At 62.3% G+C, this 55,169-nt stretch carries 57 protein-coding genes (2 of these 57 running past the window's edge); 28 read left to right on the top strand and 29 right to left on the bottom strand.

The features are described 5' to 3' along the window. Window positions 1-102, bottom strand: partial view of a 3-dehydroshikimate dehydratase QuiC gene (gene quiC, locus BLQ09_RS19255; RefSeq protein WP_027605288.1) — the 5' end (the start) only. It extends 1,800 nt beyond the left edge of the window; the window shows 102 of its 1,902 coding nt (coding positions 1-102); the start codon lies at window positions 100-102; the stop codon falls past the left edge of the window. Window positions 103-325: 223 nt separating this feature from the next. Here quiC and BLQ09_RS19250 point away from each other — a divergent pair, with 223 nt between their 5' ends. Next, window positions 326-1,660: an MFS transporter gene (locus BLQ09_RS19250; protein WP_027605287.1), complete on the top strand. Its 1,335-nt coding sequence runs from the start codon at window positions 326-328 to the stop codon at window positions 1,658-1,660. Here BLQ09_RS19250 and BLQ09_RS19245 read toward each other — a convergent pair whose 3' ends face one another. Then, a complete protein-coding gene (locus tag BLQ09_RS19245) occupies window positions 1,661-2,539 on the bottom strand; it encodes a DMT family transporter (RefSeq protein ID WP_027605286.1) in 879 nt (292 codons plus the stop codon). Window positions 2,540-2,738: 199 nt separating this feature from the next. Between BLQ09_RS19245 and BLQ09_RS19240 the strand changes: the two genes are divergently transcribed. The 3 genes from BLQ09_RS19240 to BLQ09_RS19230 are packed head-to-tail and all read left to right on the top strand — an operon-like array spanning window position 2,739 to window position 5,062. Further along, window positions 2,739-3,152, top strand: coding sequence for a membrane lipoprotein lipid attachment site-containing protein (locus tag BLQ09_RS19240; protein WP_092358254.1), 414 nt, complete (start codon window positions 2,739-2,741; stop codon window positions 3,150-3,152). Between the two features lie 44 nt (window positions 3,153-3,196). Beyond that, complete coding sequence (locus BLQ09_RS19235) at window positions 3,197-4,084, top strand: KPN_02809 family neutral zinc metallopeptidase (RefSeq protein ID WP_027605284.1); 888 nt, start codon at window positions 3,197-3,199, stop codon at window positions 4,082-4,084. Next, the gene (locus BLQ09_RS19230; RefSeq protein WP_092358252.1) at window positions 4,085-5,062 is read left to right on the top strand and encodes a hypothetical protein; all 978 of its coding nucleotides are present in this window, start codon (window positions 4,085-4,087) and stop codon (window positions 5,060-5,062) included. Here the strand turns inward: BLQ09_RS19230 and BLQ09_RS19225 are convergent. The 3 genes from BLQ09_RS19225 to BLQ09_RS19215 are packed head-to-tail and all read right to left on the bottom strand — an operon-like array spanning window position 5,052 to window position 7,158. Further along, window positions 5,052-5,681, bottom strand: a complete 630-nt coding sequence (locus BLQ09_RS19225; RefSeq protein ID WP_092358250.1) for an HAD family hydrolase — start codon at window positions 5,679-5,681, stop codon at window positions 5,052-5,054. The genes BLQ09_RS19230 and BLQ09_RS19225 overlap by 11 nt on opposite strands. After that, complete coding sequence (tesB, locus tag BLQ09_RS19220) at window positions 5,678-6,547, bottom strand: acyl-CoA thioesterase II (protein WP_027605282.1); 870 nt, start codon at window positions 6,545-6,547, stop codon at window positions 5,678-5,680. The genes BLQ09_RS19225 and tesB overlap by 4 nt, the downstream gene beginning before the upstream one ends. A gap of 41 nt (window positions 6,548-6,588) precedes the next feature. Continuing rightward, window positions 6,589-7,158 carry a GNAT family N-acetyltransferase gene (locus tag BLQ09_RS19215; protein WP_027605281.1) on the bottom strand — a complete coding sequence of 190 codons (570 nt, stop codon included), beginning with the start codon at window positions 7,156-7,158 and terminating at the stop codon, window positions 6,589-6,591. A 76-nt stretch (window positions 7,159-7,234) separates the two neighbouring features. Here BLQ09_RS19215 and BLQ09_RS19210 point away from each other — a divergent pair, with 76 nt between their 5' ends. Both BLQ09_RS19210 and BLQ09_RS19205 read left to right on the top strand, forming a co-directional pair. Beyond that, a complete protein-coding gene (locus tag BLQ09_RS19210) occupies window positions 7,235-8,155 on the top strand; it encodes a histone deacetylase family protein (protein WP_092358248.1) in 921 nt (306 codons plus the stop codon). Between the two features lie 171 nt (window positions 8,156-8,326). After that, entirely contained in the window at window positions 8,327-9,553 is a 1,227-nt protein-coding gene (locus BLQ09_RS19205) for a TIGR03862 family flavoprotein (protein WP_092358246.1), read from the top strand. Between the two features lie 123 nt (window positions 9,554-9,676). Here BLQ09_RS19205 and BLQ09_RS19200 read toward each other — a convergent pair whose 3' ends face one another. Next, the gene (locus tag BLQ09_RS19200) at window positions 9,677-11,014 is read right to left on the bottom strand and encodes an RNA helicase RhlE1 (protein WP_092358244.1); all 1,338 of its coding nucleotides are present in this window, start codon (window positions 11,012-11,014) and stop codon (window positions 9,677-9,679) included. A 48-nt stretch (window positions 11,015-11,062) separates the two neighbouring features. Further along, window positions 11,063-11,959, bottom strand: a complete 897-nt coding sequence (yedA, locus tag BLQ09_RS19195) for a drug/metabolite exporter YedA (RefSeq protein WP_092358242.1) — start codon at window positions 11,957-11,959, stop codon at window positions 11,063-11,065. A 160-nt stretch (window positions 11,960-12,119) separates the two neighbouring features. Between yedA and BLQ09_RS19190 the strand changes: the two genes are divergently transcribed. After that, window positions 12,120-12,581 carry an Lrp/AsnC family transcriptional regulator gene (locus BLQ09_RS19190; protein ID WP_027605276.1) on the top strand — a complete coding sequence of 154 codons (462 nt, stop codon included), beginning with the start codon at window positions 12,120-12,122 and terminating at the stop codon, window positions 12,579-12,581. A gap of 86 nt (window positions 12,582-12,667) precedes the next feature. Here BLQ09_RS19190 and BLQ09_RS31675 read toward each other — a convergent pair whose 3' ends face one another. After that, window positions 12,668-12,940: an acyl carrier protein gene (locus tag BLQ09_RS31675; protein WP_027605275.1), complete on the bottom strand. Its 273-nt coding sequence runs from the start codon at window positions 12,938-12,940 to the stop codon at window positions 12,668-12,670. Further along, on the bottom strand, window positions 12,930-13,496 hold the full coding sequence (locus BLQ09_RS19180) for a hypothetical protein (RefSeq protein ID WP_027605274.1): 567 nt from the start codon (window positions 13,494-13,496) through the stop codon (window positions 12,930-12,932). Before BLQ09_RS19180 ends, BLQ09_RS31675 begins: the two co-directional genes overlap by 11 nt. Before the next feature lie 55 nt (window positions 13,497-13,551). Between BLQ09_RS19180 and BLQ09_RS19175 the strand changes: the two genes are divergently transcribed. Next, on the top strand, window positions 13,552-13,842 hold the full coding sequence (locus tag BLQ09_RS19175) for a DUF6124 family protein (protein WP_092358240.1): 291 nt from the start codon (window positions 13,552-13,554) through the stop codon (window positions 13,840-13,842). Window positions 13,843-13,887: 45 nt separating this feature from the next. Here BLQ09_RS19175 and BLQ09_RS19170 read toward each other — a convergent pair whose 3' ends face one another. The 3 genes from BLQ09_RS19170 to BLQ09_RS19160 form a co-directional block, all read right to left on the bottom strand. Beyond that, window positions 13,888-14,499, bottom strand: coding sequence for a 3'-5' exonuclease (locus BLQ09_RS19170; protein WP_065924992.1), 612 nt, complete (start codon window positions 14,497-14,499; stop codon window positions 13,888-13,890). Between the two features lie 46 nt (window positions 14,500-14,545). Next, window positions 14,546-15,022 carry an NYN domain-containing protein gene (locus tag BLQ09_RS19165; RefSeq protein ID WP_024077544.1) on the bottom strand — a complete coding sequence of 159 codons (477 nt, stop codon included), beginning with the start codon at window positions 15,020-15,022 and terminating at the stop codon, window positions 14,546-14,548. Between the two features lie 117 nt (window positions 15,023-15,139). After that, complete coding sequence (locus BLQ09_RS19160) at window positions 15,140-15,883, bottom strand: DUF2076 domain-containing protein (protein WP_092358238.1); 744 nt, start codon at window positions 15,881-15,883, stop codon at window positions 15,140-15,142. A gap of 180 nt (window positions 15,884-16,063) precedes the next feature. On the opposite strand from BLQ09_RS19160, the gene BLQ09_RS19155 reads away from it, so the two are divergent. Continuing rightward, window positions 16,064-16,723 carry a YciC family protein gene (locus BLQ09_RS19155; protein WP_027605271.1) on the top strand — a complete coding sequence of 220 codons (660 nt, stop codon included), beginning with the start codon at window positions 16,064-16,066 and terminating at the stop codon, window positions 16,721-16,723. 40 nt (window positions 16,724-16,763) lie between these two features. Continuing rightward, entirely contained in the window at window positions 16,764-17,852 is a 1,089-nt protein-coding gene (locus tag BLQ09_RS19150; protein ID WP_027605270.1) for an endonuclease/exonuclease/phosphatase family protein, read from the top strand. A 76-nt stretch (window positions 17,853-17,928) separates the two neighbouring features. On the opposite strand, the gene hrpB is transcribed toward BLQ09_RS19150, so the two are convergent. Next, window positions 17,929-20,439 carry an ATP-dependent helicase HrpB gene (hrpB, locus tag BLQ09_RS19145; RefSeq protein WP_092358236.1) on the bottom strand — a complete coding sequence of 837 codons (2,511 nt, stop codon included), beginning with the start codon at window positions 20,437-20,439 and terminating at the stop codon, window positions 17,929-17,931. 110 nt (window positions 20,440-20,549) lie between these two features. On the opposite strand from hrpB, the gene BLQ09_RS19140 reads away from it, so the two are divergent. Both BLQ09_RS19140 and BLQ09_RS19135 read left to right on the top strand, forming a co-directional pair. Continuing rightward, on the top strand, window positions 20,550-20,969 hold the full coding sequence (locus BLQ09_RS19140; protein WP_027605268.1) for a hypothetical protein: 420 nt from the start codon (window positions 20,550-20,552) through the stop codon (window positions 20,967-20,969). 9 nt (window positions 20,970-20,978) lie between these two features. Next, on the top strand, window positions 20,979-21,872 hold the full coding sequence (locus tag BLQ09_RS19135) for a cation diffusion facilitator family transporter (RefSeq protein WP_027605267.1): 894 nt from the start codon (window positions 20,979-20,981) through the stop codon (window positions 21,870-21,872). Here the strand turns inward: BLQ09_RS19135 and BLQ09_RS19130 are convergent. Next, window positions 21,869-22,906 (bottom strand): DUF6515 family protein, encoded by a 1,038-nt coding sequence (locus tag BLQ09_RS19130; protein WP_092358234.1) that lies wholly within the window; start codon window positions 22,904-22,906, stop codon window positions 21,869-21,871. The two genes, BLQ09_RS19135 and BLQ09_RS19130, sit on opposite strands and share 4 nt — an antisense overlap. Window positions 22,907-23,337: 431 nt before the next feature. Here BLQ09_RS19130 and BLQ09_RS19125 point away from each other — a divergent pair, with 431 nt between their 5' ends. Together BLQ09_RS19125 and BLQ09_RS19120 are read left to right on the top strand one after the other, a co-directional pair. Then, window positions 23,338-23,817, top strand: a complete 480-nt coding sequence (locus BLQ09_RS19125; protein WP_003194418.1) for an Lrp/AsnC family transcriptional regulator — start codon at window positions 23,338-23,340, stop codon at window positions 23,815-23,817. A 227-nt stretch (window positions 23,818-24,044) separates the two neighbouring features. Further along, the gene (locus tag BLQ09_RS19120) at window positions 24,045-24,254 is read left to right on the top strand and encodes a DUF2788 domain-containing protein (protein ID WP_025999909.1); all 210 of its coding nucleotides are present in this window, start codon (window positions 24,045-24,047) and stop codon (window positions 24,252-24,254) included. Here the strand turns inward: BLQ09_RS19120 and BLQ09_RS19115 are convergent. From BLQ09_RS19115 to BLQ09_RS19100, 4 genes are all read right to left on the bottom strand, one after another. Beyond that, window positions 24,249-24,884 (bottom strand): pseudouridine synthase, encoded by a 636-nt coding sequence (locus BLQ09_RS19115; protein ID WP_027605265.1) that lies wholly within the window; start codon window positions 24,882-24,884, stop codon window positions 24,249-24,251. The two genes, BLQ09_RS19120 and BLQ09_RS19115, sit on opposite strands and share 6 nt — an antisense overlap. 71 nt (window positions 24,885-24,955) lie before the next feature. Then, window positions 24,956-26,428, bottom strand: a complete 1,473-nt coding sequence (gene amn / locus BLQ09_RS19110) for an AMP nucleosidase (RefSeq protein ID WP_024077553.1) — start codon at window positions 26,426-26,428, stop codon at window positions 24,956-24,958. Between the two features lie 113 nt (window positions 26,429-26,541). After that, a complete protein-coding gene (locus BLQ09_RS19105; RefSeq protein ID WP_092358232.1) occupies window positions 26,542-28,197 on the bottom strand; it encodes an acyl-CoA dehydrogenase family protein in 1,656 nt (551 codons plus the stop codon). A 99-nt stretch (window positions 28,198-28,296) separates the two neighbouring features. Next, window positions 28,297-30,687 carry a hybrid sensor histidine kinase/response regulator gene (locus BLQ09_RS19100; protein WP_092358230.1) on the bottom strand — a complete coding sequence of 797 codons (2,391 nt, stop codon included), beginning with the start codon at window positions 30,685-30,687 and terminating at the stop codon, window positions 28,297-28,299. A gap of 277 nt (window positions 30,688-30,964) precedes the next feature. Between BLQ09_RS19100 and BLQ09_RS19095 the strand changes: the two genes are divergently transcribed. The 4 genes from BLQ09_RS19095 to BLQ09_RS19080 all read left to right on the top strand — a co-directional run bounded on the left by BLQ09_RS19095 (window position 30,965) and on the right by BLQ09_RS19080 (window position 34,501). Beyond that, entirely contained in the window at window positions 30,965-31,762 is a 798-nt protein-coding gene (locus BLQ09_RS19095; RefSeq protein WP_027605261.1) for a hydroxymethylpyrimidine/phosphomethylpyrimidine kinase, read from the top strand. Between the two features lie 32 nt (window positions 31,763-31,794). Then, window positions 31,795-32,418 carry a thiamine phosphate synthase gene (gene thiE / locus BLQ09_RS19090; protein ID WP_027605260.1) on the top strand — a complete coding sequence of 208 codons (624 nt, stop codon included), beginning with the start codon at window positions 31,795-31,797 and terminating at the stop codon, window positions 32,416-32,418. A gap of 18 nt (window positions 32,419-32,436) precedes the next feature. Continuing rightward, complete coding sequence (gene hemL / locus BLQ09_RS19085; protein WP_027605259.1) at window positions 32,437-33,720, top strand: glutamate-1-semialdehyde 2,1-aminomutase; 1,284 nt, start codon at window positions 32,437-32,439, stop codon at window positions 33,718-33,720. 226 nt (window positions 33,721-33,946) lie between these two features. Then, on the top strand, window positions 33,947-34,501 hold the full coding sequence (locus BLQ09_RS19080; RefSeq protein WP_065924979.1) for a tetratricopeptide repeat protein: 555 nt from the start codon (window positions 33,947-33,949) through the stop codon (window positions 34,499-34,501). An 8-nt stretch (window positions 34,502-34,509) separates the two neighbouring features. On the opposite strand, the gene BLQ09_RS19075 is transcribed toward BLQ09_RS19080, so the two are convergent. After that, window positions 34,510-34,836, bottom strand: coding sequence for a DUF1820 family protein (locus BLQ09_RS19075; RefSeq protein ID WP_003215457.1), 327 nt, complete (start codon window positions 34,834-34,836; stop codon window positions 34,510-34,512). 131 nt (window positions 34,837-34,967) lie between these two features. On the opposite strand from BLQ09_RS19075, the gene miaB reads away from it, so the two are divergent. The 5 genes from miaB (at window position 34,968) to lnt (ending at window position 40,299) form a co-directional block, all read left to right on the top strand. Continuing rightward, window positions 34,968-36,296, top strand: a complete 1,329-nt coding sequence (gene miaB / locus BLQ09_RS19070; protein ID WP_027605252.1) for a tRNA (N6-isopentenyl adenosine(37)-C2)-methylthiotransferase MiaB — start codon at window positions 34,968-34,970, stop codon at window positions 36,294-36,296. Between the two features lie 133 nt (window positions 36,297-36,429). After that, a complete protein-coding gene (locus tag BLQ09_RS19065) occupies window positions 36,430-37,434 on the top strand; it encodes a PhoH family protein (protein ID WP_053138073.1) in 1,005 nt (334 codons plus the stop codon). Then, window positions 37,427-37,885 carry an rRNA maturation RNase YbeY gene (gene ybeY, locus BLQ09_RS19060; protein WP_027605250.1) on the top strand — a complete coding sequence of 153 codons (459 nt, stop codon included), beginning with the start codon at window positions 37,427-37,429 and terminating at the stop codon, window positions 37,883-37,885. The genes BLQ09_RS19065 and ybeY overlap by 8 nt, the downstream gene beginning before the upstream one ends. A 42-nt stretch (window positions 37,886-37,927) precedes the next feature. After that, window positions 37,928-38,767 carry an HlyC/CorC family transporter gene (locus BLQ09_RS19055; RefSeq protein WP_005791724.1) on the top strand — a complete coding sequence of 280 codons (840 nt, stop codon included), beginning with the start codon at window positions 37,928-37,930 and terminating at the stop codon, window positions 38,765-38,767. Window positions 38,768-38,775: 8 nt separating this feature from the next. Further along, window positions 38,776-40,299, top strand: coding sequence for an apolipoprotein N-acyltransferase (gene lnt / locus BLQ09_RS19050; RefSeq protein WP_092358228.1), 1,524 nt, complete (start codon window positions 38,776-38,778; stop codon window positions 40,297-40,299). Window positions 40,300-40,373: 74 nt separating this feature from the next. Here the strand turns inward: lnt and BLQ09_RS19045 are convergent, their stop codons facing one another. Then, window positions 40,374-41,135: a YdcF family protein gene (locus tag BLQ09_RS19045; RefSeq protein ID WP_027605248.1), complete on the bottom strand. Its 762-nt coding sequence runs from the start codon at window positions 41,133-41,135 to the stop codon at window positions 40,374-40,376. A gap of 97 nt (window positions 41,136-41,232) precedes the next feature. Continuing rightward, the gene (locus tag BLQ09_RS31670; RefSeq protein WP_027605247.1) at window positions 41,233-41,550 is read right to left on the bottom strand and encodes a hypothetical protein; all 318 of its coding nucleotides are present in this window, start codon (window positions 41,548-41,550) and stop codon (window positions 41,233-41,235) included. 261 nt (window positions 41,551-41,811) lie between these two features. Here BLQ09_RS31670 and leuS point away from each other — a divergent pair, with 261 nt between their 5' ends. The 5 genes from leuS (at window position 41,812) to BLQ09_RS19015 (ending at window position 47,947) form a co-directional block, all read left to right on the top strand. After that, window positions 41,812-44,418, top strand: coding sequence for a leucine--tRNA ligase (gene leuS / locus BLQ09_RS19035; RefSeq protein WP_092358226.1), 2,607 nt, complete (start codon window positions 41,812-41,814; stop codon window positions 44,416-44,418). A gap of 88 nt (window positions 44,419-44,506) precedes the next feature. Then, window positions 44,507-45,112: an LPS-assembly lipoprotein LptE gene (lptE, locus tag BLQ09_RS19030; RefSeq protein ID WP_027605245.1), complete on the top strand. Its 606-nt coding sequence runs from the start codon at window positions 44,507-44,509 to the stop codon at window positions 45,110-45,112. A gap of 39 nt (window positions 45,113-45,151) precedes the next feature. After that, a complete protein-coding gene (gene holA / locus BLQ09_RS19025) occupies window positions 45,152-46,189 on the top strand; it encodes a DNA polymerase III subunit delta (RefSeq protein ID WP_027605244.1) in 1,038 nt (345 codons plus the stop codon). Between the two features lie 206 nt (window positions 46,190-46,395). Next, window positions 46,396-46,560, top strand: coding sequence for an alternative ribosome rescue factor ArfA (arfA, locus tag BLQ09_RS19020; protein WP_003176285.1), 165 nt, complete (start codon window positions 46,396-46,398; stop codon window positions 46,558-46,560). Between the two features lie 61 nt (window positions 46,561-46,621). After that, the gene (locus BLQ09_RS19015) at window positions 46,622-47,947 is read left to right on the top strand and encodes a lytic murein transglycosylase (RefSeq protein ID WP_027605243.1); all 1,326 of its coding nucleotides are present in this window, start codon (window positions 46,622-46,624) and stop codon (window positions 47,945-47,947) included. A 68-nt stretch (window positions 47,948-48,015) separates the two neighbouring features. On the opposite strand, the gene BLQ09_RS19010 is transcribed toward BLQ09_RS19015, so the two are convergent. The 8 genes from BLQ09_RS19010 to rodA form a co-directional block, all read right to left on the bottom strand. Next, window positions 48,016-48,936 (bottom strand): S66 peptidase family protein, encoded by a 921-nt coding sequence (locus tag BLQ09_RS19010; protein WP_092358224.1) that lies wholly within the window; start codon window positions 48,934-48,936, stop codon window positions 48,016-48,018. 155 nt (window positions 48,937-49,091) lie between these two features. After that, window positions 49,092-50,093: a lipoyl synthase gene (gene lipA, locus BLQ09_RS19005; RefSeq protein WP_057444888.1), complete on the bottom strand. Its 1,002-nt coding sequence runs from the start codon at window positions 50,091-50,093 to the stop codon at window positions 49,092-49,094. A gap of 26 nt (window positions 50,094-50,119) precedes the next feature. Beyond that, window positions 50,120-50,767, bottom strand: coding sequence for a lipoyl(octanoyl) transferase LipB (gene lipB, locus BLQ09_RS19000; protein WP_027605241.1), 648 nt, complete (start codon window positions 50,765-50,767; stop codon window positions 50,120-50,122). After that, window positions 50,767-51,042, bottom strand: a complete 276-nt coding sequence (locus BLQ09_RS18995) for a DUF493 domain-containing protein (RefSeq protein ID WP_027605240.1) — start codon at window positions 51,040-51,042, stop codon at window positions 50,767-50,769. Before BLQ09_RS18995 ends, lipB begins: the two co-directional genes overlap by 1 nt. Window positions 51,043-51,126: 84 nt before the next feature. Continuing rightward, window positions 51,127-52,284 carry a D-alanyl-D-alanine carboxypeptidase family protein gene (locus tag BLQ09_RS18990; protein WP_027605239.1) on the bottom strand — a complete coding sequence of 386 codons (1,158 nt, stop codon included), beginning with the start codon at window positions 52,282-52,284 and terminating at the stop codon, window positions 51,127-51,129. A gap of 176 nt (window positions 52,285-52,460) precedes the next feature. Further along, entirely contained in the window at window positions 52,461-53,459 is a 999-nt protein-coding gene (locus tag BLQ09_RS18985) for a septal ring lytic transglycosylase RlpA family protein (protein WP_027605238.1), read from the bottom strand. Then, window positions 53,459-54,469: a lytic murein transglycosylase B gene (gene mltB / locus BLQ09_RS18980; RefSeq protein ID WP_027605237.1), complete on the bottom strand. Its 1,011-nt coding sequence runs from the start codon at window positions 54,467-54,469 to the stop codon at window positions 53,459-53,461. The genes BLQ09_RS18985 and mltB overlap by 1 nt, the downstream gene beginning before the upstream one ends. A 17-nt stretch (window positions 54,470-54,486) precedes the next feature. Beyond that, window positions 54,487-55,169, bottom strand: partial view of a rod shape-determining protein RodA gene (gene rodA, locus BLQ09_RS18975; protein ID WP_051429342.1) — the 3' portion only. 421 nt of this gene lie beyond the right edge of the window; 683 of the gene's 1,104 nt are visible here — the last part of the coding sequence; its start codon lies off the right edge, out of view — the gene reads right to left on this strand; its stop codon occupies window positions 54,487-54,489.

The following is a 55,169-nucleotide window of genomic DNA, read 5'->3' as shown; positions in this document are numbered from 1 at the left end:
GTTTTCGAAGATCTCGACCCCATCGAACCCGGCGGCAGCAATGGCTTCGAGCTTTTCCGGCAGGGTACCGCTCAAGGACACGGTGGCGATGGAACGTTGCATGGGCGACTCCCGGCAATTGTTGTTTGTGGCAAATTATTCGCCCCCAGACTACCCGCAGCAATTAAAATGTACGAACCGGTTAGTTTTTGGTGCGATTATCGAACACTAAGCCTCTTTGGCGAATTGACGATTTTTTAGCCACTGCGCACCATCAATCACGCAGCGACACCCAAAAGAAGACCCACAACACCTCATAAAAATTTCAAAAAACGGGTACAACCACATGCCTTCGCAAAACTCCGCCCTGGCCGCGCGCCCGGGCACCCCGCACGCCGGCATCGGCGACAAGATCCGCGGCGCCCTCGCCGTGGGTAAAACCCGCTGGGGCATGCTGGCCCTGGTGTTCTTTGCCACCACCCTCAACTACATCGACCGCGCAGCCCTGGGCGTGATGCAACCGATCCTGGCCAAGGAAATGAGCTGGACGGCGATGGACTACGCCAACATCAATTTCTGGTTCCAGGTCGGCTACGCCGTCGGCTTTGTGCTGCAAGGCCGGCTGATCGACCGCGTGGGCGTCAAGCGCGTGTTCTTCTGCGCCGTACTGTTGTGGAGCCTGGCCACCGGTGCCCATGGCCTGGCCACTTCGGCGGTCGGCTTTATGGTCTGCCGCTTTATCCTCGGGCTGACCGAAGCCGCCAACTACCCGGCCTGCGTGAAGACCACGCGCCTGTGGTTCCCCGCCGGTGAGCGCGCGGTGGCCACCGGTATCTTCAATGCCGGTACCAACGTTGGCGCGATGATGACGCCGATGCTGCTGCCGCTGATCCTGCATGTGTGGGGCTGGCAGGCGGCGTTCCTGTGCATGGCGTCGCTGGGCGCGATCTGGCTGGTGTTCTGGGGTTTGAAGTACTACAACCCGGAAGACCACCCAACCGTCAAACAATCCGAACTGGACTACGTGCAACAGCAAGTCGAACCGGAACAACCCGGCGTACCCTTCAGCCGCATCCTGCGCATGCGCGGCACCTGGGCCTTCGCCATCGCCTATGCACTCACTGCACCGGTGTTCTGGTTCTACCTGTATTGGCTGCCGCCGTTCCTGAACCAGCAATACAACCTGGGCATCAACGTGACCCAGATGGGTATCCCGCTGATCATCATCTATCTGACCGCCGACTTCGGCAGCGTGGGCGGGGGGATTCTGTCGTCGTTCCTGATCGGCCGTGGGATGAACTCAATCAAGGCGCGGTTGCTGTCGATGTTGCTGTTTGCCTGCTGCATCGTCGGCGTGATCATGGCGGCCGGCTCCAGCCAGTTGTGGGTCGCGGTGTTTGCCATTTCCCTGGCCATCGGTGCGCACCAGGCGTGGACCGCCAACATCTGGAGCCTGGTGATGGACTACACGCCCAAGCACATGATGAGCACGGTGTTCGGTTTCGGCGGCATGTGCGCGGCCATCGGCGGCATGTTCATGACCCAGATCGTCGGCCACATCCTCACCGTCACCAACAACAACTACACCGTGTTGTTCACCCTGATCCCGGCGATGTACTTCATTGCGCTGACCTGGATGTACTTCATGGCACCGCGCAAGATTCCGACCGTAGACGCCTGATCACCTGCGCCGCTGCTGCCAGGCAGCGGCCAGACCGCTCATGCAGATCACCCCGATGCCGACCACCGTGGTTACATCGGGGGTATGGTTGAACACCAGCCAGCCCAACAACCCCGCGAAGACGATCTGGCAATAGCCGAACGGCGCCAGCAAGGCCGGTGCGGCAAAGCGGAATGCCTGGGTCAGCATCAAGTGCGCAGTCATCCCACAGGTGCCCAGCGCCAGCATCAGCACCCCGTGCCACAGCGTGGGCACCTGCCAGAAGAACGGCACCATCGCACTCATCACCAAGGTATTGCACAGCCCGGCGAAGAAGTTGCTGGTGGTGGGCGTGTCGTATTGGCTGAGGATGCGCGTGAGCAGTTGGTAGAAGCAGAAGAACAGCGCCGAACACAGCGGCAGCAACACCGCCGGCGTAAACAACTCACCGCCTGGGTGAATGATCACCAGCACGCCGACAAACCCGCAGATCACCGCCAGCCATTGGCCGCGTGTCACGTGTTCGCCGAGCAGCGGCACCGACAGTGCCGTCACCAGGATTGGCGCAAGGAAGTTCACCGCCGTGGCTTCCGCCAACGGGATGTAATGCAACGCCGTGGTGAAAAACAGGCTGGTGCCCAACAGGCACAAGGCCCGCACCACCTGCATCCCCGGTCGTTTACTGCGCAGCACCCGCAAACCCGATTGCGGCAGGAAAATCCCGGCCATCAGCAAGGTGTGCACCACGTAGCGCGCCCACACCACCATCACGATCGGGTAAAACCCGGCCAGGTACTTGGACAAGGCATCGTGGCTGGAGAACAGGAAGGTCGCCAACACGATCAGCAAAATGCCTTTGAAGGGATGGTTGACGCCGGAAAGGGGGGTGCTGACAGTCATGGAATTCTCTTGCGTGGCGAGCGGAACGCTGAGCACTGAACGAAACAGCGCTCAACCCGGTAATCTAGCAGCCGGGCTGGCGCCTGCCCCAAGAGCATAACCAAACACCGGGCGAACAGCGCACTAAATCACCGGATTCGAGTCCAACGCAGCACCTTAGCCTGCGCATTGCATACTTTTTAACCAAGGCCTCGTTGCTATGAAAAAATTCCTCTTTGTTCTTTCTGCCCTTGCCCTGCTGACCGCCTGCGACCAGGCGTCCACGCCGGCGCCCAAACCTGCGCCGCCTTCCGTGCAGGCCGCCCTGGTACCCGAAACCCCGCCCACGGATAAATGGGTCGGCAAATGGATCGGCGTCGAAGGCCTGCACCTGACCATCGCCAAGGACGACAGCATCGGCCGTGGCCATTACCTCCTGACCATGCAATACGGCCTCGACGCCGACGACTCGGGCACCTTCAAGGGTGAAGCGGCCGAAGACGGCATCGCCTTCACCCGTCCGGACGGCCCGCAACTCCTACGCGCCGGCGACGGAGAAGCGACCGGGCTGAAATGGCTGGCGGACAAAAAAGACTGCCTGATCGTCGCCACCGGCGAAGGCTATTGCCGTTAATACCGACCATACTCAATCACGGTTAGCACACAGAGGATTGCCCCATGCTATGGAAAAAAGGCCGACGCAGCGACAACGTGGTGGATGCCCGCGATGACAGTGGCGGCGGCGGTGGCGGGATGCGCTTTGGCGGCGGCAAGGGCCTGAGCCTGACCGCGATTGTGCTGATCGTCGGCATCGGCTGGCTGACCGGCCAGGACCCGATGCAGATCCTCGGCCAGTTGACCGGCCAGATGGAACAGGCACCCTCGGTGAGCACGCAGTCGCGCCAGGCACCGCCGGCCAACGATGAGCAAGCCGACTTTGTGCGCGCGGTGCTGGGCGATACCGAAGACACCTGGGGCCAGGTGTTCCAGGAAAACGGCCTGGCCTACAAGAACCCGAAGCTGATTCTGTTCCGTGGCCGGGTCAATTCCGCCTGCGGTGGCGCCACCTCGGCCAGCGGCCCGTTCTATTGCCCGGCTGATCAGCAGGTCTATCTGGACCTGGATTTCTTCCGGGAAATGTCCCAACGCTTCCAGGCGGCCGGCGATTTCGCCCAGGCCTATGTGATCGCCCACGAAGTCGGGCACCACGTACAAACATTGCTGGGCATTTCGTCGAAGATCCAGGCCGCACGCCAGCAAGGCCGACAAATGCAAGGCGACGGTGGCCTGCTGGTGCGCCAGGAGCTGCAAGCCGACTGCTTCGCCGGTGTGTGGGCCAACCGTGCGCAAAAGCGCCTGAACTGGCTGGAGCCTGGCGATATTGAAGAAGCACTGAACGCCGCCAACGCCATCGGCGATGACCGTTTGCAGCAGCAGGGCCAGGGGCGCGTGGTGCCGGATTCGTTTACCCACGGCACCTCGGCACAGCGGGTGCGCTGGTTCAAGACAGGCTTCGCCCAGGGCCAGATCACTCAATGCGACACGTTCGCTGCCAAGAGCCTATAAATGAATCAACGATTGGGACTGCTGTTGGGCCTGTTGCTCATCTCGTCATCCGCCTGGGCCGCCGAGCAGGGCGTCAAGGTGGTCAGCCCCGAGCGTTTTCATCTGGAGGCCGGCGATCTCAGCCTCGGGCTGAGCCAGGACTGGCGCCAGCCACTGCCCGACGTCACCCGCGCGTTGATCATCGTGCACGGGCGCCTGCGTAATGCGCAGACCTACCTGCAAAGCGGAATGGATGCCGCCGAACACGCAGGCGTTGGCCCCACCACATTGGTAATCGCACCGCAGTTTCTCAATGGGGCCGACGTGAAGCGCAACCATCTGGACAATCAGTTGCTGCGCTGGAAGGGCAATGACTGGATGGCCGGCGATGCCTCCACCGGCCCAGGCCAGATCAGCTCTTTCGGCGCCCTCGACCAGATCATCAAGCACCTGGGAAACCGCACGCTGTTCCCGGCGCTGAAGGAAATCGTGGTCGCCGGTCACTCCGGCGGTGGCCAGGTGGTGCAGCGCTTCGCCCTCACCGGCCACGCGCACACGGCCCTGCAAACCGAGGGTATCCGCCTGCGCTATGTAGTGGCCAACCCCTCGTCCTATGCCTACTTCAGCCCACAGCGGCCGGTGAAGTTCGAGACCGCCAGTTGCCCGGGCTTCAACACCTGGAAGTACGGCATGCAGCACCTGCCGGCCTACGCCAACGGCCAAAGCGCCGAGCAGCTGGAACAAGCCTACGTATCACGCACCATCACTTACCTGCTGGGCCAGCAGGACACCGACCCGAACCACCCGGCGCTGGATAAAAGCTGCGAAGCCGAGAGCCAGGGCGCGTATCGGCTGATTCGCGGGCACAACTACTTTGACTACCTCAAGCAGCGCCATCCGCAGTTGCGCCAGACGCTGGTGGAAGTGCCGGGGGTGGGGCATGACGGGGATGGGATGTTTACGTCGCCCGAGGGCCAGAAGGTACTGTTCACTCAGTAATACCTGACGAAACAGTCTCAAAATATGGGAGCTGGATCATTCGGCGCAATGCAGCGCAGTCTGCAGCATGCCAATCCGCCAGCTCCGGCCACGGGTTCTCCGGCAGGTTGACCAACACCGTCCGCGCCCCTGCCGCCCGGCCGCAGTCCAGGTCAAAACGGTAATCGCCGACCATCACCATCTCGCTCGGCGATACATCCCACGCCGCCGCCAATTTCAACAACCCACCCGGATCGGGCTTGGGCGGCGCATCGTCGCGCCCCAGCACATCGTCCACGGCAAAGCAGTCCGCCAGGCCAATCGCGTCCAGGGTGATATGCGCCAACTCCCGCGCATTGCGGGTCAAAATGCCCAGGCGATAACCGCGCCCGGCCAGCTCGCGCACCAGTTCCACCGCACCGTCCGCCGCGACGGAGCCCAGCGCCAGCTCGCGCTCATGTTCCAGCAACCAGGCGTGCTTGGCCGCTGCGATGTCCGCCGGTAATGCGGCAAGGTGAGTGAGGATGTCGTCCTCGGGGGGAATGTCCAGGGCCACGCGAATCGCCGCAAAGTCATGCACCGCCACCGTCAGCGTGCCGTCCATGTCGAACACCCAGTGCTTAACGTCCGTCAGGCTCATGCCCAATCCTTGCGATGGCGGATCAAGCCTTCCTGGGTCACCGACGCCACCAGTTGCCCGGCGCGGTTGTACACGCTGCCGCGGGAGAACCCACGGGAGTTTCCGGCCCATGGGCTGTCCATGGCGTACAGCAACCAGTCATCGGCACGCAGGTCGGCGTGGAACCACAACGCGTGGTCGAGGCTGGCGACCTGCATGTCTTTCTGCCACACGGTCTTGCCGTGGGGCAGCAACGAGGTGGTCAGCAGGCCGAAGTCCGAGGCGTAGGCCAGCAGGTATTTGTGCAGCGCCGGCGTATCCGCCAGGGCACCATCGGCGCGAAACCACACGTACTTGACCGGGTCGGACGGCTGCGGGTTGAACGGGTCTTTTTCGGTGACCGGGCGCACTTCAATCGGCTTGGGGCACAGCAGCTTGTCGCGCATATGCTCGGGAATCAGGTGCGCGCGCTGCTGGGTCAGCTCCAGCTCCGACGGCAGGTTTTCCGGGCCGACCACCACGGGCATGGTGGTCTGGTGCTCGAAGCCGGCCTCGTCGTACTGGAACGAAGCGCTGCAGGTAAAGATCGGGTGGCCCTTCTGAATCGCCGTCACGCGGCGCGTGCTGAAACTGCCGCCATCGCGTACACGGTCCACCGAATACACCACCGGCAACTTCGCATCGCCGGGGCGCAGGAAATAGCCATGCAGGGAATGCACATGTCGCGCTTCTTCGACGGTCTGGCTGGCGGCCGACAGCGACTGGCCGAGCACCTGGCCACCGAACAGTTGGCGAAAACCCAGGTCCTGGCTGCGGCCGCGAAAGAGGTTTTCCTCGATCGGCTCCAGGGTCAGCAAGTCCACCAGATCTTCCAATACTTGGCTCATAGAGCAACTCCTACAACAATCGAGAGGGCATTCCGGGCTGCTTATCCGTGCAGCGTGTCCAACCATTGGGCGCGGGTGATGCGGTACAAAACGTGGGGGCGCAGCGGGTCATCGGCTGCGACCTTGGGGTGTGCAAAATCTGCCTGGGGATCGTAATGCATACCGATGGCCTGCATGACTTTTTGTGATGGCAGATTGGCTTGAGTGGTGAAAGCGACGATTTCGTCCAACTGCAAACGGTCGAAACCACAGCGCAGCGCGGTCCAGGCCGCCTCGCTGGCATAACCCAGGCCCCAATGCTCACGGGCCAGGCGCCAGCAGATTTCCACCGCCGGGGTAAAGTCCGCTTCGAAGCTGACGTTCTGCAACCCGGTCAGGCCGATGAACTCACCGGTGTCCTTGCGTTGCAGGGCCCACTGGCCAAAACCGTATTCGGCGAAGTGGCCGCGAATCCGGCCGATCAGGGCGGCACTTTCCAGGTGACTCAATCTGGCCGGGAAATAGCGCATCACCTGCGGGTCGGCGCACATGCGCGCAAATTCCGTCAGGTCGGCATCGCGCCATTGGCGCATGACCAGGCGCGCGCTTTCCAATTGCAATATCTCCTCCATGGGTCCCCTCCCCTTGCCATGTGCGTGAGTGTACAGCGCTGTTAAGATCCTTCGCAGATCCCCGTCAGAAAATCCCATGCCTTTGCCATTGATCTACCACGATGACTACAGCCCTGAGTTCCCGGCAGACCACCGGTTCCCCATGGACAAGTTCCGCCTGCTGCGTGACCACCTGGTGGCCAGCGGCCTGACCGAAGACAGCCAATTGCTGCGCCCGTCGCTGTGCCCGGCGGAGATTCTGGCCCTCGCCCATGAACCTGGGTATATCGAACGCTACATGAGCGGCGAGTTGTCCCGCGAAGACCAACGGCGTCTTGGCCTGCCCTGGAGCGAAGCCCTGGCCCGGCGCACCGTGCGCGCGGTCGGCGGCTCGATCCTGGCGGCGGAGCAGGCGCTGGAACATGGCCTGGCCTGCCACCTGGCGGGCGGTACCCACCACGCCCACTACGACTACCCGGCGGGCTTTTGCATCTTCAATGACCTGGCGGTGATCAGCCATTACCTGCTGGCCAGCGGCCGGGTCAACCGCGTGCTGATCTTCGACTGCGACGTGCACCAGGGCGACGGCACCGCGCGCATCCTCCACGACACGCCGGAGGCGATCACTGTGTCCCTGCACTGCGAAAAGAACTTCCCTGCGCGCAAAGCCCAGAGCGATTGGGACATCCCGCTGCCCATGGGCATGGGCGATGCCGACTACCTCACGGTGGTGGACGACGCCCTCAACTACCTGCTGCCGCTCTACCAACCGGACCTGGTGCTGTACGACGCCGGCGTCGATGTGCACAAGGATGACGCCCTCGGTTACCTCAAGCTGACAGACGCAGGCGTGGCCGCCCGCGATGAAAGCGTGATGCGCCATTGCCTGGGCCGCGACATCCCGGTGATGGGCGTGATCGGTGGCGGCTACAGCAAGGATCGCCCCGCCCTGGCCCGCCGCCACGGCATCCTGCACCACAGCGCGCAGCGGGTGTGGACGTCATCAGGGTGTCATTGAAGTGTGGGCGTTACCCACAATGCCTGTGGAACGGCCTGTGGATAACTTGAGCGTAAGCGTCTAAGAGCCCGTAGCTGTCTAGCCTGTAGGAAGCTGTACATTTTTTGATCAGGCAACGCCGCGCGCCTCGGGTAGAATGCTCGGCTTATTTCCGCGATCGTAGCCCTGCCCATGTCCGATATTTCCTCTCGACACGTCTCCATCATCGGCGGCGGCCCTGCCGGGCTGATGGCCGCCGAAGTCTTGAGCCTGGCCGGGGTGCGGGTAGACCTGTACGACGGCATGCCGTCGGTGGGGCGCAAGTTCCTGCTGGCGGGCGTGGGCGGCATGAACATCACCCATTCCGAGGCGTACCCGGCCTTTGTGGCGCGCTATGCCGAGCGTGCCCCGCAAATGGCAGCGTTGCTGCGTGGGTTTGATGCCGAAGCGTTGTGCGAATGGATTCATGGCCTGGGTATCCAGACCTTTATCGGCACTTCCGGTCGCGTGTTTCCCACGGATATGAAAGCCGCCCCACTGCTACGTGCCTGGCTCAAGCGCCTGCGCGACCAGGGCGTGGTTATCCACACCCGGCACCGTTGGGTGGGCTGGAATGCCGAGGGTGATTTACTTATCCACAGCCCGGACGGCGAAAAAGTTGTCCACAGCGATGCCGTGCTCTTGGCCTTGGGCGGCGGCAGTTGGTCGCGCCTGGGCTCCGACGGCGCCTGGCTCAAGCTGCTGGAGGATAAAGGCGTGCCTTGCGTGGCCCTGCAACCCAGCAATTGCGGCTTCGAGGTGTCGGCCTGGAGCGACTTGATGGTCAGCAAATTCGCCGGCGCACCGCTGAAAAACGTCGCCATTGGGCTGGGGGATGACAAGCCGCGACTCGGCGAATGCGTGATCACCGCCACCGGTATCGAGGGCAGTTTGATCTACGCGCTGTCGGCGCCGATTCGTGAGGCGATCAACCGTAATGGCTCGGCGACGGTGCATATCGATTTGCTGCCGAGCAAGCCATTGGACAAGGTCCAGGCCGCCTTGACCAAGCCGCGAGGTTCGCGCTCGATGAGCAAGCATTTGCACAGCCAATTGAGTTTGGATGGGGTCAAGGCGGCGCTGTTGCGAGAGTTGGCACCCGCCGAACACTTCAATGACCCGGCGCAATTGGCGGTGGCTATCAAGGCGTTGCCGCTGACAGTGGTGAAGACACGGCCGATGGATGAAGCCATCAGCACCGCAGGCGGCGTGCCCTTTGAAGCGTTGGATGAGCGGCTGATGCTCAAGCAATTACCGGGGGTGTTTTGTGCGGGGGAGATGCTGGACTGGGAAGCGCCGACCGGCGGGTATTTGCTGACGGGGTGTTTTGCCAGTGGCAGAGCGGCTGGGCGGGGGATGTTGGAGTGGCTCAACCGCTGAGATCTGCGGTGGATTCAAAGCCGCCATCGGGGGCAAGCCCCCTCCCACAGTTTGAATGTATTCACAGATCAAAAATGTGGGAGGGGGCTTGCCCCCGATTAGGCCATCAGCCACCCCGTAAAATCACTTCTTCTTACGCGGCCCGGTATTAAACACCGGCACCTTGCGCACCGGCTTGATCGAAGGCTCCACCGGCGCCACGTCACCACTGTCCACCCACTTGCCGAGGTTGCGCTTGCCACCGCCGCCACCGGATGCCTTGGGCTTCTTCGGTTTTTTCGGCTTCTTCACCACCTGACCGCTGGCATCGGTATCCGGCACGCGGTGTTCCGGCTCGAAGTCCTGTTCCATCTTGCGGGTCAAGGTCTGGCGGGTCAGCATCTCGATGGCCGAGAGCATGTTGACTTCATCGGCACACACCAGGGAAATCGCCTCACCGGTGTTGCCTGCGCGACCGGTCCGGCCGATGCGGTGGATGTAGTCCTCGGCCACGATCGGCAGGTCGAAGTTGACCACCAGCGGCAGGTCTTCGATATCCAGGCCTCGGGCCGCTACGTCGGTGGCGACCAGGATCTGCACTTCGCTCGACTTGAAACGGTCCAGCGCGCGTTGGCGTGTGGCTTGCGGCTTGTCGCCATGGATGCCATCGGCATTGATGCCCAGGCCCTGCAACTTATCCACCAGCGCATCCACGCCGTTACGGGTCTTGGCGAACACCAGCACCTGCTTCCAGCGGCCTTTGCGCATCAGGTGCACAAACAGCTCCGCCTTGCGCTTCTTGTCCACCGGTACTACCCATTGCTTGACGGTGTTGGCGGCGACGTTACGCGGGCTGACTTCGATGCTCAGCGGGTCGTTGAGCATCTGCCCGGCCAGCAGGCGAATGTCATCGGAGAAGGTCGCGGAGAACAGTAACGTCTGGCGCTTTTTCGGCAGCATGCGATAGATGTTCGCCAGTTCTTCGGAGAAGCCCAGGTCGAGCATGCGGTCGGCTTCGTCCAGCACCAGGGTTTGCAGCTGGTTGAGTTTCAGCGCGTTCTGGCGGAACAGGTCGATCAGGCGGCCCGGCGTGGCGACCAGGATATCGACGCCCTTGCGCAGCTTCATCATCTGCGGGTTGATGCTCACGCCGCCGTACACCGCGTAGGTGGTGAGCGGCAGGTGCTGGGCGTATTCCGCAACGCTGGCGTGAACCTGCTCGGCCAGCTCGCGGGTCGGGCACAGGATCAGCGCGCGCGCCGAGTTGGCGGCGACTTTCGGCCCTTCCAGGGTCAGCAGTTGCAGCAGCGGCACGGCGAAACCGGCGGTCTTGCCGGTGCCGGTCTGGGCCGCGGCCATCAGGTCGCGACCGGCGAGCACCGCCGGAATGGCTTGCGCCTGCACCGGCGTCGGGGTCTGGTAGCCGAGCATCTCAAGGGCGCGCAGCAAGGGTTCGATCAGGCCAAGTGTGGCGAAAGTCATGTAGTTACCGTAGGAAAAATTCAGCGCAAGGGCGTAATGCGCGGCAGTTTACCTTATTTCCGGCTTGGGCTTTCGCCACTGGGGCAGGCTGATCAACAGCACGGCGCTGATAATCACCAGCATGGCCAGGGCCTCTTCCACACCGATGGTCTCGCCGATGAACACAATCCCCAGCAAGACTGCGACGGCGGGGTTGACGTAGGCATAGCTGGTCGCAGCTGCCGGGCGTACGTGCTTGAGCAGGTACATATAGGCGTTGAAGGCGATGATCGAGCCGAACACGGCCAGGTAAGCCAGGGCCAGCCAGCCTTCCAGCGGCGGCATGGCTTGCAGGCGCTCACCGGTCAGCGCGCTGGCGATCAACAGTGTCACCCCGGCCACCAGCATTTCTGCGGCACTGGCCATAGCGCCCGGCGGCAACGGCAGGCGCCGACTCCACACCGAACCAAACGCCCACGACGCCGCTGCAAACAACAATAAAGCGGCGCCCATGGGGCTAGACTGCAACGTGCTGCCCATGTTGAGCATGGCGATACCGATCATGCCCAGGATCACCCCGGCCCATTCCAGCCGGGTATTGCGCGCGCCCCAGAAATACCCGCACAGCAAGGTGAACAACGGCACGGTCGCCACCGCCAGCGCCGCCACGCCGGACGACACCCCAGTGTGCTCGGCCACACTCACCGCGCCATTGCCGAAGGTCAGCAGCAAAATACCGATCTTGGCAGCAGCCTTCCACTGCTCCCAGGTCGGCGCCGGCGCCCCACGCCAACGCAAAAATCCATACATCGCCGCACCCGCCAACAAAAAGCGAATACCGCCCAGCATCAGCGGTGGCCAGTATTCAACGCCGATGCGAATCACCAGGTAGGTGGAACCCCAGATCACATACAGTGCAAAAAAGGCGGCGATCAACGGTAAGGGAAAGCGACGTGTGCCAGGCATTGGGCGGCTCGAAGGCAGAGATAAGAGAGGCTTATTCTAAAAAGGCAGGTTGTTAAACATAAGTTACAAAACCTGTTTAAACCGCCCATACACTTTTCAAAACATGGTTATTATGGCTATAAACCATGCTTTCGAAAGCCACCCGCAACTGGAGCCTTATATGGACAAATACGACCGCATGCTCCTCAGCGCCCTGCTCGAAGACGGCCGCGCCTCCTACGCGCAACTGGCCCGCACGGTAAACCTCTCCGCCCCCGCCGTGGCCGAACGCGTGGCCAAGCTGGAAGCCAGCGGGGTGATCACCGGGTACCAGGCCAAGGTGGATTTTTCGAAAGTGGGCTTGCCGATTCAGTGCGTGATCGAACTGCGGCTGACCAACCACGGCAACCAGAAGGTGTATGACGCACTGGCCGAAATCCCGGAACTCACCGAATGCCACCGGGTGACGGGCGATCCGTGCGTGATCATGCAAGCGGCGGTGGGCTCGATGCCGGAGTTGGAGAGTTTGATCAATCGGCTGGCGAAGTTCGGGTTCAGCAAGACCTCGATTATTTTGTCGAGCGCGATAGAGCGACGGGTGCCGTTGGGGCAGTTGGAAACCAATGGCAAAAGTGGTGGCTGATCTACCGCCATCGGGAGCAAGCCCCCTCCCACAGTTTGATTTGTGAATACATTCAAAATGTGGGAGGGGGCTTGCTCCCGATGGCGTCAGTGGCCGCACTGCAAATTCGAGCGTTCAACGATCAAGTCAACTATCTGCTGGATGGTAGTGATGTGATCCCAATCTTCCTGGGTCGCTTGCAAGTTGAATTGCCACTTGATCTGCATGACAAAGCAGGTCAAATCATCATCAATAATCTTGAAGTCATGGATGAAGTCCGTTTGCTCCGTGACCTGGCTTCGGTCGATGAAACCGATGATATCGACGAATAGCTGAATCACCTTTTCGCTGATCTCGGCTCTAGTCGGGCTACCTTCCATTTCTTGCCTCATAGGCGCACTTACCAATACTGATTAGATCAAAGACAGCCAACCCCGCAGCAACGAAAGGAATGCCCCGTCCAATAATGCCAAATACCCGGACGGTGCCAAACGTTGCTTTCGCCATTCTGGCCACCGTGGGTTGCCTGATCAATGTACGAGGGAAAAAGCGCATTCCAATGAGACTCGCCAAGTTCGTCGTTTTGCTGGAGCCAACATGAACCCAAGTGCCCACGGCAATTTTGCTTATAGGTATGCCCGCGGCGCCAGTGAGAACCGTTGCGGCCGTCAAGCCATAGTGTTGCTGTGTACATTTCCAGAGTTCGTCAAACGTGGTGCTCGGCACCGAGGAGTCAGCATGAACGGGCTTGAGTAACTGGTAACTGGCGCCGTGGGTCCAGCCTGGCGAATTAGGTAAAACCATGACTGCCGGGCAACTTGTCATCGTGTTTCCCAAATGAAACGCCATGCTTGAAGTTGAGCCGAAATCAATGCCGTTGCCTTGGAGCTCAAACTGGCTTCGCACGATTGCTGTGTGAAGATCGCTTTCCTGCATGACGTAGTCCCTGTACGTAAATGACAGCCGGGATCTTAGGTCGCAGCGAAGGGCTATAGACGGGAGAAGGGAAAATCCAGAAAGGTCCGACAGGACAGCAAGGCTAAGCCTACCGACTATTCAGAAAGCAGATAAACGCCCTCAAGATGCCCCGCCCTTCATCCTGAATGACAACCTGAGCCTCGAAGACGCCCTCGCCCATGCGGCGGATTTGCTGCATTGCGCGGTGGGCACTGCGCACTTGTCGGGTGAGGGGATTGATGTGCAGCAGCGGGCGGTGATGCATTTGGTGGAGATGGCGAAGGGGGTGGTGGATCGGGCGTTGGAGTGTGTGCAGCCTCGATGAACGACAGATAACCGCCCCTCCCACATCTTGAACGGCGTTGTTCTGTCAGAACCCGCGATGTTTCTTCAAATGCTCATTGATCTTCGCCGCCGGCACTTTCTGCAGGGTGCACAGCAGGTCGTGGGACAGTTCGCGCAAGCCATGGGTACGCCGCAGTTCCTGGGCCAGGTGCGCCGTGAGGTTCGCGGCCATTTCCGCATCCGCCAGCGCGCGGTGGGCCTGGCCGGTGTGGGGCAGTTTCGCGTAGGCGTTGAGGGTGCCGAGCTTGTGGTTGGGCGCAGCCGGCATCAGGCGGCGGGCCAGCAGCAGGGAGCAGGCGAATTTTTGCAGGCGGGTGCGGCGGATCAGACCGAGTTCGAAATCCCAGAACTTCTGGTCGAACGCGGCGTTGTGCGCCATCAGCGGCGTGGTGCCGACGAATTCGTTGACTTCGTTCATCACCCGCTCGGCCGGCGGGGCGCTGCGCAGCATGGCGTTGCTGATGCCGGTGAGTTGCTCGATAAACCCAGGCACGCGCACACCGGCGTTCATCAGGCTCTGGTAGCGGTCCACGATCTGGCCGCGTTCGAGGATAACCACCGCGATTTCCGTGGCCCGGCAGTGGCTGCTCGGGGTGATGCCGGTGGTTTCAAAGTCGATGACCGCTATACGTTCCAAACCTGTTCCAACTCCGTCTAACCCTTTATTTATTAAGCCGCCGTACTTATTTGAGCAGCAACGCGCCTTCGATCGGCACGTAGCGGCTGGCGGCACGTATCAGTGAGTTGGCCGTCAGCCCCGGTACGCCGTAGGCCACGGCTTCGACGCCGTGCTTGTGGATGATGCGGTCGAGCAGCATGTCGAAATCGCCGTCACCGGAGGCCAGCACAATTTCGTCAACGTGGTCGGCGGCGTCCATGATGTCGATGGTGATGCCCACGTCCCAGTCACCCTTGGCCGAGCCGTCGCTGCGCTGGATATACGGCTTGAGTTTTACCGTGAACCCCAGGTTACGCAGGATCTGCTGGAACTGCTGCTGCTTGCTGTCACCGCGGTCGATGGCATACGCATAGGCCTCGACGATTTGCCCACGCGAGCTGATATCAGCCCACAGGGCGGCGTAGTTGAAATGGCAGCCATAGGCCTGGCGGACGGTGTAGTAGAGGTTTTGTACATCGGCGAACACTGCAATTTTCTTCACCGCACTTCCCCATGACAGCCAGGCGCCAGGGCCCGGAAAGGGTGCCAGTATGCCAGCCGCGAGAAGGTTGCCGGGAAAAATCAGACCGGGGCGGCTCAGCGCCCCGGGCCGGAAGGGTCAGACGAAGGAATCGTCGTCGCCGAAGGAAGAGGAATCGTCTGAATAGTCGCTGTCGGCAAAGCTGTCCGAGGCGTTGTCGCTGCCCCAGCTGTCATTGCCGGCGAACTTCTGGTCATCGTTGCCCCAGTTGCCGTTGTCACTGGCGGGCGCCGGCTCTTCACGGATGATCTCTTCCACCACCTGCGGCTGTTGCGAGTTGTGGTTGAACAGGCTGCTGATGCCTTCGGCCAGCAACACACCACCGGCCACGCCCGCGGCGGTTTTCATCGCGCCACCGAGGAACCCGCTGCCAATGGGGGCGGCGGCCGGTTGCTGCGGCTGTTGATAGTTCTGTTGCGGCGCTGGCTGGCCAAAGGACGGCCGCGCCGGTTCACGCCAGCCGCCGCCGGAAGAGGCCGGAGCGCTCTGGGCCGGTTGCGGGTCACGGGAACCGCCGCCAAAGATGCTCGACAGGAAACCACCGCCGCTCGCCGGGGCCGCTTGTGCGGACTTGGCCCGCTGCAACTCATCCTGCAATTGCTGGATCTGCTGCGCCTGTTGCTTGTTCTGCGCGTCGAGACTCTTGAGCGCGTGTTCCTGCACCAGGATCGACTGGGTCATGTAGTACCCGGCGGCCGGTTGGCGAGTCATATGCTCCTTGATCCGCGCTTCGGCCTGGGCGTCACGGGGGGCTGAGTCCGTTTCGGCTTGCTGCAACCGTGAAAACAGTCCATCGATCAGGGTTTGCTCTTCGCTGTTCATGGCGACCTCGTTAGATTGCCGGTAGAAATCGTGGCCTTGCCTGTGATCAGGCCAGGTGCTTAACCGTTATGGGGGTGTTACGAGTTGTTTCAATGGTCTTTACTCAAGGTTTACATTTGCTTACCGCTGGCCATGATCGGTTAAAGTGTTGCCCTTGCTTTCAGGCCTGCGATGAACCCGATGAATCCGTTAGACGTATTGCGCGACTCCTTCCGTTTTACCCGAGGCAACCTGGGCGCAATCGTCCAACTGTGCCTGCCATTGGTGATCCTCGAAGCCCTGTTGCAACAGCTGCTCGACCACACGCTCGGCGCGGATGCGTTCCCCGGCTACAGCGTGGTGGTGGGCTTGCTGGTGTACCCGCTGTACACCGGTGCCTTGATCCTGTTTCTCGACGCCCGCACCCGTGGCGAGTCGCCGCGCACCAAGGACATCTGGGCCATGGCCCTGACCCTGTGGCCGCGCTTCGCCCTGCTGACCGCCATGAGTACCCTCCTGATTCTGCTGGGCCTGTCGCTGTATTTCCTGCCGGGCCTGTGGCTGATGGTGGTGTTGGCGTTCGCCGAGTACCTGCTGGTATTGCGCGGCATGCCGGCACTGGAGGCGATGAAGGAGAGTTTGCGCCTGACCCGTGGGCATTTCTGGCGAATCCTGGTGTGCCTGTTGTGTGTCATGACGCCTCTGTGGCTGCTCAAGGGCGCCAGCGTCGCGGCCTATCCCAACCCCGCGCCGCTGGTGGGGCTGTTGATGGACAGCGCCCACAGCTTCCTGCAACTGTTCACCAGCGTGGTGCTGTTCCGTTTATTCATGCTGATCGGTGGCGATGCCGACGCGCGGTGATATGCTCCACGCCACTCCTGAAACGCCATAAGCCGAGCCGATGACCCGTTTATTGCGCATCACCCTGCTGGGCCTGCTGATCGTCGCAGGCCTGCTGACGGCCCTGATCTACAGCCTGACCTGGCGCCCCGCCGCCAAGGAAACCCTGCCCGTCAGCTGCGTCGCGCCCCGTGCGCCAACCCTGTTGCCCGGGCAGGCGCTCAAGGTCATGACCTGGAACGTGCAATACCTGGCCGGCAAGAACTACGTGTTCTGGTACGACACCGCCGACGGCAGCGGCCCGGACGACCGCCCCACCGTAGAGGACATGGCCGCCAGCCTCGACGAAGTGGCGCGGGTGGTTCGCGATGAACAACCCGACATCCTGCTGTTGCAGGAACTCGACGAAAACGCCAAGCCTTCCCACTACCAGGACCAGCTGACGCTTTTGCAGGAGCGCCTGGTCGACCTCTACCCGTGCAGCGCCCAGGCCTTCGACTGGAAAGCCGACTTCGTGCCCGACCGGCATATCTTCGGCAGCGTCGGCCGCAAGCTGGCGACCCTGAGCCGCTACCAGATCGAACACGCCGAACGCCTGCAATTGCCGGCGCCCGAGGCCAATATCATCAGCCGCCAGTTCCAACCCAAGCCGGCCTTGCTGTTGACCTACCTGCCCCTGAGCGATGGCGGCCAACTGGCGGTGCTCAACACCCGCCTGGACGGCGACGCGCCGGGGCGCAGTGCGGTGCAGGAACAGGTGCAAACGACGGTGAAGCTGCTGGACAAGTTCGAAGGCCGTGGCACGCCCTGGCTGATCGGCGGGGATTTCAACCTGCTGCCCCTGGGGCAGTTCCTGCGTTTGGAGGCGGGTAAGCGCGGGCAGTATTCGCCGGACAGTGAGCTGCATTTACTGTGGGACAAGTACCCGATGATCCCGAGCAACAGCCAATCCAGCGGGATTGATCGTGAGAAATGGCTGACGTACTTTCCCAATGACCCGAGCATTGATGGCCCGGATCGCACCGTCGATTACCTGTTCTACAGCCCGCGGATCAAGCGGGTGGAGGCGAATGTACGGCAGGAGGATACGTTGCGTATTTCCAACCATCTGCCGGTGATTGCACGGTTCCTGCTGCCCGCCGCGCAATAACCCACACAACAAGATTAATGTGGGAGGGGCGGTGCGACGATTCGACTTGCTCCCTCCCACATTTGGATCTTTGGCGTTACGACTTCCGGGGTTTGATCCGCGCGGTCGGCTCGGCTATCAGCGGATCATCCGGCCAGTAATGCTTGGGATACCTGCCCTTCAGATCCTTTTTCACTTCGGCGTAGGTACTGCGCCAGAAGTTCGCCAGATCCTGGGTCACCTGCACCGGCCGCCGTGCCGGGGACAACAGGTGCAACTTCACCACCTGGCGCCCGCCGGCAATGCGCGGGGTGTCGGCCAGGCCGAACAGTTCCTGCAAGCGCACCGCCAGGATCGGCGGCTGTTCGCTGTAGTCCAACCGCACCGATGAACCCGATGGCACCTTCACATGCTGCGGCGCCAGCTCGTCCAGGCGCTGGGGCAGCGGCCAGGGCAACAGGTTGTGCAAGTAGCTGGAGATATCCAGGTTGGCGAAGTGACTCAGCCGCGAGACTTTGCCCAGGTAGGGCATCAGCCAGTGCTCCAGGCTGGCGAGCAAGGCGTTGTCGCTGACGTCGGGCCATTCGCTGGTGTTGCCGGCGTCCAACTGGCGCAACAGCAGGACGCGGGATTGCCATTGGCGCAGCTCCGGGGTCCAGGGCAGCAGCTCCAGGCCTTTGCGCCGCACCAGGTTGACCAGCGCCTGGCCGCGCGCGGCTTCGTCGAGGCCGGTGAGCGGTTCGCGGCTGAGCACCAGTTCACCGACTTTGCGCTGGCGTTCGGCGCGCAGCACGCCTTCGCGCTCATCCCAGTCCAGTTGATCGACGTTGCGCACTTGTTCGGCGAGGACCGTGTCGAACAGCGCCGGATCGAAGTCCGCCGCCAGATAAATACGTTCTTCACGCTGGCCCTGGCGGCTGCCGAGGTCGGCGATCACCAGCCATGGCTGTTTCATCAGGCTGTCGGCCTCGGCGAATAATGCCGCGCGGCCATTGGCCAGGCGATATTCGGCACCGCCGGGGCGACGTTGCTGGGCGACACGGTCCGGGTAGGCCAGCGCCAGCAAGGCGCCGAGCCAGCGCGGGTGGTCGGGGTCGGCCACCGGCCGGGTCGCCTGGCCTCTCAAATAGCCACGGTATTGCCGCGCCAGTTGCTTGGCGCGTTGCACGCCGCCTTGAGTACCGCGCGCACGCTCTTCACCGGACATCAGCGCCAGGCGGCTGTGCAAATCCGCGCCGCCGCCGCGCAAAATATCGCGCTCGCCCAACAGTGCCGCGACATCACAGGCCGTGGCCGCCAGCCCCAGGTCCTGCCCGCGCAGCAACAAATGGGCGATACGTGGATGGGCCGGCAGCTCGGCCATCTTCTGGCCATGCGCCGTGAGTTTTTCGTCATTCAAGGCCCCGAGGCGCACCAGCAAATCCTGGGCCTGGGCATAGGCGGCGGTGGGTGGCACATCGAGCCACACGAGCTGTGGGGGCGTGACGCCCCAGCGTGCCAGTTGCAAGGCCAGGCCGGCGAGGTCGGCGGCGAGGATTTCCGCACTGCCATACGCGGCCAGCCCTTCATGCTGGTCTTCGGACCACAACCGATAACATACCCCCGGCTCCAAGCGCCCGGCCCGGCCCGCACGCTGGGTAGCGCTGGCGCGGGAGATGCGCTGAGTATCGAGGCGGGTCATGCCGCTGCCGGGGTCGAAACGCGGCACCCGCGCCAACCCGGCATCGATCACAACACGCACGCCGTTGATGGTCAGGCTGGTCTCGGCGATGTTGGTGGCGAGCACCACTTTGCGTTTACCGGCCGGTGCCGGATCGATGGCCGCACGCTGGGCGTTGAGGTCCAGCTCGCCATGCAGCGGGCAGAGCAACACGTCAGGGCTGTGCCCCAGGGCGTCGGCCAGTTGCTGGTTGACCCGGCGAATTTCCGCCTGGCCCGGCAGGAACACCAGCACGCTGCCGGTTTCATCGTGCAGGGCTTCGAGAATGGTTTGCACCACGCGCGGCTCGATGAATTCACCGGCCTGGTACGGCCGCCCCCAGCGCATCTGCACCGGGAACATGCGCCCCTCGCTGCGCAGGATCGGCGCGTCATCCAGCAGGCTGGCGAGGCGCTCGCCTTCGAGGGTGGCGGACATCAGAAGGATTTTCAGCGGTTGCTCGTCGCGAAACAGGTCGCGGCCGTTCAGGCTCAGGGCCAGTGCCAGGTCGGCGTCGAGGCTGCGCTCGTGGAACTCGTCGAAGATCAGCAGGCCGACACCGTCCAGTGCCGGATCGTCCTGCAAACGACGGGTGAGGATGCCTTCGGTGACCACTTCGATGCGCGTGTTGGGCCCGACCTTGCTGTCGAGACGGATGCGATAGCCGACGGTTTCACCGACTTTCTCCCCCAGTTCGCTGGCCAGCCGTTCCGCGGCGGCACGGGCGGCCAGGCGCCGGGGCTCGAGCATCAGGATGGTCTGCCCGGCCAGCCAGGGCTCATTCAACAAGGCCAAGGGCACGCGGGTGGTTTTACCGGCGCCGGGCGGCGCTTCCAGCACGGCTTCATGGCGATTCGCCAAGGCGTCACGCAGGGCGGGTAAAACATCATCGATCGGCAACGAATTCATACTGGCTCCAAAGCAGAGCGGCGAGTATAACGGCGAACTGCCGGATGCCGACGCTGGTCTCAATGGCAGTGCTATATAGTCCCGTATCAACCGTGTTCAGGAGAGTCTCCATGCGTATCGCTTCCCGTGTCATCGGCGGTGTCCTCGCCGTCACCCTGCTGAGCCAACTCACCGCCTGCGGGTCGATTTTCTACCCCGACCGCCGTGGCCAGATCGATGGCAAGATCGACCCGACCATTGCCGTGCTCGATGCCGTGGGCCTGTTGTTCTACGTGATCCCTGGCCTGATCGCGTTCGGCGTCGACTTCGCCACGGGCGCGATCTATTTCGAACCCGGCAAGACTGCCCAGGTTGACCCGGAAAAACTCCACGAAGCCATCGGCGCCGACGGCAAGGTCGACAACGCCAAGCTGCAAAGCATCATCCAGAAGGAAACCGGCCGCACCCTGCCGCTGGACGACCCACGCATGATCCAGTTCAAGGGCAGCGTGCAACAACTTGCGCTCCTGGGCCTGCAACCCGCCGCCTAAGGATCGTTTATGACCAGCAGTCCCGAACACGCCCGGCTGTTGCGCCTGGCCACCCGCGCCTCGGTGGGTGTGGCCTGTGCGCTGATCGTTACAAAGGCCATCGCCTGGTGGCTCAGCGGCTCGGTGAGCATGCTCGCCGGGTTGACCGACTCACTGCTCGATGGCGTGACCTCGCTGCTGAACCTGCTGGCCGTGCATTACGCCCTGCGCCCGGCCGATGACGATCACCGTTACGGCCATGGCAAGGCGGAGTCACTGGCGGGCATGGCCCAGGCGTTGTTCATTGGTGGCAGTGCGGTGTTGATCGCTTTGCAGGCCTACGAGCGCCTGCAGCATCCGGAACCGGTCGGCGCGCCGTGGCTGAGCATTGGGGTGATCGTGTTTTCCCTGGCACTGACCGTGGCGCTGCTGATGCTGCAACACCGGGTTGTGCGCGAAACCGGCTCCAATGCCGTGCGGGCAGACTCGTTGCACTACCGCTCGGACCTGCTGCTCAACGGCAGCATCCTGGTGGCGCTGGTGCTGGCGGGCATGGGCTTTCATCAGGTCGACGCCTGGTTCGGCCTGGGCATCGCTGCCTACATTTTGTGGAGCGCGATCCAGATCGCCAGGGAAAGCTTTGCGGTGTTGATGGACGAGGAACTGCCGCCGGACGTCAGCCAGCACATGCTGGAACTGGCGCGAGGCGTACCGGGGGTGTTGGGTGCCCATGACCTGCGCACGCGCATCTCCGGCAACCATTGGTTCGTGCAGTTGCACCTGGAACTGCCGGGGGAGTTGACGCTGTCAGTGGCCCACGGCATCAGCGACCAGGCCGCCGATGCCATTCACGCAGCCTACCCGCGCGCCGAAGTGCTGGTGCACGCCGACCCACGGGAAGTGGTCACGGGCGCCAAGGCCTAGTACTGCACCTGATACCCGCGACTGCTCAGGCAGTTGCCCTGGGCCTGGCGGTAGGTTTGCACCACCGCCGGGTCAGGGGCGTAGGTGACGGCCTGCGGGTCGAAGCCGCTTTGTTGCACCGCCCAGCGATAACAGTCGTAACCGTCCTGCTGCACTTGCGCCGGTGACTGCCCGTTGGCGGGATACGCCACCACGTCATAACCATTGCCTTGCGGTGCTGGCTGCGGCGCCGGCACTTGCGTCGGCGGTTGCACCACCACGTATTGCTGGGTGCTTTGTTCGTAGGCGTAGTAGGCGCCGGCGGCCAGGAACAGCAGCGAGCCACCTACCCACACTTCGCGCGCATAGTCCGGCAGGTAATGCACGCGGATGCCATACGGCGGCGCCACGACCACATAGCGCGGGCCTTGGGGGCGGTACCAGTAGCCGCCGGAGAAGAAGTAATCCTGGCCACGGTACGGCACCCGGTAGTTGCGGTCGGGGAAGCGGTCGACGACATAGCCAGGCCGATACTGGGGGCCGGGGCCCCAGCCGTTGCCATGGCCGTCGGGGCGACCTGGCCAGCGGTTATCGTTGGGATGCCCGTTGTAGCCCGGCCGCGAACCTGGGCCGCCGGCCTCCCAATTGCGGTTATCGTCGTTGCGTCGAGGAATGTCACGGTAGTAACCCTGACGCGGTTCCTGGGTCTGGCGCACGGTATCGGGGCGACTCTGGATCGGCAGGTTGTTCGCAGGCTGCGGGGCTGGCCGAGGCTGTTCGGCACCTTGCGGGCGACCTTGCCACTGCCCGCCACCGTGGGGCGGTTGCTCGGCGCGATCAAAATGCGGGTTCTGTGGACGTGGCTGATTATTTTCCGGCCGGGGTTGATTGTTCTGTGGACGCGGCTGGTTATTCTGCGGGCGCGGCTGTTCGTTACCCTCCGGTCCTCTTTCATGCTGGCCGCCACCCTCAGGGCGCGGCTCGTCGGCCATCACTTGCGTGCCGACGGTGACCATCAGCAAACCTACACCTGCCATATGCCAGATGCGCTTCATGCTATTCCTCACTGCGGATAAGGGCCTGGAAGGTCCGGCCTCATAGATGAGACTGGAAAAGCCCCGCCCGGTTCTGAGACAGGTTATCAGTCACAGGAACAATTTTCTTAAGGCAAAAGAAAAGGGGTGACCCGTCGGCCACCCCTTGAGAACTTCGTCCATGCTCAACGCTTTTGACGTTGGCTCACCTCACGCCGTCTTGTGGACAGTGTGCAGCCTGGAGGCCGGCTCGACCCTGCTGGGGTGGCGGCCGCAGCCAGCCTGATTGGGCGAGCTGCTGTGGACTGTTGTCCAGGCGGTGATTCTGTTGATAACGATACAGGCCAGCGCCGGGCAGATGATTGCGAAGATTGCGTCAATAAACAGTGCTTGCGCAATTTTTAACCCTTCATGGATAATTCACCGCAATAGTTACGACAAAGGCCAACCCAATGAGCAAGCTTGACCGATACGACCTGAGTATTTTGGCGGAATTGCAGCGCGACGCGAGGATCTCCAACCAGGAGTTGGCCGAGCGTATCGGCCTGTCGCCTTCGCCCTGCTCGCGCCGGGTCAAGCAGTTGGAGGACGACGGCTACATCGCACGCCAGGTCGCCCTGCTCGACCGCAAGATGCTCGGCCTGAGCCTCACGGCCTATGTGCTGATCGGCATGGACCGCCACACCCCCGAACGTTTCGAGAACTTCGAAGCAGCCATCCGCACCCTGCCCCAGGTGCTGGAATGCAGCTTGGTGACGGGGATGGATGCGGACTATCAGTTGAAAGTGGTGGTGCCGGACATGGACCACTATCAGAAACTGCTGCTGGGCCACCTCACCCGGATCGAAGGCGTGACCAGCGTGCGCTCGAGCTTTGTGCTCAACCAGGTGCTCAACAGCACCGAGCTGCCGCTGACCCACCTGCGCACCTGATCTCCTGAACAATGAAGATCGAATGTGGGAGGGGGCTTGCCCCCGATGGAGTATCAGTCACCAGATACACAGCCTGACACACCGCTATCGGGGGCAAGCCCCCTCCCACATTTGGCCTGTGTTCCAGCAGTGAAGTCTGCGTGCGACGCACCGACGCAGGTCAATGTTGCGCCTGTAACGCTGCCGTATACTTGCCGCCTGCCCCGTTGGAAGAGCCCATGAACAACATCGACCCCGCCCTGTTCGAAGAATGGATGATGACCGGCCTGGTCACTATCCTGATCATTTTCATGGGCTTTATCGTCTGGGACCTGGCAAAGAAATCCAAGGCCGGGCGCTTTGGTTCGTTCATCCTGTTTTTCGTGCTGGGCCTGGGCGTGGCCGCGTTCATCATCAAGAGCGTGGTGATCGGCCTCATCGAGTCCGGCGCTTTATAAACGCGCCGGCACTTCCTTCCATTGGCCTTGATCCAGGCCGTCGATTGTCCAATCGCCGATACGCACACGCACCAGGCGCAAGGTCGGCAGGCCCACGGCGGCGGTCATGCGCCGAACCTGGCGGTTACGCCCCTCTCGAATCACCAGTTCAAGCCAGTACGTCGGTAGGTTTTTGCGAAAGCGCACCGGCGGGTTGCGCGGCCATAACGCCGGTTCATCCAGACGCCGGGCCTCGGCGGGCAAGGTTTTGCCGTCGTTGAGTTCCACCCCGTCACGCAGGCGTTGCAGCAATGCTTCGGTGGGTTCGCCTTCCACCTGCACCCAGTAGGTTTTCGCCAGCTTGTGCTTGGGGTCGGCAATACGCGCCTGCAACTGGCCGTCGTTGGTCAGCAACAACAGACCTTCGCTGTCACGGTCCAGGCGACCTGCCGGGTAGATGCCGGGGATGTCGATAAAGTCCTTGAGCGTCGCGCGCCCGCCTTCGTCGCTGAACTGGGTCAGCACATCGAAAGGTTTATTGAACAGCACCAACTTCGGCTCGGCCGGCGGCGCCTTGGCGACACGGCGCGCGGCAGAATACGGAGGTTTCACGCCAGGGCGGCGCGAATCGGGACGGGTGGGACGGGACATGGCAAAGGAACATCTAACGGTCAGGACCGACAATGCTAGTGGCCTGACCGCTAAATGACCATCCCAACCGCTTAGCGGAACGGCGGCTCGTCGAAGCTGCGCAGTTTGCGCGAGTGCAACGAGTTGAGTTCGGTGCGCAACAGGTCCACCGCCTCGATGCCGATCTTCAAGTGCTGGCTGACCGCACGTTCGTAGAACGCGTTGGCCGAACCCGGCAGCTTGATCTCGCTGTGCAGCGGCTTGTCCGACACACACAGCAAGGTGCCGTAGGGTACGCGCAAGCGGTAGCCCTGGGCGGCGATGGTGCCGCTTTCCATGTCCACCGCCACGGCGCGGGACAGGTTGATCAACGGCCGCTCCTGGGCCCAGCGCAGTTCCCAGTTGCGGTCGTCGTAGGTCAGCACGGTGCCGGTGCGCAGGCGTTTTTTCAGCTCTTCGCCTTTCTCACCGGTGACATTCGCCGCCGCCTGCTGCAAGGCCATCTGCACTTCGGCCAGGGCCGGGATCGGGATGTTCGGCGGTACCACCCGGTCGAGAATCCCATCGCGGCGCATATAGGCGTGGGCCAGTACGTAGTCGCCGATGGTCTGGGATTGGCGCAGGCCGCCACAGTGGCCAATCATCAGCCAGCAATGCGGACGCAGCACCGCCAGGTGGTCGGTGATGTTCTTGGCGTTGGACGGGCCGACACCGATGTTCACCAGAGTCACGCCGTGGCCATCGCTGGCCTGCAGGTGATAGGCCGGCATCTGGTAGCGGTGCCACACTACGCCGGCGGCAATCGCCGAGGCTTCGCCGTGGTCCATGCTCTTATCGATGATGACGTTGCCCGGCAGCACCATGCGGATAAAACGCGGGTCGCTGCGCAGTTGTTCCAGGCCATGCAGGATGAACTGGTCGACATAGCGGTGGTAGTTGGTCAGCAGGATCCACGGCTGCACATGGCGCCAGTCGCTGCCGGTGTAATGCACCAGCCGACGCAGGGAAAAGTCCACGCGGGCCGCATCGAACAGCGCCAGGGGCAGCGGGTCGGTGTTTTCCCAGTCGTAGAGGCCATCGGCGATGCCATCGGTGGCGGCCGACAGGTCGGTGCTGGGGAACACGCGCGCCAAGGTCGCGGCGGTCACACCGGAGCCGGCCAGTTCGTCACCCTGCTCCACTACGTACGGATAAGGAATGTTCTGCTGGCTGACGCCCACTTCCACGGTCACGGTGAAGTCGTGCATCAGCGGCACCAGTTGTTCCAGCAAATACTTACGGAACGCCGCCGGATGCGTGACGGTTACGCTGTAGGTCCCGGGTAACTGGACCTTGGCATACGCCCGGGTAGTCTGTGGGACTTCGCCGTGGCAGTGGTAAGTCAGTCGCAGTTCCGGGTAGCGAAACAGCGCGCGTTGTTCGGCGTCGGGTTCGACGCGGTCCTTGAGGTATTGCTTGAGGGCTTGATTGAGCGCGCCGGTAGCCCGCTCATGCAGGGCCGCCAGCCGATCCACGGCCTCTTCGGCGGTTTGAACGACAACAAAAGCTTCGGTCACGGTAAGCATCCTGTGTTCTGACTTGCAGGCCTTTATCTTGCCTGTATCCCTGTCAGACGCAAACCTTGAATTGGAGTGCCTCTCAAGATGGCTGCAAGCCCCCTCCCACATGTGGACCGTGTTTATTCAGAGACATTGGGACTTGAGCGCGCGACGATGGCCCCGACATCGACGCCACGCGGCAAGGTGCCGTAGACGCGGCCAGACGACTGGCCCAAACGGCTGGCGATAAAACCATCGCTGACCGCCGCATGACCGGCCTCCAGCAGCAACTTGGCCTGTAGCGCCACGGCAATATCCTCGGTCAACTGCCGTGCGCGGTACTGGATGTCCTGGGTGTCCATGAACGCCGACTTCAGGTGTTCGATATGCCGTGCCAACTGCTTATCGCCATGCCCGTCACCGAGTTCGACAAACAGCGCTTCCAGCACGCCGGGCTCCTTGGACAGTGCGCGCAGCACGTCCAGGCATTGCACATTGCCGGAACCTTCCCATGTCGAATTCACCGGCGCTTCACGGTACAGGCGCGGCAGGATGCTGTCCTCCACGTAGCCCGCGCCGCCCATGCATTCGGCGGCTTCGTTGATCATCGCCGGGGCGCGCTTGCAGATCCAATACTTGCCCACCGCCGTCACCAGCCGAGCGAACTTGGCTTCCCGCTCATCGCCCAGATTGTCCAGGGCGCAGCCCATGCGCATGCTCAAGGCCAGCGAGGCTTCGCTTTCCAGAGCGAGGTCGGCCAGCACGTTTTGCATCAGCGGCTGCTCCCTGAGCACACGGCCACCGACCCGGCGATGAGCACAGTGATGGCTGGCCTGGGTCAGCGCCTGGCGCATCAAGGCACTGGAACCCACCATGCAATCGAAGCGGGTCATGGCAACCATCTCGATAATGGTGGGCACGCCACGCCCCTCTTCACCGATCATCCAGGCCAGGGCCCCACGAAACTCCACTTCACTGGACGCATTGGAGCAGTTGCCCAATTTGTTTTTCAGGCGCTGGATATAGAACTCGTTGCGGGTGTCATCCGGGCGGTGCCGGGGCAGCAGGAAACAGGTCAGGCCTTTGTCGGTCTGGGCCAGGGTCAGGAAGGCATCGCACATCGGCGCGGAGCAGAACCACTTGTGACCGACCAGTTCATAGGCTTGCCCGGGCCCGCCGGCGCCCACCGGATAGGCGCGGGTGGTGTTGGCACGCACGTCGGTGCCACCCTGCTTCTCGGTCATGGCCATGCCGATGGTTGCACCGGCCTTGTGGGCAATGCCGACATTGCGCGGGTCATAGTGGGTGCTGAGGATTTTCGGCAGCCAGGTCTGCGCCAGGTCCGGTTGCAAGCGCAGGGCCGGGACGCAAGCGAAGGTCATGGTCAGTGGGCAGCCGGTGCCGGCCTCAGCCTGGCTGTGCAGGTAGGTCATGGCCGCACGCGCCACATGGGCACCGGACTGTGGATGGGCCCACGGCAGCGACGGCAGGCCATGCTCGACCGCGGTGCCCATCAGCTCGTGGTAGGCCGGGTGAAACTCCACCAGGTCGATGCGATGCCCATACCGGTCATGGCTGCTGAACACCGGTTTGTTCTGGTTGGCCAGGAACCCGGCCGCCATCAGCGGCCCGCCGGCCAACGCCCCGTACGCATCGATGCGCGCCTGCGCCCAGCCGGCGCCAAAGCGTCGCGACCAGTCTTGCAGGGGCGCGTCGATGCGGTACAGGTTGGTGCCGTCCAGGGAGGGCGGCTGGTTGGTGACGTCGTGGGTTTCGGCGAACTGATGCAGGTTCATGACAGGCCTCCTGGAAAAAGGCCCTGTCGAATGCGCACCTACCCATAAAGGCGCAGATCGATTGAGGCCGGTTTTTTCAGTTAAGCACCGTCATCCAGGTTAAAAAAGTGGCATACCCGCCGAATGCCCGGCGCTTTCGCCCTCGAGCGCGCTCAACAGGTGGCGCTCCAGTACCGCCTGCAGCGCCTCGAAGCGCACCGGCTTAGCCAGGCGATCGGTGATGCCGATGCCATGGCTGCGCTCGCGCTCGGACGTGTGCAGCGACGTACTCAAGGCGATCACCGGCAATTCACCGCAGCCCGGCAGTGCACGGATCTGACAACACAACGAGAAGCCGCCTTCGGGCACATCCAGCAAGACCGCGTCGAAGCTTTGCCCCTGCAAGGCCGCCAACGCCGCCGGGCCACTGTCCACGGTTTTCACCCGGTAACCCAGCTTGAGCAACATGCCGCGCACCGCCAACTGGCCGACGCTGTTGTCATCCACCAGCAATACCGCGCAATCCTGGGGCGCGCGTTGCCGGCCGGGCACCGGTTTTACCTCGATCGGCACCGGGCTGACGTTCACGTCCAGCTGGAAGCGGCTGCCCTTGTGCGGCTCGGAATGATGGGTAAGGCGCCCGCCCAACAGCTCGATCAATTGCCGGCAGATGGCCAGGCCGATGCCCAGGCCGCCGTATTCGCGGGTCATGGAGCCATCGAGTTGGAAAAAGCGCTGGTACAAGGTCGCCTCGTCAAGGAAGGCGAAGCCAATACCGGTGTCGGTCACAATGAAGCTCAGGCGCACGTCGCCATCACTGTGAGGCACACCCACCACCCGCAGGCGCACGGAGCCTTCGCGGGTGAACTTGAACGCATTGTCCAACAGGCAATCCAGGCACTGGAGCAGTTTGTCGGCGTCGCCCACCACACGGTCCGGCAGCTCATCGGCCACATCGATGGAAAATGCCAGGCCTTTGCCTTGGGCGCTGGTGTTGAATTGCTGGCGCAAGGTGTCGAGCACGCCGCGCAGGCTGAACACCCGAGGCTGGGCACTCAGGCGCCCGGCCTGCAATTCGGTGAGGGTGAGGATGCCGTTGACCATGCGCATCATGTCCCGTGCCGAACCGGCGGCCGTTTGCTGGTACTGCGCCAGGTCGTCGTCCAGCGGCACCGTTTGCATCAGCTCAAGGGAGCCGATCACACCGTTCATGGGCGTGCGCAGTTCGTGGGTCAGCGTCGCGAGGAATTCATCCTTGAGACGGTTGCTTCGGGCCAGTTGCTGGTTGAGCACTTCGAGCTTCTGGCTGGCATCGAACAGGATCTGTGCCTGCTGCTCACGCATGGCATTGATACGGTCGGCGAGGGCCAGGGATAACAGCGCCACTTCAATTGCCGAGCCGATCTGGCTGGCGTACATGGTGAGGAACACATTGGGCAAGTAGCCCAGCACCATCAGCGTGTTCACCACGCCACCCAGCAGGAACGCCGACCAGGCGATGATGAAATACCGCGCCACCCGCTGGCCGCAGTACCAGGCCTTGATGGCGGCGACGAAGATGGTCACGGTGAATACCAGCGCCAGGCCGGTCGCCAGGCGCAAGGCCAGGGCATAGCTGGTCAGCAGCGCCAGCGCCATCACTGCGCCGCCGCACACCGCCAGTGCCAGCAAGAGCCGGTTGAGCCAGCGGCTGTGCTGCGCGGTATGCAGGAAGCTGCGGGCGAACAGGCTGCCGAACAGCGCCGCCGAACCGATCAGCAACGGCACCGCCGCATTCGCCCACCACGGGTTGTTCGGCCAGAAGTACTGCACCGCCACGCCATTGACCGACAGTTGGTACAGGCCAAACGAGGCGATGTAGAGGATGTAGTACAGGTAGCTGGTGTCGCGCACGCTCAGGTAGATGAACAGGTTGTAGACCAGCATCCCCAGCAATACGCCATAGATCACCCCCAGCACCGACAGGCGCAGCGGTTGTTGCTCCAGGTAAGCGGTGCCGGCCCAGAGCGTCAACGGCGCCTGGATCGAGCCCTCGCTTTGCAGGCGCAGGTAGAGCGTTTGCTGCTGGTCGGGCACGAAATTGAGCTTGAACAGGTAGTTGCTCTGGCTGACCTCACGGCTGGAAAAAGGCAGCGCACTGCCGGTACGGCCGGCCAGCCGATAGTTGCCGGTGCCATCGTTCTGGTACAGGTCCAGATGATTCAGCGGCGGGTAAGCCAACTCCAGGAACCAGGTGCGGGGGGCACGGGGGTCCCTGGCCACGTAATGCAGGTCGACCTTGAGCCAGAACACCGAGCGCGAATAGCCGGCGTTGAGGGTGGCTTTGTCATGGTGCTTGAATTGAGCAGCGTAGGCGGGAGAACTTACTTCGGCGATGGTGAGGGCATCGGTGGGGTCTTCGAGCACTTGCATGGCTCGGCCCAGCGGCAGGCTTCGGGTGTCCTGGTTGAACTCGATGGCGCTGGCGAGCATCGGTAGCCCGCACAACAATAAGATCAGCAAATAGCGCATGCGAGCCCCAGCGTGGCCTGTCCGGTTATGTCAAAAGCCCCCCATTCCTTTTGAGAAGACGTACACCGGCGGTACAGTTAAGTTGTTTGAATCCACTTTAGCATAGCCGCCAAAGGCCATTGGACACCATTGAAATAATTTTTTGAAAGGCTCTAGAACAAGGCTTTCAGAGCGTTTTCACAGCCGAGCACACGCCAAAAAAGCGGCGTTCGCGCGACAACATTCAACCATCGCCCGAAGGCCCCGCCAAAAGCGTTTGGTGGTAAGCTCGCGCACCATGAATATCTACAGCTCTCGCCCCGTTGTCCTCTGTCTCTCCGGCCATGATCCCAGTGGTGGCGCCGGCTTGCAGGCAGATATCGAAGCCCTCCTCGCCCAAGGCTGCCATGCGGCCCCGGCCGTCACTGCCCTGACCGTGCAGAACACCGTCAATGTCAGCGATTTCCGCGTACTGGACCGTGAGTGGGTAATGGCCCAGGCCAATGCCGTCCTCGGTGACTCCGACGTGGCGGCGGTCAAGCTGGGCATGCTCGGCTCCACCGCGATGGTCGACACCGTGGTCGAACTGCTGCAGGCACACCCGCACCTGCCGGTGGTGTGCGACCCGGTGCTGCGCGCCGGCGGCGGTGGCAGCCTGGGCAAGGACGAAGTCGGCTACGCCATGCGCGAGCGGCTGCTGCCGTTGTCGCTGATCGCCACGCCGAACCTGCCTGAAGCCCGCATCCTCGCCGAACTGCCCGAGGGCACCGCCGACGAATGCGCCGCGAAGCTGTTGCCGTTCATCAAGCACCTGTTGATCACCGGCGGCCATGGCGATGAGCACGAAGTGCACAACCGTCTCTACAGCCGTGATGGCACGCGCCAGACCTTTACCTGCCAGCGCCTGCCCGGCAGCTATCACGGTTCGGGCTGCACCCTGGCCAGCGCCCTGGCCGGACGGATCGCCCAAGGCGAAGGGCTGGTGAGTGCGGTGCAGTCGGCACTTAACTACACTTGGCGCACCCTGCGTGATGCCGAACAACTCGGCCAGGGCCAGTTCGTACCGCGCCGGCTGCCGCTGGATTTCTGCTCGTAACTATCTGCTCTTAACAGCAAGAGGCCTGCCCGATGAAACTACGTGGCCTTTACGCCATTACCGACAGCCAACTGTTGGCCGGCAAGTTCCTCGCCTACGTCGAAGCGGCATTGGACGGTGGCGTGACCCTGCTGCAGTACCGCGACAAAAGCAGCGACGAAGCCCGGCGCCTGCGCGAAGCGGAAAAACTGCGGGAGCTGTGCTCGCGCTACAAGACCCAGCTTATTATCAATGATGACTTCGACCTGGCCGCCCGCCTGGGCGTCGGCGTGCATCTGGGCCAGACCGACGGCCCACTGACGCCGGCCCGTGCGCTGCTCGGCTCCAAGGCGATCATCGGCGCCACCTGCCACGGCCAGATCGAACTGGCCGAACAGGCGGCGAAGGAAGGCGCCAGTTATGTCGCCTTCGGCCGCTTCTTCAATTCCAACACCAAGCCGGGTGCTCCGGCCGCCACCGTTGAAATGCTCGCCGAGGCCCGCAAGCGCCTGCATGTGCCGATCTGCGTGATCGGCGGCATCACCCTGGAAAACGCCGGACCGTTGGTGGCCCAGGGTGCCGACCTGCTGGCCGTGGTCCACGGCCTGTTCGGTGCCGACAGTACCCAGGAAGTCACGCGCCGCGCCCGCGCCTTCAACGCATTAATCAAATCCTGAATTCAGAGAGCCCTCACCATGTCTCGTTCCGAAACCCTGTTTGCCGATGCCCAGAAACACATCCCCGGCGGTGTGAACTCCCCCGTGCGTGCGTTCAAAAGCGTGGGCGGCACGCCGTTGTTCTTCAAGCATGCCGAAGGCGCCTACGTCACCGACGAAGATGACAAGCGCTACGTGGATTACGTCGGCTCCTGGGGCCCGATGATCCTCGGCCACAGCCACCCCGACGTGCTGGACGCCGTGCGCAGGCAACTGGAGCACGGCCTGTCCTACGGCGCGCCGACCGCCATGGAAACCGAGATGGCCGATCTGGTCTGCAGCATCGTGCCGTCGATGGAGATGGTGCGCATGGTCAGCTCCGGCACCGAAGCCACCATGAGTGCGATTCGCCTGGCCCGTGGTTTCACCGGCCGCGACAGCATCATCAAGTTCGAAGGCTGCTACCACGGCCATTCCGACAGCCTGCTGGTCAAAGCCGGTTCCGGCGCGCTGACCCAAGGCGTACCCAGCTCGGCCGGCGTACCGGCAGCGTTCGCCAAACACACCCTGACCCTGCCGTTCAACGACATCGGTGCCGTCGAGCAGATGCTCAGCGAAGTCGGCCAGGACGTGGCGTGCATCATCGTCGAGCCGGTGGCCGGCAACATGAACTGCGTGCCGCCCGCCCCGGGCTTTCTGGAAGGCCTGCGCGAACAGTGCGACAAGCACGGCGTGGTGCTGATTTTCGACGAAGTGATGACCGGCTTCCGCGTTGCCCTCGGCGGCGCCCAGGCGCACTACGGCGTCACGCCGGACCTGAGCACGTTCGGCAAGATCATCGGTGGCGGCATGCCCGTGGGCTGCTTCGGCGGCAAGCGCGAGATCATGCAGCACATCGCGCCGCTGGGCCCGGTGTACCAGGCCGGCACACTCTCGGGTAACCCGCTGGCCATGGCGGCCGGCCTGACCACCCTGCGCCTGATCAGCCGCCCGGGCTTCCACGCCGAGCTGACCGACTACACCACCCGCCTGCTGGACGGCCTGCAACAGCGCGCCGATGCCGCCGGTATCCCGTTCGTGACCACGCAAGCGGGCGGCATGTTTGGCCTGTACTTCAGCGGCGCCGATGACATCGTCACCTTTGATGATGTGATGGGCAGCGATGCCGACCTGTTCAAGCGCTTCTTCCACCTGATGCTGGAGGGCGGCGTGTACCTGGCGCCGAGCGCCTTCGAAGCCGGCTTCACCTCGATCGCCCATGGCGACGCCGAGCTGAAACTGACTCTGGATGCCGCCGAGCGCGCCTTCGCCGCACTGAAATAAGCCGGAGCAAAAACCTGACGTCGCTGTGGGCGGCGTCAGATTTGCTACTTTGCCTACAGGGATTTCCTTATTTTTCCGAGAATTTACCTGCAATCCGGCAGATAACTTGCCTAAGCAGCAGAAAAACGAGTAAAGACTTTGTAAGCAGAGGCCTGCTTATTTCATAATGCGCGCTTATTGGATCCCCCGAGGATCCGCGCGCCCCGTCAGAGGTAAGTCGATTCCCATGAAACGCACCGGCCGCACCCTGGTACTGGGCTGCCTGTTGCTCCTTCAGCCGCTGCTGGCACATGCCCAGGCAGGCGGCAACTCGTTGTTAATCCCAGCGATGGGTCGTTGCACCCTCAATACCCAGCCGGACAGCCAGGCCGAAGCCCTGAGCGCGTGTCAGAAACAGGCCGACGGCGGGGATGCGCAGGCGCAATACGAGTTGGGCGAGTACTACCACGACAGCAAGAACCCGGCCCGTGACCTCAACAAAGCCTTGAGCTACTTCGAGAAAGCCTCGCTGCAGGGCCACGCCCAGGCACAATTCCAGTTGGGCACCATGTTCTTCAAAGGCGAAGGCGTGCCGGCCAATAACGTCCAGGCCTATATCGTGCTGAAAATGGCCGCGGTCAACGGCGCCGAAGACGCGCTGGACACCGCCGACGAAGTCGCCGAGCACATGCAACGCGATGAATTGGAAGTGGCCACCCAGGTCCTGGGGCAGATTTTCCGCAACTACCTGCTGGAGCTGCAGAGTGCCGATGGGCGCTCGCCCTTCTCACCCCTGCCCTGACACCCAGCCTATTTCTCAGGCATCGGCATCGGAAACGGCATGACATTGCTCATGCCCCGGGCTTCGCTGATTTTCGGCGTGCCCAGGCGCTCGACTTCGTCGATGCGCACGATCGAATGCATCGGCACAAAACTGCGCACCACGCCTTCGAACTGAGCCTTGAGTTTTTCCTCGCCCGGGTCGACGACCAGCTGTGTGCGCTCGCCAAAGACGAACTCTTCCACTTCCAGGAAACCCCACAGATCACTTTGATAGATCTGCTTGGCGTACATTTCGAACACCTGGCCCTGGTTGAGGAAAATCACCTTATAGATTGGAGCTTCACGTTTGGTCATGGTGGGTGAGGAACACATGGGGGATATAAAAGAGGGCGCGAACTATAGCATGGCACCCGATGCACAGTGCTAGGAACCGATGGGCATGACCCCTATAATGCGCGGTTCTTTACCACCAGTTGACGATTCCCATGGCCAAGAAGCTTTATATCGAAACCCACGGTTGCCAGATGAACGAGTACGACAGCTCGCGCATGGTCGACCTGCTGGGTGAACACCAGGCCCTGGAAGTCACCGCCCGCGCCGAAGATGCCGACGTGATCCTGCTCAATACCTGCTCGATCCGCGAGCGGGCCCAGGACCGTGTGTACTCGCAGCTGGGCCGCTGGCGCGAATTGAAACTGGCCAACCCGGACATGGTGATCGCCGTCGGCGGTTGCGTGGCCAGCCAGGAAGGCGCCGCGATCCGCGACCGTGCGCCGTATGTCGACGTGGTCTTCGGCCCACAGACCCTGCACCGCCTGCCGGAAATGATCGACGCCGCGCGCATCACCAAGCTGCCCCAGGTCGACGTCTCGTTCCCGGAAATCGAGAAATTCGACCACTTGCCCGAACCGCGCATCGATGGGCCGAGCGCCTACGTGTCGGTGATGGAAGGCTGCAGCAAGTACTGCACCTTCTGTGTGGTGCCCTACACCCGTGGTGAAGAAGTCAGCCGGCCGTTTGACGACGTGCTCGCAGAAATCATCCACCTGGCCGAAAACGGCGTGCGCGAAGTGACCCTGCTGGGCCAGAACGTCAACGGCTATCGCGGCCTGACCCACGACGGGCGCCTGGCTGACCTGGCGGAGTTGATCCGCGTGGTCGCTGCGGTGGATGGCATCGAACGCATTCGCTACACCACCTCGCACCCGCTGGAGTTCTCCGACAGCCTGATCCAGGCCCATGCCGATGTGCCGGAACTGGTCAAGCACCTGCACTTGCCGGTGCAATCGGGCTCGGACCGCATCCTCTCGGCGATGAAACGCAACCACACCGCCCTGGAGTACAAATCCAAACTGCGCAAATTGCGTGCAGCCGTGCCGGGCATCTGCATCAGTTCGGACTTTATCGTCGGCTTCCCCGGCGAAACCGAGAAAGACTTCCAGCAGACCATGAAGCTGATCGAAGACGTCGGTTTCGACTTCTCCTACTCGTTCGTCTACAGCCAGCGCCCCGGCACCCCGGCGGCGGACCTGTTGGATGAAACCCCGGAAGCGCTGAAAAAAGAGCGCTTGAACGCGCTGCAACATCGCCTCAACCAGCAGGGTTTCGAGATCAGCCGACAAATGGTCGGTTCGATCCAGCGCATCCTGGTCACCGACTACTCGAAAAAAGACCCTGGTGAATTGCAGGGCCGTACCGAGAACAACCGGATCGTCAACTTCCGTTGCGATAATCCGACATTGATCGGTCAGTTTGCCGACGTGCATATCGATGCGGCGCAACCGCACTCGCTGCGCGGCTCGCTGGTGCAATAAAGGTGAGAGGGGGACAAGCCCCCTCCCACATTGGAACCGTGCAACATTCCAATGACGTAAGTGCTTTCGTACCCGCGTCACTGGCGTTATCCTCTCTTTCACCTAAACAGCCAAAGGGCGGCTAAAAGCAACCTTGAACGCACCCATAGCAGAACCCCATCGTTTTCTCCTCGAGCCCTTTGAGGCTCGCCGTTTCGCCAACCTGTGCGGACAGTTCGACGAGCACCTGCGCCTGATCGAGCAACGCCTGAGCATCGAGATCCGCAATCGCGGCAATCAGTTCGAGCTTATTGGTGAACCCCAACACACCACGTCTGCAGAAAACCTGCTGCGCCGCCTCTACCGTGAAACCAAGGGTAGCGAGCTGTCGCCGGAAACGGTGCACCTGTACCTGCAGGAATCCGCCGTGGAAGACCTGGCCAACAACCCGGTGGCCGAAGCCAGCGTGGCCCTGCGCACCAAAAAAGGCATGATTCGCCCGCGCGGCTTGAATCAGCAGCGCTACGTCAAGGAAATCCTCGGCAACGACATCAACTTCGGCATCGGCCCCGCCGGTACCGGCAAGACCTACCTGGCCGTGGCCTGTGCGGTCGACGCCCTGGAGCGCGAACAAGTACGCCGCATCCTGCTGGTGCGCCCAGCGGTGGAGGCCGGTGAAAAACTCGGCTTCCTGCCCGGCGACCTGGCCCAGAAGATCGACCCGTACCTGCGCCCGCTCTACGACGCTCTTTACGAGATGCTCGGCTTTGAATACGTGGCCAAGCTGATCGAGCGCCAGGTGATCGAGATCGCCCCGCTGGCCTACATGCGCGGCCGCACCTTGAACAACAGCTTCATCATCCTCGACGAAAGCCAGAACACCACCGTCGAGCAGATGAAGATGTTCCTCACCCGGATCGGTTTCGGCTCCACCGCCGTGATCACCGGTGACGTCACCCAGGTCGACCTGCCCAAGGGCACCAAGTCCGGCCTGGCCCAGGTGATCGAGGTGCTCAAGGACGTGCCGGGTATCAGCTTCACGCACTTCATGCCCAAGGACGTGGTCCGCCATCCGCTGGTGCAGCGCATTGTCGAAGCCTACGAGCGCTTCGACCACCGCGATGACGCACCAGCCAAGGACGTTCGCCGCGATGCTTGAGCTTGACCTGCAGCTGGCCACCGAAGCGCCCGCCCCCAGCGAAGAACAGTTCCGTCAATGGTGCGCCCTGGCCCTGCGCCAGCGCAGCGCCGACTCGGAACTGACCATCCGCCTGGTGGACGAGCCCGAGGGCCGCGAGCTGAACCACACCTGGCGCCAGAAGGACTACGCGACCAACGTGCTGTCGTTTCCCGCCGACGTACCCGATGAGTTGCTGGATATCCCCCTGCTGGGCGACCTGGTGATCTGCGTCGAGGTGGTCGAGCGTGAAGCGAAGGAACAAGGTAAGGAACTTGAGGCTCACTGGGCCCATCTAGTCATCCACGGCTGCTTGCATCTCTTGGGTTACGACCATATAGACGATGAAGAAGCCGAGGAAATGGAAGCACTGGAACGAACGTTGCTTGCAGAATTGGGTCACCCGGATCCATATGCAGACGACGAAAACTGATCAACACTCAACTGTCACATCAAAGGATTTAGAGTAATCGCTATGAGCGAAGACCGATCGAGCAACGGGCAAAAGTCATGGCTGGGTAAACTGACCCAGGCTTTTGCCCACGAGCCGAAAAACCGCCAGGAGCTGCTGGAGCTGCTGCGCGAGGCCCACCAGAACAAGTTGCTGGACAGCGAAGCGCTGGCCATCGTCGAAGGCGCCATCCAGGTGGCTGACCTGCAGGTTCGGGACATCATGGTCCCGCGCTCGCAGATGATCAGCATCAAGGCGACCCAGACCCCACGGGAATTCCTCCCGGCCGTGATCGACTCGGCGCACTCGCGCTACCCGGTGATCGGCGAAAGCCATGACGACGTCATGGGTGTCCTGCTGGCCAAGGACCTGCTGCCGCTGATCCTCAAGGAGAACGGTGACAGCTTCAACATCAAGGACCTGCTGCGTCCGGCCACCTTCGTGCCTGAATCCAAGCGCCTGAATGTGCTGCTGCGCGAATTTCGCGCCAACCACAATCACATGGCCATTGTGATCGACGAATACGGCGGCGTGGCGGGCCTGGTGACCATCGAAGACGTGCTGGAACAGATCGTCGGCGACATCGAAGACGAACACGACGTCGAAGAAGACAGCTATATCAAGCCGCTGCCCAGCGGTGACTTCCTGGTCAAGGCGCTGACGCCGATCGAGAACTTCAACGAGTTCTTCGACAGCGAATTCTCCGACGACGAGTTCGACACCGTCGGTGGCTTGGTGATGAGTGCGTTCGGGCACCTGCCCAAGCGTAACGAAACCACCGAGATCGGCGCCTATCGCTTCCGCATCCTGAATGCCGACAGCCGCCGCATCCACTTGATCCGCCTGACACCTATTGCCCGCTAAGGATTGATATGCGCCGTCTGACCCGCCCCGGCTGGCCCGGTAATCTGCTGGCCGTGGTGGCCGGCGCCATCACCACCCTGGCGCTGGCGCCGTTCGACCTGTGGCCATTTGCACTGGTTGCGGTCGGATTGTTCTATATCGGGCTGCGGGAGCTGACGCCGCGCCAGGCCCTGGGCCGTGGCTGGTGCTTCGGGTTCGGCCTGTTTGGCGCCGGCACCAGCTGGATCTACTACAGCATCCACCACTTCGGCGGCGCTTCGGTGCTGCTGGCGGGGTTCCTGATGCTGCTGTTCACCGCCGCCATTGCCTGGTTCTTCGCCCTGCCCGCCTGGCTGTGGGCGCGCTGGTTGCGCCGCAATGAAGCGCCGTTGGCGGATGCGCTCACGTTTGCCGCGTTGTGGGTCGGCCAGGAAGCCTTTCGCGGCTGGTTCCTCACCGGATTCCCATGGTTGTATTCCGGTTACAGCCAGCTCGACGGCCCGCTAACCGGCCTGGCGCCAGTGGGCGGGATGTGGCTGATTTCCTTTGCCCTGGCGCTGACGGCCGCCCTGCTGTGCAACCTGCCGCGCCTGCTGGCCGGCAAACGCAATGGGTTTATCGGCGCCGGCCTGGTGTTGCTGGTAGCGCCCTGGGCCATCGGCCTGGCGCTCAAGCATCATGCCTGGACCACGCCGTCCGGCGCGCCGCTGAGCGTTGCCGCGATTCAGGGTAACGTCGAACAAAGCATGAAGTGGGACCCCGAGCAGCTCAATGCGCAGCTCGCGCTGTACCGCGACATGAGCTTCAGCTCCAAGCCGGTCGACCTGCTAGTGTGGCCGGAAACGGCGGTGCCGGTGCTCAAGGAGTCCGTCGAGGGCTACCTGGGAATGATGGGCAAGTTTGCGGCCGACCGGCACACCGCGTTGATCACTGGCGTGCCGATACGCCAGGAAGTGCATCACCAGAAGCGCTACTTCAACGGCATCACCGTGGTGGGTGAAGGTGACGGCACCTACCTCAAGCAGAAACTGGTGCCGTTTGGCGAGTACGTGCCGCTGCAGGACATGCTGCGCGGCCTGATTGCCTTCTTCGACCTGCCCATGTCGGACTTCGCCCGGGGCCCTGCCGACCAGCCGATGCTGCAAGCCAAGGGCTATCAGATTGCGCCGTTCATTTGCTACGAAGTGGTATACCCGGAGTTCGCCGCCGGCCTTTCAGCCCAGAGCGACCTGCTGCTGACCATCAGCAATGACACCTGGTTCGGCCGCTCCATCGGCCCCTTGCAGCACCTGCAAATGGCGCAGATGCGTGCGCTGGAGGCTGGCCGCTGGATGATCCGCGCCACCAATAATGGCGTGACCGGGTTGATCAACCCGTTTGGGCAGATCACCGTGCAGATCCCGCAGTTCGAACGCGGCATTCTCTACGGCGAAGTGGTGCCGATGCACAACCTGACGCCGTACCTGCAATGGCGCTCGTGGCCGCTGATCATCGTGTGCCTGGCGCTGTTTGGTTGGGCGTTGCTGGCAGGCCGGATGGCCAAAACCGTTTAACAGCCAACGCGAAACAAAATGTGGGAGGGGGCTGGCCCCCTCCCACACTTTGATCTGCATTTTAATCAGCAGGGTTATCGATAGAACAACCGGTAGCCTAGCTGCCCCACCGCTTCATTGATCAACTGCCCGCTCTGCCACACCGACTTGAACTCCGGCATCCAGCCGCCCAGCGGCCGGGCGTTGTCCACGCCGAGGAACCCCACCGGCGCCGGCACCACGGTGAAGCCGGCCTTTTCAAAACTCCACACCGACCGCGGCATGTGCCAGGCCTGGGTCACCACCACCACACGCTTGATGCCCTCGGGCAATAGAATCCCGGCACTCATCTGCGCGTTTTCCCAGGTGGTGCGGCTGCGTTCTTCCTTCCAGCGCACAGCAACGCCGAAGTCATCCTGCATCGACACCGCCATCAACTGCGCCTCGCTGGGCGGCGTGCCGTAATGCAGGCCACCGGTGGTCAGCACCGGCAGCCCGGAGGCCTTGGCCAGTCGCGCGGCATACCGCTGGCGCTCCAGGCCGATACCGGTCGGCTGATCAGAACCCCAGGCGGGGTCGCCGCGCTCGCGTCCCGAGCCCAGCACCACAATGGCATCGGCGCGCTGGGCCAGGGTCGACCAGTCTTCACGGGCCAACGGTGGTTCGGTCTCCAGGGCACGTGCGCCCCACTCCACCGCCACCGGCAGGCTGATCAACCACATGCCGCCAAACCCGAGGGCAAAGCAGCAGCCGGCCAAACGGGGGCGGCTGCGACGAAACCACCAGGCAAGGGCCAGCAGCAGCAAGAGAATGCCGGGTGGCAGGAGCAGTTGTTTGATGAAATAACGAATAGGCATCGGGCATCTCCATAGATGCCCGAAGCCTAAGGTGTAACGGGGTTTAGCGACAATCTTTACAGTGACATGGCACGATGATGTGTTCCTGGGGAGTGAACTACTTGAAGCGGGCGGACCGGAGCCTTTCCGGGCCACGACCGGCCGACAAGTCCTTGAGCCACACCACCTTGGCTGAGTGCGTAGGTTCTCTGGCTGGCGGGGTTGCCACCCAAGGAGGCGCACTGCGCCTATTACGTTCCAGGTAAGCTTTGATCAGTTCCAGCTCCGCACGGCTCAAGCCGCGCAGTTCCAACTCGACGGGCCGTTCATCACGCAATCGGCCCGCGGTCCTCGCTGCATCCAATGCACGACCCAATCGGTCGATCAGTCCTTCGTAGATTTCCGGTTTCGTTGCGATTCGCTGCGATTCAACCATCCCCTCACCTCATTGAAGAAAGAACTGCTCCCCAATAAACAGCGTAGTCCCCGTGTGTGCGCCTGCCCGGCGCCGCGACAGACGGCCCTTGCCGCGCAATCAGGGTTTCCCTCGATAGAGTGGGGTCATGTATGCTACGGCGCTTCCTGTAACTCCACTTCCCGCAGGGTTTGGGCACGGACGCGCCGCTTTTTGGTGTCGAACAACCTGAACGTTGCACCGAAGAGGATTAGGCCACCCCTATTCAGTTCAAAAGTAGCCATGCACGAACAATATCAGCCCCGTGAAATAGAAAATGCCGCCCAAACCTTCTGGGACGAGCAAAAGTCCTTTGAAGTCAGTGAACAGCCAGGCAAGGAGACGTTCTACTGCCTGTCGATGTTCCCTTACCCCAGCGGCAAGCTACACATGGGGCATGTGCGTAACTACACCATCGGCGACGTCATCTCCCGCTACCAGCGCATGCAAGGCAAGAACGTCCTGCAACCCATGGGTTGGGACGCCTTCGGCATGCCGGCGGAAAACGCCGCGATGAAAAACAACGTGGCCCCCGCCAAGTGGACCTACGAAAACATCGCCTACATGAAGACCCAGCTGCGCAGCCTGGGCCTGGCGGTGGACTGGTCCCGCGAAGTCACCACCTGCAAGCCGGATTACTACCGTTGGGAACAATGGCTGTTCACCCGCCTGTTCGAAAAAGGGGTGATCTACAAAAAAAGCGGCACCGTGAACTGGGACCCTGTCGACCAGACCGTCCTCGCCAACGAACAGGTGATCGACGGTCGCGGCTGGCGCTCCGGCGCGCTGATCGAAAAGCGCGAAATCCCGATGTACTACTTCAAGATCACCGCCTACGCGGATGAACTGTTGTCGAGCCTCGACGATTTGCCGGGCTGGCCTGAACAGGTCAAGACCATGCAGCGCAACTGGATCGGCAAGTCCAAGGGCATGGAAGTGCAGTTCCCCTACAACGTCGACTCCATCGGCGAAGCGGGCGCACTCAAAGTCTTCACCACCCGTCCGGACACCCTGATGGGCGCGACCTACGTCGCCGTGGCCGCCGAGCACCCGCTGGCCACCCAGGCCGCACAGAACAATCCTGAGCTGCAGGCGTTCATCGCCGAATGCAAAGGCGGCAGCGTGGCCGAAGCCGACGTCGCCACCCAGGAGAAAAAAGGCCTGCCGACCGGCCTGTTCGTCGAGCACCCGCTGACCGGCGAGAAGTTGCCGGTATGGGTCGCCAACTACGTGCTGATGCACTACGGCGATGGCGCAGTAATGGCTGTGCCGGCCCACGACGAGCGCGATTTTGAATTTGCGGTCAAATACAACCTGCCGATCAAGTCCGTGGTCCGGACCAGTTCGGGCGACACCAACCCGGCCCCATGGCAGGACGCTTACAACGAGCACGGCACGCTGATCAACTCCGGTGAGTTCGACGGCCTGGACTTCGCCGGCGCCTTCGACGCCATCGAAGTGGCACTGATCAAGAAGAACCTCGGCGCCTCGCGCACCCAGTTCCGCCTGCGCGACTGGGGCATCAGCCGCCAGCGCTACTGGGGCTGCCCGATCCCGATCATCCACTGCCAGACCTGCGGTGACGTACCGGTGCCGGAAGACCAGTTGCCGGTCGTCCTGCCGGAAGACGTGGTGCCGGACGGCGCCGGTTCGCCATTGGCGCGCATGCCCGAGTTCTACGAATGCAGCTGCCCGAAATGCGGCGCGCCGGCCAGGCGTGAAACCGACACCATGGACACCTTCGTCGAGTCCTCGTGGTACTACGCCCGCTACGCCTCGCCGCACTATGAAGGCGGCCTGGTGGAAAAATCCGCAGCCGACCACTGGTTGCCGGTGGATCAATACATCGGCGGTATCGAACACGCCATCCTTCACCTGCTGTACGCGCGCTTCTTCCACAAGCTGATGCGCGACGAAGGCCTGGTGAGTTCCAACGAACCGTTCAAGAACCTGCTGACCCAGGGCATGGTGATCGCCGAGACCTACTATCGTCGCGAAGCCAATGGCGCCTACACCTGGTTCAACCCGGCGGACGTCGAGCTCGAGCGCGACAGCAAGGCCAAGGTCATCAGCGCCAGACTGATCGCCGACGGCCTGCCGGTGGAAATCGGCGGCACCGAGAAGATGGCCAAGTCGAAGAACAACGGCGTCGACCCTCAGTCGATGATCGACCAGTTCGGCGCCGACACCTGCCGCCTGTTCATGATGTTCGCCTCGCCGCCTGACATGAGCGCCGAATGGTCCGATTCCGGCGTCGAAGGTTCGCACCGTTTCCTCAAGCGCGTCTGGCGCCTGGCGCACGCCCATGTCAGCCAGGGCCTGCCGGCCAAGCTGGACGTAGCGTCCTTGAGCGACGAGCAGAAACTCATTCGCCGCAGTACCCACCTGGCCATCAAGCAGGCCAGTCAGGACGTGGGCCAGAACCACAAGTTCAACACCGCCATCGCCCAGGTGATGACGCTGATGAACGTGCTGGAAAAAGCCCCGCAAGCCACCGCACAGGATCGCGCACTGGTACAGGAAGGCCTGGAAACGGTCACCCTGCTGCTGGCGCCGATCACACCGCACATCAGCCACGAACTGTGGAGCCGCCTGGGCCATAGCGACGCGGTCATCGATGCGCGCTGGCCGGTACAGGATGACAGCGCCCTGGTACAGGACACGCTGCAACTGGTGATCCAGGTCAACGGTAAACTGCGCGGCCAGATCGACATGCCGGCCAGTGCCAGCCGTGAAGAAGTCGAAGCGGCCGCACGGGTCAACGAGAACGTGCTGCGCTTTACCGAAGGCCTGACGATCCGCAAAGTGATCGTGGTGCCTGGCAAACTGGTCAATATCGTCGCTAGCTAATCGGATCGGGCGTGGGGCTCAAGCCCTGCGCCGAACAAAGCCTTCAGGGCCTCGATAAGGCCCACATGGTTTCAAGGGGAGCAACAAAATGATCAAACGCAATCTGCTGGTTATGGGCCTTGCCGTACTGCTGAGCGCTTGCGGCTTCCAGCTGCGCGGCACCGGCACCAATGACCTGACGATCAAGGAACTGGACGTCAGCGCTCGCGACGCCTACAGCGAGACAGTGACCCAGCTGCGCCAGGTCCTGGAAAACAGCGGCGTGCACGTCTACACCGGCGCGACCTACAAACTGTTCCTGGCTAACGAGAAAGAAACCCAGCGCAACCTGAGCTACGCCAGCGCCGGACGTGCGTCCGATATCGAACTGAGCACCGTGCTCAGCTTTGAAATCCAGGGCCGCGATCACCTGCCGTTGATGAATGACAACATCCAGGTGCAGAAGATTGTCAGCCACGATGGTAACAACCTGGTGGGTTCGGACTCCGAAATCATCCAGGTGCGCAAGGAGATGCGTCGCGAGCTGGTGCAACGCATGGTCCTGCGCCTGTCGCTGCTGACTCCGCAACAACTCGAAACCTTGCAGCAACGTGCTGATGACAAGGCCAAGGCCGATGCCGACGCGCTGAAAGCCGCGAAAGAGTACGAAGACAACACGCCGAAACAATCGCCTGTTGAAGTCCCTGTCGAGTAAGCCAGACGGGGCGCCCCAGGCGCCCCGTTCACCCTGCCTATGAAACTCGCCCCCGCCCAACTCGCCAAACACCTGCAAGGTGGCCTCGCGCCTGTCTACATCGTCAGCGGTGATGACCCGCTGTTGTGCCAGGAAGCCGCCGACGCCATCCGTAGCGCCGCACGCCAGCAGGGCTTCGATGAACGCCAGGTATTCAGCGCCGACGCCAGTTTCGACTGGGGCACGCTGCTGCAAGCCGGCGCAAGCATGTCGCTGTTCGCCGAAAAACGCCTGCTGGAGCTGCGCCTGCCTTCGGGCAAGCCCGGTGATAAAGGCGCGGCTGCACTGATGGAATACTGCTCGCGGCCCGCCGAAGACACGGTGTTGCTGATCAGCTTGCCCAAGCTCGACGGCAGCGCGCAGAAGACCAAGTGGGGCAAGGCCCTGGTGGAAGGGGCGCAGACCCAGTTCATCCAGATCTGGCCAGTGGACAGCAATCAGTTGCCGCAATGGATTCGCCAGCGCCTGTCCCAGGCGGGGCTGTCCGCGACCCAGGATGCAGTGGAGCTGATCGCCGCGCGGGTCGAAGGCAACTTGCTTGCCGCCGCCCAGGAGATCGAAAAGCTCAAGCTGATGGCCGAAGACGGGCAGATTACCGTCGAGACCGTCCAGGGCGCCGTGGCAGACAGTGCACGTTTTGACGTGTTCGGGCTGGTGGATGCGATCCTCAACGGCGAGCCCGCCCATGCCCTGCGCATGCTCGAAGGCCTGCGTGGCGAAGGGGTGGAGCCACCGGTGATTCTCTGGGCCCTGGCCCGGGAGCTACGGGTATTGGCCAATATTGCCCTGCAATACAGCCAGGGCACGCCGCTGGACAAGTGCTTCAGCCAGGCGCGACCACCGGTGTGGGACAAGCGCAAACCCCTGATGAGCAAAGCCCTGCAACGGCACTCGGCGCAACGCTGGGCGCAGCTGTTGCTGGAAGCGCAGCGCATTGATGCACAGATCAAGGGCCAGGCGGCGGGTTCGCCGTGGATGAGCCTGAGCCGTTTATCGCTGTTGATGGCCGGTCAGCGCCTGGCACTTCCCGCCGAATAACCCCTCTCTTAAAAACACTGCAAAACCAATGTGGGAGGGGGCCCCCGATAGCGGCGTGTCAGCCACTGCATTGTTGACTGAGCCACAGCTATCGGGAGCAAGCCCCCTCCCACATTTTTGACTGCGTTTACAATTCATGGGCTTTACAGCGGCCTGACTTCGGCAGATTATTTGCGCCGCATCTCCCCCCATCAAGAGCATCGACCATGAGCAAAAAGCCATCCAAGCATGGCCCCAACAAGGCCAAATCCATCATCGCCCAGCCACTGTTCCGCAGCCGTCAGGAACGCGCCGGCAAGGGCAAAGGCAGCTACCGCCGCGAAGCCTTCCAGTCTAATAGCTGGGAGGCTTCTTACTTTCTGGCTGCCTGAAGGCAAGCGCCCCTCTGGCATGATAAGGTCTGTGCCTGATTTGTAATTCCTGGACCTGTGCATGCCCTCTTGTCTTTCCCGTCGTTGGCACCTTCGCCAATTGATCGCTGCCTCCAGCCTCATTCTGCTTGTCGCCTGCGCGGAAAAACCCACCGCCGCCGATGCCCAACCCTTGCCGAAGCTCCAGACCGCACCCGTGGTGGCCCCTGCCGTCGTGGCCCCGCTGGCCGTGGACAATCTCGACATCCAACCGACCCAGACCTTTGCTGAATGGCAGGCCGGTTTTCGCGCGCAAGCCCTGCAAGCCGGCATCACGGCCGACGTTTTCGACACCGCATTCGCCAATGTCACCCCCGATATGGCGGTGATCCGCGCCGACCGCAGCCAGCCGGAGTTTTCCCGCCCTGTGTGGGAATACCTCGACGGCGCCCTGTCGCCCGTGCGCGTACGCAATGGTCAGGCGCTGCTGATCAAGTACGCTGACATCCTGCAAAGCATCGAGCAGCGTTATGGCGTCGACCGCCAGGCGCTGGTCTCGGTATGGGGCATGGAGAGTAACTTCGGCCAGTTCCAGGGCAATAATTCGGTGATCCGCTCCCTGGCGACCCTGGCCTATGAAGGCCGCCGCCCGGCCTTTGCCCAGGCGCAATTACTGGCGGCATTGCAGATCATCCAGCACGGCGACATCGCCGCCGACCAGATGAAGGGCTCCTGGGCCGGGGCCATGGGCCAGACCCAGTTCATTCCGACCACTTACAACACCCACGCGGTGGACTTCGATGGCGACGGTCGCCGCGACATCTGGAACAGCCCGGCCGACGCCCTCGCATCGACCGCGCACTACCTGCAAAGCTCCGGCTGGCAGAAAGGCCAGCCGTGGGGCTTTGAAGTCAAGCAATTGCCGGCGAACTTCGACTATGCCCTGGCTGACGGCGGCGTGCGCAAGAGCATTGCCGAGTGGATGAAACTGGGCATTCAACTGCCACCGGGCGCGAGCATGCCGCCGAATGTCGACCAACTGTCCGCCGCCCTGCTGCTGCCGGCAGGCTACCGTGGCCCGGCGTTCCTGGTGCTGGATAACTTCCGCGCGATCCTCAAGTACAACAACTCGTCGTCCTACGCACTGGCGGTGGGCCTGTTGTCGGAGCGCTTTGGCGGCGGCGGTGTGATCCGTGGTGACTGGCCCAAGGATGAGCTGCCGCTGAGTCGCTCCCAGCGCATTGATCTGCAGACGGCGTTGAGCGCCAACGGTTATGACGCGGGCAACCCGGATGGGATTATCGGCGCCAATACGCGCAAGGCGATTCGGGCCGCACAGCAGGCGCTGGGCTGGCCGGCGGATGGGTATCCGACGGTGAAGTTGCTGGAGTCGCTGCAAAACCGATAGATCCGCCTATGGCGACTGCCGCAATCGGGGGCAAGCCCCCGATTGCGGTTTAGCAAACGCCAGCAGATTCAGGACCTGAAGACCACTTCCTGCTCCAACACTACCCGCTGCTCCCCCGCATCCAGCCGTACCAAGGCGCCCATGGGCAGCGTCAGGTTCGGATCGCAATGCCCGCTGCGCCAGCCGGCCAGCACCGGTATGCGCAATGGCTCGAACGTCTGCGTCAGCAAGCGCTCCAGCGCCACGTTATCCACACCCGCCACATCCCCGACCAGTACACCCGCGACCTGGGCCAACTTGCCTGCCAGACGCAGATGGGTCAACAGGCGGTCGATGCGGTAGATCGGTTCGTTGACGTCTTCGATAAACAGGATGATGCCTTCAGCGTCGATTTCGTATGGCGTGCCCATGACCGCCGCAATCATCGACAGATTCCCCCCCAGCAAGCGCCCACAGGCAATGCCAGGCTCGATCGTGGTCAGCGGGTAGGCCACCGGGTGCGCCAGCACGCTACCGGCGCCCAACTGGCCGCGCAGAAGGCTGAACAATGACGCCTCGGTAGGGGGGTGCTTGCCGCCGAGCAGGTCGGCATTGAGCATCGGGCCGTGAAAGGTCACGAAACCGGCGTAACGGTTGATTGCCAGGTGCAGGGCGGTGATGTCGCTGTAGCCGACGAACGGCTTGGGATTGGCACGCAGCAGGTCGAAATCCAGCGCGTCGAGCAGCCGTGGCGTGCCGTAACCACCGCGCAGACAGAAGATAGCGTCGATATGCGGATCGGCAAAAGCCGCGTGCAGGTCACGCAGGCGCACGGCATCGCTGCCGGCGAGGTAGCCGTCGCGCTCATAGACACCGGGGAAAATTCGCAGATCGTAGCCGCGCGTGCGCATCCATTGGCCGGCCTTTTCAACGTCCAGCACGGCGGGGCCGGCGGGGGCGATCAGGGCGATGGTGCCTTCAGAGCGAAGGGCTGGAACGGCGGCGGTCATCTGAGAATCTCCCTATCTAACGCTGAAACCAATGTGGGAGGAGGCTTGCCCCCGATAGCGGTGGATCAGCCAGCACATGTAGCGACTGACATACCGCAATCGGGGGCAAGCCCCCTCCCACATAAGCCCACTCCCACACCGGCTCTGAACCCCGATCAGGAAACCAGGCTAGCCTTGACCAGCTTGGCCTGTTCGTCGGCGTGGTACGAAGAGCGTACCAGCGGGCCCGAGGCGACGTTCTTGAAGCCCATCTTGTAGCCTTCCTCGGCGAACCAGGCGAAGGTGTCCGGGTGCACGAAACGCTGCACCGGCAAGTGGCTGCGCGACGGTTGCAGGTATTGGCCCAGGGTCAGCATGTCGATGTCGTGTTCGCGCATGCGCTTCATGACTTCGATCACTTCTTCATCGGTCTCGCCCAGGCCGAGCATCAAGCCGGATTTGGTCGGGATGTGCGGCATCATCTGCTTGAATTTCTGCAGCAGGGTCAGCGACCACTGGTAGTCCGAACCTGGACGCGCAGCCTTGTACAGGCGAGGCACGGTTTCCAGGTTGTGGTTGAACACATCCGGCGGCTCGGCAGCGGTGATTTCCAGCGCGACGTCCATGCGGCCACGGTAGTCAGGCACCAGGGTCTCGAGCATCACGTTCGGCGACAGCTTGCGGATTTCGCGGATGCAGTCGGCAAAGTGCTGGGCACCGCCGTCGCGCAGGTCATCACGGTCAACCGAGGTGATCACAACGTATTTGAGTTTCAGGTCGGCAATGGCGATGGCCAGGCTTTCCGGTTCGTTGACGTCCAGTGGCTTCGGCCGGCCATGGCCGACGTCGCAGAACGGGCAACGACGGGTGCAGATGTCACCCATGATCATGAAGGTGGCGGTGCCGCCGGAGAAGCATTCGCCCAGGTTCGGGCAGGACGCCTCTTCGCACACGCTGTGCAGCTTGTGCTTGCGCAGCAGGGCCTTGATACGGTCGACTTCCGGCGAAACCGGGATGCGCACGCGGATCCAGTCGGGCTTCTTCGGCAACTCGGTGGTCGGGATGATCTTGACCGGGATGCGTGCAACCTTCTCGGCGCCGCGCAGCTTGACGCCGGCTTCCACCTTGGCACGCGGGGCCGGGGCCGGACGCTCGGTGATGTCCAGCGTCGGGATCATGGTTTGCACTGCATCAGTAGTCATAATCAGTCGATTCCGCCCGTGAGGGTCGTCTGCTCAGCATAGTCGAGGTGTTTGACGAGCTGCGCACGCAGCCGGGCACTTACCTCGGCAAATTTAATCGGTGTGGCGTGGTCGCTCAGTTGGGTCATCGCCAGCCCGGCATAACCGCACGGGTTGATGCGCCGGAACGGTGCCAGGTCCATGTCCACGTTCAGGGCCAGGCCATGAAAGGAACAACCGTGGCGAATGCGCAAACCGAGGGAGGCGATTTTCGCGCCGTCCACATACACACCGGGTGCATCGGGCTTGGCCGCGGCGCTCACGCCATAACTGGCCAACAGCTCGATCAGGCAAGCCTCCATACGGCTCACCAGGTCGCGCACGCCAAAACCCAGCTTGCGCACGTCCAGCAGCAGGTACGCCACCAGTTGACCGGGCCCATGGTAAGTCACTTGGCCACCTCGGTCGACCTGCACCACCGGAATATCCCCCGGCAGCAGCAGATGTTCGGCCTTGCCGGCCTGGCCCTGGGTGAACACCGGTGGATGTTCCACCAACCAGATTTCGTCGGGCGCCGAAGTACCGCGTTCATTCGTGAACCGCTGCATGGCGTGCCAGACGGGCTCGTAGTCCATCCGGCCGAGCTCGCGAAAGCCCAGGACCTGTGACATCACAGCACCATGTGCACGAAGCCGGTGGCCCGCAGTTCGCTATTGATGTCGTAGAGCTGGTCTTGACCGGTCGCAACGATGTGCAACTGGATCGTGGTGTACTTACCGTTGGTGCTCGAACGCTCGTCCACCCGGTTGTCATTGATCGTCGCGTGTTTACGCACGATATCCAGGATTCTGTCTTTATTGCCTACACCGGTATCGCTGATCACCTTGACGGGATAATCCGTCACCGGGAATTCGATCTTTGGCGCCTTTACTTCTTTATCGGTCATGGCAGAACGGCCTCGTAAGCGGTAAGCCGTGGCGACGGCAAAGCCCCGCGTCGGATCAACGCGGGGCTTTGCAGGTGCACACAATCAGTTGAACAAGCCGTAGAAGAATAGACGGATGCTATCCCACACGCGGCGGAAGATACCACCTTCGTCGACGGCGTCCAGCGCGATCAGGTCGGCGCTGTGCACCACCTTGTCGTCCAGCTTGACTTCGACTTTACCGATCACGTCGCCCTTGGCGATTGGCGCAACCAATTGCGGGTTCATGGTCATGCTGGCAGCGAGCTTTTTCAGCTGGCCTTTAGGCATGGTCAGGGTCAGGTCTTCAGCCAGGCCGGCCTTGACCTGTGAGGTCGCGCCTTTCCATACCGGCGCGGTCGCCAGTTCAGCACCCTTCTGGTAGAAGGTCTGGGTTTCGAAGAAGCGGAAACCGTAGGTCAGCAATTTTTGCGTCTCGGCCGCACGGGCCTGCTCGCTGTTGGTGCCGAAGACCACGGCGATCAGGCGCTGGCCATCACGTACCGCGGACGACACCATGCAGTAGCCGGCTTCGTCGGTGTGGCCGGTTTTCAAGCCATCGACGGTCTTGTCGCGCCACAGCAACAGGTTGCGGTTAGGCTGCTTGATGTTGTTCCAGAAGAATTCCTTCTGGGAGTAGATCGCGTAGTGCACCGGGTCGACACGAATGATCGCGCGCGCCAGGATCGCCATGTCGTGAGCCGACGAGTAGTGCTCAGGGTTTGGCAGGCCGGTCGGGTTCATGAAGTGGCTGTTGGTCATGCCCAGGTCGGCCACGGTTTTGTTCATCATGTCGGCGAATGCGTCTTCGCTGCCGGCGATGTGCTCGGCCAGGGCGACGCTGGCGTCGTTACCGGACTGGATGATGATGCCGTGCAGCAGGTCGCTCACAGTGACTTGCGAGCCGACCTTGATGAACATCCGCGAACCGCCGGTACGCCAGGCGTTTTCGCTGACGGTCACCGGGTCGTTTTCGCCGATCTGGCCGCGACGGATTTCCAGGGTCGCGATGTAGGCGGTCATCAGCTTGGTCAGGCTGGCCGGTGGCAGGCGCTGGTCACCGTTGCTCTCGACCAGCACGTTGCCACTGGCGGCATCCATGAGGACCCAGGACTTGGCGGCCAGTTGCGGTGAAGCCGGTACCATTTCAACCGCCCAGGCGGCCGGGGTGATGATCAGCGAAAGAAGCAGGCACGTGCGTTTGGCTAAGGTGGTGATGTTCATCCGTCTCTCGAAATTGCTTATGGAAACTTGCCCTCGCGGGCAAAACTTATTCAGACAGCCCGCTACCAGACTGTCACGTGTTCGGTTGCCCGCTCACCCCTTGCCCCTGGGTTTTATTGTTCAACGAGCCAACAACCAGGGTCCAGGCCCGCATGCGAGCCTCAACCATCAATTTATTATTCGGCAGTGACCACGCTGGGTTGCCCCAGGTTGGCCAGGCGCACGCTGTTCTGCACTTGCGCTACCTCGCTCGGCGAACCGATCGGGCCCATGCGCACACGGTGCAACGTTTGCTGGTTACGCACGATGGAGCTGATAAATACCGGCGCGCTGACCATGCTGCTGAGCTTGGACCTTAACAGTTCTGCCGCATCCGGGTTGGCGAAAGCACCCACTTGCAGGTATTGCCCGCCCGCGACCGCGGCGCCCGGTGCCGCATGGGGCACGACCACGGTATCCGGTGCGTGCTGCTGCGGTGGCGGTGTCCATTGTTCGATCTTGCCGGTAGATGCCGTCACTTGCGGCTGCGCACTCTGCGGCTCGTTGAGCATCAACGGCGCGGGCTTGCCACGCTGGGCCCAGTACTGCGCCGGATCGATGCCTTCGACCTTGACCCGCGCGGTACCGGTTTCGGCATAGCCGAGTTTTTTTGCGGCGGCGTAGGACAAGTCGATAATGCGATCCGAATAGAACGGCCCACGGTCGTTGACCCGCAGGATCACCGTGCGGTTGTTGTCCAGGTTGGTCACGCGGACATAGCTGGGCAGCGGCAAGGTCTTGTGGGCCGCGCTCATGCCGTACAGGTCATAGACTTCGCCGTTGGCGGTGTTCTGGCCGTGGAACTTGGTGCCATACCAGGACGCCGTGCCCGATTGCACGTAGGTCTTGGAGTCCTGCAGCGGGAAGTAGGACTTGCCCAGCACCGTATAGGGGTTGGCCTTGTACGGGCCGGTGTGCAGGGTCGGCGTGGCGTCCGGGATCTTCGACACGTCGACATCCCACCACGGCGCGCCATCTTTGTGCGCGCGGTTGATGTCCAGCCCTGGCTGGGAACGCACCGCAGTGCCGCCGGACTTCGGTACCGGGCCACGGCTGGTGGAACAACTGACGACGAGCAGGGACAACGCGGCGAACGCCACCAGCTTGAGCGGTTGATTGAACGGCGATGCCCGCATTACTTGTTGCCCCGTGCTTGGACCAGCATGTCTGACAGCTGATGCACGGCCATGGCGTACATCACACTGCGGTTATAACGCGTGATTGCGTAAAAATTCTTCAGGCCCATCCAGTATTCAGGGCCGTTTTCACCTTCGAGGCGGAATGCCGTCACCGGCATATCGTCGCGTGGCGCATTCTGACTCGACCAGCCCAGCGCCCGCAACTCCCCGACGGTCTTGGCCGGCTCGATACCCTGGGTCAGGCCTTCATCGGCACGCTCCCCGCTGACATCGGCGCGGATCACCACCGGCTCGCCACCGACCCAGCCGTGGCGCTTGAAGTAGCTGGCCACACTGCCGATGGCATCGTCCGGGTTGCTCCAGATATTGATGTGCCCGTCGCCGTCGAAATCCACCGCGTAGGCGCGAAAACTGCTCGGCATGAACTGCGGCAAGCCCATCGCCCCGGCGTAGGAGCCCTTGAGGGTCAGCGGGTCGACCTGCTCTTCACGGGCCAACAGCAGGAACTCACGCAGCTCCTTGCGGAAGAAGTCGGCGCGCGGCGGGTAATCGAAGCCCAGGGTCGACAAAGCGTCGATTACCCGGTAACTGCCGGTATTGCGCCCGTAGAAGGTTTCAATGCCAATGATCGCAACGATGACCTGGGCCGGCACGCCGTATTCCTGCTCGGCCCGGGCCAACACGGCCTCGTGCTGGCGCCAGAAGTCCACCCCCCGGGCCACCCGGGCGTCGGTGAGGAACATCGGACGGTATTCCTTCCACTGCTTCACGCGCTCGGCGGGGCGAGAAATCGCGTCGAGGATCGCCTGCTTGCGCTGGGCTTCGCGGAACACGCCCATCAGCTGTTCACCGGCGAAGCCGTAGTCGCGGGTCATTTCACCGACGAATTCGGCGACCTGGGGTGAGCCATCGTAGTCACCGGCCTGCGCCTCGTGCGTTGCCCCCAGCAGCCCGATCAGGCCCATCCAGGACGCATGCCGAGTCGCCCAGCCGCGCATTACTTGCATTGACATCTTCACCTTATTCAAACCTGTGCGATCCACTTGCGATGCGTATGAATCGACATCAAAACCCCAAACGCTGACAGCAATGTCACCAGCGAAGTTCCGCCGTAGCTAATGAACGGCAACGGCACCCCAACCACCGGCAGCAGGCCACTGACCATACCGATGTTGACGAAAACGTAAACAAAAAAAGTCATGGTCAGGCTGCCGGCGAGCAATTTGCCGAACAGCGTCTGCGCCTGTGCGGTAATCACCAGGCCACGCCCAATCAACAGAAGATAGATCAGCAACAGTGCGCAGATGCCCACCAGGCCGAACTCTTCGCCCATCACCGCAATGATGAAGTCGGTATGGCTCTCGGGCAGAAAGTCCAAATGCGACTGGGTGCCGAGCAGCCAGCCCTTGCCAAATACACCGCCGGAACCGATGGCCGCCTTCGACTGGATAATGTTCCAACCGGTGCCGAGCGGGTCGCTTTCGGGATCGAGGAACGTCAGGATCCGCTGCTTCTGGTAGTCGTGCATAAAGAAGAACCACATGGCCACGGCCACCGGCACTGCCGCCGCCAGCACGCTGAGGATCCAGCGCCAGCGCAGCCCGCCCATGAACAGCACGAACGCACCGCCGGCCAGGATCAGCAGCGAGGTGCCGAGGTCCGGCTGGCGCACGATCAACACAAAGGGGATGCCGATCAGGATCAGGC

Source organism: Pseudomonas sp. NFACC25, from assembly GCF_900100935.1.
Lineage (GTDB): Bacteria > Pseudomonadota > Gammaproteobacteria > Pseudomonadales > Pseudomonadaceae > Aquipseudomonas > Aquipseudomonas marginalis.
The sequence above is the reverse complement of the archived record's forward strand: the minus strand, read 5'-3'. Positions and strand labels throughout refer to the sequence as shown.

Bases quoted from the DNA above. Each gene is read 5' to 3' on its own strand.
- BLQ09_RS19115 (WP_027605265.1), bottom strand. From the start codon at position 24,884: ATGTCCCGTCCCACCCGTCCCGATTCGCGCCGCCCTGGCGTGAAACCT.
- BLQ09_RS19200 (WP_092358244.1), bottom strand. From the start codon at position 11,014: ATGACTTTCGCCACACTTGGCCTGATCGAACCCTTGCTGCGCGCCCTT.
- BLQ09_RS31675 (WP_027605275.1), bottom strand. From the start codon at position 12,940: ATGGAAGGTAGCCCGACTAGAGCCGAGATCAGCGAAAAGGTGATTCAG.
- BLQ09_RS19190 (WP_027605276.1), top strand. From the start codon at position 12,120: ATGGACAAATACGACCGCATGCTCCTCAGCGCCCTGCTCGAAGACGGC.
- BLQ09_RS19250 (WP_027605287.1), top strand. From the start codon at position 326: ATGCCTTCGCAAAACTCCGCCCTGGCCGCGCGCCCGGGCACCCCGCAC.
- lipB (WP_027605241.1), bottom strand. From the start codon at position 50,767: ATGTCACAGGTCCTGGGCTTTCGCGAGCTCGGCCGGATGGACTACGAG.
- BLQ09_RS19015 (WP_027605243.1), top strand. From the start codon at position 46,622: ATGCCCTCTTGTCTTTCCCGTCGTTGGCACCTTCGCCAATTGATCGCT.
- BLQ09_RS19140 (WP_027605268.1), top strand. From the start codon at position 20,550: ATGCGTATCGCTTCCCGTGTCATCGGCGGTGTCCTCGCCGTCACCCTG.
- BLQ09_RS18985 (WP_027605238.1), bottom strand. From the start codon at position 53,459: ATGCGGGCATCGCCGTTCAATCAACCGCTCAAGCTGGTGGCGTTCGCC.
- BLQ09_RS19045 (WP_027605248.1), bottom strand. From the start codon at position 41,135: ATGCCTATTCGTTATTTCATCAAACAACTGCTCCTGCCACCCGGCATT.
- BLQ09_RS19135 (WP_027605267.1), top strand. From the start codon at position 20,979: ATGACCAGCAGTCCCGAACACGCCCGGCTGTTGCGCCTGGCCACCCGC.
- BLQ09_RS19155 (WP_027605271.1), top strand. From the start codon at position 16,064: ATGAATCCGTTAGACGTATTGCGCGACTCCTTCCGTTTTACCCGAGGC.
- BLQ09_RS19055 (WP_005791724.1), top strand. From the start codon at position 37,928: ATGAGCGAAGACCGATCGAGCAACGGGCAAAAGTCATGGCTGGGTAAA.
- hemL (WP_027605259.1), top strand. From the start codon at position 32,437: ATGTCTCGTTCCGAAACCCTGTTTGCCGATGCCCAGAAACACATCCCC.
- holA (WP_027605244.1), top strand. From the start codon at position 45,152: ATGAAACTCGCCCCCGCCCAACTCGCCAAACACCTGCAAGGTGGCCTC.
- yedA (WP_092358242.1), bottom strand. From the start codon at position 11,959: ATGCCTGGCACACGTCGCTTTCCCTTACCGTTGATCGCCGCCTTTTTT.
- BLQ09_RS19160 (WP_092358238.1), bottom strand. From the start codon at position 15,883: ATGAACAGCGAAGAGCAAACCCTGATCGATGGACTGTTTTCACGGTTG.
- BLQ09_RS19230 (WP_092358252.1), top strand. From the start codon at position 4,085: ATGAATCAACGATTGGGACTGCTGTTGGGCCTGTTGCTCATCTCGTCA.
- BLQ09_RS19125 (WP_003194418.1), top strand. From the start codon at position 23,338: ATGAGCAAGCTTGACCGATACGACCTGAGTATTTTGGCGGAATTGCAG.
- ybeY (WP_027605250.1), top strand. From the start codon at position 37,427: ATGCTTGAGCTTGACCTGCAGCTGGCCACCGAAGCGCCCGCCCCCAGC.
- BLQ09_RS19240 (WP_092358254.1), top strand. From the start codon at position 2,739: ATGAAAAAATTCCTCTTTGTTCTTTCTGCCCTTGCCCTGCTGACCGCC.
- BLQ09_RS19080 (WP_065924979.1), top strand. From the start codon at position 33,947: ATGAAACGCACCGGCCGCACCCTGGTACTGGGCTGCCTGTTGCTCCTT.
- BLQ09_RS19095 (WP_027605261.1), top strand. From the start codon at position 30,965: ATGAATATCTACAGCTCTCGCCCCGTTGTCCTCTGTCTCTCCGGCCAT.
- BLQ09_RS19100 (WP_092358230.1), bottom strand. From the start codon at position 30,687: ATGCGCTATTTGCTGATCTTATTGTTGTGCGGGCTACCGATGCTCGCC.
- BLQ09_RS19225 (WP_092358250.1), bottom strand. From the start codon at position 5,681: ATGAGCCTGACGGACGTTAAGCACTGGGTGTTCGACATGGACGGCACG.
- lnt (WP_092358228.1), top strand. From the start codon at position 38,776: ATGCGCCGTCTGACCCGCCCCGGCTGGCCCGGTAATCTGCTGGCCGTG.
- BLQ09_RS19130 (WP_092358234.1), bottom strand. From the start codon at position 22,906: ATGAAGCGCATCTGGCATATGGCAGGTGTAGGTTTGCTGATGGTCACC.
- hrpB (WP_092358236.1), bottom strand. From the start codon at position 20,439: ATGAATTCGTTGCCGATCGATGATGTTTTACCCGCCCTGCGTGACGCC.
- BLQ09_RS19235 (WP_027605284.1), top strand. From the start codon at position 3,197: ATGCTATGGAAAAAAGGCCGACGCAGCGACAACGTGGTGGATGCCCGC.
- tesB (WP_027605282.1), bottom strand. From the start codon at position 6,547: ATGAGCCAAGTATTGGAAGATCTGGTGGACTTGCTGACCCTGGAGCCG.
- thiE (WP_027605260.1), top strand. From the start codon at position 31,795: ATGAAACTACGTGGCCTTTACGCCATTACCGACAGCCAACTGTTGGCC.
- mltB (WP_027605237.1), bottom strand. From the start codon at position 54,469: ATGCAAGTAATGCGCGGCTGGGCGACTCGGCATGCGTCCTGGATGGGC.
- BLQ09_RS19205 (WP_092358246.1), top strand. From the start codon at position 8,327: ATGTCCGATATTTCCTCTCGACACGTCTCCATCATCGGCGGCGGCCCT.
- arfA (WP_003176285.1), top strand. From the start codon at position 46,396: ATGAGCAAAAAGCCATCCAAGCATGGCCCCAACAAGGCCAAATCCATC.
- lptE (WP_027605245.1), top strand. From the start codon at position 44,507: ATGATCAAACGCAATCTGCTGGTTATGGGCCTTGCCGTACTGCTGAGC.
- amn (WP_024077553.1), bottom strand. From the start codon at position 26,428: ATGCTTACCGTGACCGAAGCTTTTGTTGTCGTTCAAACCGCCGAAGAG.
- leuS (WP_092358226.1), top strand. From the start codon at position 41,812: ATGCACGAACAATATCAGCCCCGTGAAATAGAAAATGCCGCCCAAACC.
- BLQ09_RS19105 (WP_092358232.1), bottom strand. From the start codon at position 28,197: ATGAACCTGCATCAGTTCGCCGAAACCCACGACGTCACCAACCAGCCG.
- miaB (WP_027605252.1), top strand. From the start codon at position 34,968: ATGGCCAAGAAGCTTTATATCGAAACCCACGGTTGCCAGATGAACGAG.
- BLQ09_RS18990 (WP_027605239.1), bottom strand. From the start codon at position 52,284: ATGAACATCACCACCTTAGCCAAACGCACGTGCCTGCTTCTTTCGCTG.
- BLQ09_RS19010 (WP_092358224.1), bottom strand. From the start codon at position 48,936: ATGACCGCCGCCGTTCCAGCCCTTCGCTCTGAAGGCACCATCGCCCTG.
- BLQ09_RS19180 (WP_027605274.1), bottom strand. From the start codon at position 13,496: ATGCAGGAAAGCGATCTTCACACAGCAATCGTGCGAAGCCAGTTTGAG.
- BLQ09_RS19245 (WP_027605286.1), bottom strand. From the start codon at position 2,539: ATGACTGTCAGCACCCCCCTTTCCGGCGTCAACCATCCCTTCAAAGGC.
- BLQ09_RS31670 (WP_027605247.1), bottom strand. From the start codon at position 41,550: ATGGTTGAATCGCAGCGAATCGCAACGAAACCGGAAATCTACGAAGGA.
- BLQ09_RS19075 (WP_003215457.1), bottom strand. From the start codon at position 34,836: ATGACCAAACGTGAAGCTCCAATCTATAAGGTGATTTTCCTCAACCAG.
- lipA (WP_057444888.1), bottom strand. From the start codon at position 50,093: ATGATCCCGACGCTGGACATCACCGAGCGTCCGGCCCCGGCCCCGCGT.
- BLQ09_RS19150 (WP_027605270.1), top strand. From the start codon at position 16,764: ATGACCCGTTTATTGCGCATCACCCTGCTGGGCCTGCTGATCGTCGCA.
- BLQ09_RS18995 (WP_027605240.1), bottom strand. From the start codon at position 51,042: ATGACCGATAAAGAAGTAAAGGCGCCAAAGATCGAATTCCCGGTGACG.
- BLQ09_RS19210 (WP_092358248.1), top strand. From the start codon at position 7,235: ATGCCTTTGCCATTGATCTACCACGATGACTACAGCCCTGAGTTCCCG.
- BLQ09_RS19215 (WP_027605281.1), bottom strand. From the start codon at position 7,158: ATGGAGGAGATATTGCAATTGGAAAGCGCGCGCCTGGTCATGCGCCAA.